Origin of the sequence: Cellulomonas carbonis (genome assembly GCF_014636275.1) — a bacterium.
GTDB classification, from domain to species: Bacteria; Actinomycetota; Actinomycetes; order Actinomycetales; family Cellulomonadaceae; genus Actinotalea; species Actinotalea carbonis.
Genome location: NZ_BMEB01000004.1, coordinates 1 through 57,671 on the forward strand (window position 1 = coordinate 1; position 57,671 = coordinate 57,671).

The window sequence follows — 57,671 nt, forward strand, 5'->3', positions numbered from 1 at the left end:
GCCGCCGTCGGGTACGCGCTGCGCAAGCTCGCCGTCGACGCCCCCGCCGCCGCGGTCCGCCAGCCCGTCACCGTCTGACCCCGGGCTCGCACGGACCCGGACGACCCGTCGCCGACCTGACCGGCGACGCGGACCTCGATCCGCCGGCCCGCAGCGCACACCCTGGGAGCGCAACGGCGACGATCCCCTCACAGCCCTTCCCAGGGCGTCCGGCCCCGTCCACCACAGGTGGGCGGGGCCTCGACGGTTCTCGGGGCTGGATGGGTCGCGACGGTGTCCCGACGGCTCGCACGACCCGGTCCGCCCGCCACCCGTGGCGAGGTGCGACCTTCCCTGGGCTGCGGGGCAGCGGCGACGACTCCTCAGGCCCTCCTGGGGTGGACCTCATCGCGACGAGGCCGAGTGGGGTCGTGACGGTACTCGTCGGTGCGGATCTGCCGACACACGGGAGCCCCGTAGGCCGCACGACCTCGGGTCATCAGGTCCTTCTCATGACGCCCGCCGGCTGTCCACAGCCGGGGCGGACGCCGGCTCGGATGTCGGTGGCTGTCGCTAGATTCGCACACGTGTTCGATCCCGGCTCTCCCGATGCGTCTGGCGGAGGTGTGCCCTCGCCCCCGGGGGCGAGCTCCCGCCGCGCCGACGGCGCGCCCGGCTCGGCCACGCCGACGGCGTCACCGAGGGCCGCGTCCGGGTCGACCACGCCGACGGCGTCACCGGTCGCCGCGGACGGCGCGGACCCGAGCGGTGGGGAGGCTGCTCGGACGCCCCTGCCCGCCGAGGCGGCTGCTCGGACGCCCCTGCCCGCCGAGGCGGCTGGTCGGACGCCCCGCCCCGTCAAGGCGGCTGCTCGGACGCCCCTGCCCGCCGAGGCGCTCGACGCGCTGCTCGCCGCCGAGCCGTCGGGCGCCCAGGCGGACGAGCTGGCGGCGGTCGACCTCGGGGTGGTGGACGACGCCCGCCTCGCCGCGCTCGTCGCGGCGTGGGACAAGGTCGCGTCATGGGTCGCGGTCCAGCAGGCGGCCACGATCCACGAGCTCGCTCGCCGCGAGCCACCCAGGCCCGCTCGGGAGTCGTTCGCCGCCGACGAGGTCGCGTGCGAGCTCGCGGTCACGCGCCGGGCCGCTCAGCGGCTCGTCGACCGAGCATGGGCGCTCGCCGACCACCCGGACGTCCGGGCCGAGGCGGAGAGCGGCCGCGTGAGCATCGCGAAGGTCGACGCGATGCTGGCGGCAACGGCCCACCTGCGAGCGGATCAGGCCGCCGTCGTCCACGCGCGTGTCCTGCCGCGCGCTGCGGGTCGCACGGTCCCGCAGGTCCGCTCGGATGCACGGGCGGCCGAGCAGGAGCTGGATCCTGCTGCTGCGACCGCGCGCCACGAGCTCGCCGCCGCGGACCGGGCCGTCTGGCTCCGTCCTGCCCCCGACTCGATGACGTGGGTGACCGCCTACCTGCCGGCTCCCGGGGCGGCGGCGCTGATGACCGCGCTCGACGCCCTCGCCGCAGCGGCCGCGCCGGAGGACGGCCGGGGTGTCGACGCCCGCCGCGCCGACGCCCTCACCGACCTCGCCCGCACCGTGCTCGACCGTGGGACCGACCTTGCCGGTGCAGCGCTCCCCACGCGCCACCGTCGGCGACCGCACCTGCAGGTCACCATGACGCTGCCCGCGCTGTGCGGTGCCTCGGAGGCGCCCGCCGAGCTCGCCGGCTACGGGCCCGTCCCGGCCGCCCTCGCCAGGCGGATCGCCGTGGAGGCCGCGTGGACGTTCCTCGCGGTGGACCCGGCGACGGGGCAGGTCGTCGACCGATCGGCCTCGGCCTACCGTCCGAGCGCCGCCGTCGCGGCAGCGGTCCTCGACCGGGACGTCACGTGCACCTTCCCCGGTTGCGCCGTGCCCGCCAGCCGCTGCGACCTCGACCACATCGTCCCGTTCGACCCGGACGCCGACCCCGCACGCCAGACCAGGACGGGCAACCTCGCGGCGCTGTGCCGCCACCACCACCGGCTCAAGACGCACGGCGCGTGGACGCCGAGCCGCGACCCGGCGACGGGTGTCACGACCTGGACCAGCCCGACCGGCTCGACCTACACCCGCGACCCGCATCCGGTCCCCTGGGAACCGGAACCCCTTCCCCGGCGCGACAAGCCGCGCCTGGTCGACGCCGACGACCGCGGCGACAGCCCGCGCCTCGTCAACACGGGCTTCGTCATGACCTCGGGTGTCCGCACGGACGCGACCGGAGGCGGCGACGGTTCCAGCGCGCATGTCACGGGTGGCCCTCCGACGCGAGCGGATCTGCCGCCGTTCTGACCCTGCGGCTGCTACCAGGTGGTCCGCGGGACGTTGGGTCGACCCCGCCGGGCGTCGGCCGCCGGGCGTCGGCCGCCAGGCGTCGGCCGCCAGGCCTCCCGCGATAGAGTTGCAGGCCGCCCACCCAGGAGAACGATGACCGCCGTCCCGACGACCGGCGCCTCGACGGCGGCGGTCACAGAGCCTCCCGCTGACCAGGCGCCCGCGGCGCCCGCCGATGCCGCGCCGGCCGCGCCCGCTGCCGCCGACACCACCCGCGCCGACGCGCCTCCCGCCGACACCACCCGCGCGGACGCGCCTCCCGCCGACACCACCCGCGCCGAAGCCGCCCCCGCCCGAGCAGGGGCCACGCCCGCGCCGACGGGCACCACGGCCGCCGTCGTCGGGCCGCGGCGGAGCATCGCCGTCATCTCGCACCCGGACGCGGGCAAGTCGACGCTGACCGAGGCGCTCGCCCTGCACGCGCGGGCCATCCAGGAGGCGGGTGCGGTCCACGGCAAGGGCAACCGCGCGGGCGTCGTCTCGGACTGGCTCGAGATGGAGCAGAAGCGCGGGATCTCGATCACGTCGGCGGCGCTGCAGTTCACGTTCGAGCACGTCGTCATCAACCTGCTCGACACCCCGGGGCACGCGGACTTCTCGGAGGACACGTACCGCGTCCTGACGGCGGTGGACGCCGCGGTGATGCTCCTCGACGCCGCGAAGGGTCTCGAGCCGCAGACGCTGAAGCTCTTCGAGGTCTGCCGTCGCCGTGGCATCCCGGTCATCACCTTCGTCAACAAGTGGGACCGTCCGGGTCGGTCGGCCCTCGAGCTCTGCGACGAGCTCGAGACGCGCATCCAGCTCCAGCCGACGCCGATCACCTGGCCCGTCGGCGAGGCCGGAGACTTCCAGGGCCTCCTCGACGTGCGGTCACCCGACACGGTCACCCTCTACCGCCGCGCACCCGGAGGCGCCCTCCTCGCGGAGGAGGAGCACCTGACCACCGAGCAGGCGCACGAGCGACTCCCGGACCGGATGCCCGACGCCGTGGACAGCATGGGTCTGCTGCCGGAGTTCGACGCCGAGTCGTTCCGCGCGGGCCGCACCTCGCCGCTGCTCTTCGGCGCCGCGTTGACCAACATCGGGGTCCGCCAGCTGCTCGAGGTCGTCGCCACGTTGGCGCCCGCACCCGGCCCCCGCGAGGACGTCGCCGGGCACGTCCGGCCCCTCGACGCGCCGTTCAGCGGGGTCGTGTTCAAGATGCAGGCCGGGATGGACCCCAACCACCGCGACCACGTCGCGTTCCTGCGGGTCAACTCGGGTGTGTTCCGCCGCGGGAGCGTCTACACGCACGCCCAGACCGGACGCGCGTTCGCGACCAAGTACGCGTCGTCGGTGTTCGGCCGGTCCCGCGAGGTCGTCGACGAGGCCTACCCGGGCGACATCGTCGGACTCGTCAACGCGACCGCGCTGAGCGTCGGCGACACGTTGTACGACCCCGAGGGCCCCGCGGTGCGGTTCCCGCCGATGCCGGTCTTCGCACCCGAGCACTTCCTCTCCGCGCGCGTCGCCGACCCGGGCCGCTCCAAGCAGTTCCGCAAGGGCATCGCGCAGCTCGAGCAGGAGGGCGTGGTGCAGGTCCTGGTCTCCGAGGCCCGCGGCGACGGCGAGCCGATCCTCGCGGCCGTCGGTCCGCTGCAGTTCGAGGTCGCCTCGTTCCGCATGGAGCACGAGTTCCGCGCGCCCATCCGGACCGTCCCGCTCGGCTACGGCGTCGCGCGGCTCGCCACGGACCGCGACGCCGAGCTGCTCGCCGGGACGTCGGGTGTCGAGCTCGCGCACCGGACCGACGGCGTCCGCCTCGCGCTCTTCCGCGACGTCTGGCGCATGCGCGGCCTCCAGCGCGAGCGCCCCGAGCTCGAGCTGCCCCCGCTCCTCGCCGACGCCGACTGACGGGCGAGTCGAGGACAGGTCCGGCGTGGCCCCGAGCGGCGACCCCGCATCACACGCGCGAGGGACACCGGACCGTCGTGGCGGCCGCTCCCCAGCGGGGACGGCGCGGCTGTGCCACGGTGGGGGGGTGGCCAGGTTCCCGCTCTCCCTCGTGGACGGGGTGCGCCTCACGGCGGGCGACGAGTTCGCCGTCCCGACCGCGACCCGCGAGGAGCGGGACCACGCGTGGTTCCTGAGCGCGTCGCAGCGCGGCAACCCGGCGACGTGGCTGCGCCCGTGGAGCCAGGGCAACGCGGTCCGCACGCTCGCGCACGGCAAGCCGTACTTCGCGGCGCTCGCCGACGCCGTGGACGACACGCGGGCGGGTGACCTCGTGCTCGTCGCCGCCTGGCGCGGCGACCCCGACGAGCTGGTCCGCGACGACGGCACGACGGTCCTCGACCTCTTCGCCGCCGCGGCGCGACGAGGCGTCGACGTCCGGGGGCTCATGTGGCGCTCGCAGCTCGACCGGATGCGGTTCTCGCGCAAGCAGAACCGTCGCCTCGCGCGGGGCCTCAACGCCGCGGGTGCCGAGGTGCTCCTCGACCAGCGCGTCCGTCCGTTCGGCAGCCACCACCAGAAGTTCGTCGTCGTCCGCCACCCCGACCGCCCCGAGGACGACGTCGCCTTCCTCGGCGGGATCGACCTCGCGCACAGCCGTCGCGACGACGTCGACCACGCGGGCGACCCGCAGAAGATGCCCTTCGCCAAGTGGTACGGGGGCAGCCCGGCGTGGCACGACGTCCAGATCGAGGTCCGTGGCCCCGCCGTGCGCGACGTCGAGGAGACGTTCCGCGAGCGCTGGCACGACCCGGCCGCGCTGTCCCGTCGCCCGTGGCAGCTCCTCCCGCACCACGTCGGCCCGCCCGAGCGACGCGCCGAGCCGCTCCCGCCCGCACTGCCCGACCCGCCCGAGGCCGGCACGTGCGCGATCCAGCTCCTGCGCACGTACCCCAACCGGCGGCCCGGCTACCCGTTCGCGCCGCACGGCGAGCGCTCGACCGCGCGCGGGTACGCCAAGGCGCTGCGCCGCGCGCGCAGGCTCGTGTACCTCGAGGACCAGTACCTGTGGTCGGACAACGTCGCGCAGGTCTTCGCCGACGCGCTCGAGCGCGAACCGGGCCTCCACCTCGTCGCCGTGGTGCCCCGCTTCCCGGACCAGGACGCCGAGTTCAGCATCCCGGTCGTCCGCCACGGGCACTCGCAGGCGCTCGACATCGTCCAGCGCGCGGGTGGCGACCGCGTCCTCGTGCTCGACGTCGAGAACGAGCACGGCGACCCCGTGTACGTGCACGCGAAGGTGTGCGTGGTCGACGACACCTGGGCGACCGTCGGCAGCGACAACTTCAACCGCCGGTCCTGGACGCACGACTCGGAGCTCACCGCGGCGATCGTCGACGAGGCGTTGGACCCGCGCGAACCCCGCGACCCCGGCGGCCTCGGCGACGGCGCGCGCGTCTACGCACGCGACCTGCGGCTCGAGCTCTGGCGCGAGCACCTGGGCCTCACCGACGACGACGGCCTCGTCGACCCGGACGAGGCGATCGCGACCCTGCGGCGCAGCGTCGCGGCGCTCGACGCGTGGTACGACGGCGGGCAGGTCGGCCCACGTCCGCCGGGTCGCCTCCGCCGCCACCTCCTCGAGACGCCGACGGCGTGGCAGCGCGTGCTCGCGTCACCGGCGTACCGCGCCGTCGTCGACCCCGACGGGCGCCCGCCCCGCATGAAGGTCCGCGGGCACCACTGAGGGCCCGGGGGGGCAGGTCGGACGTGCCCCCGGGGAGCAGCCCCCGCCTCGTCAACCGCTCGTCGCCACCACGCCGACCATGCGGAGCGCGTCCTCGACGCCGAGCCCCGCACCGTCCTCCACGCCGGCCGACCAGCGGTCCGGGTCCGACGCGTCGCGCGCGGGGCCGACGGCCTCGTCGAGCCACGCGGCGTCCGGGGCGGCCAGCGGGATGCCGGCCTGCTCGCGCAGGCGCCCCGCCGCGCCGAGCGCGCGTGCTGCCAGGTCGACCTCGCCGCGCAGCGCGTGGACGACGCCGAAGAGCCCGAGCACGTCGGCGGTGATCTCGACGTCCTCGACCTCGACGCACGCGGCGCCGTGCCGCGTCAGGTGCGCATGCGCCTCGTCGACCCGACCCGCGCGGAGCAGCGCGTTGGTGAGGTTCACGTGGTCGGCCGCGGTGCCCCATGCGTCACCCAGCGACTCGTCGAGCTCGAGGCACCTGCGCAGCAGGGGGATCGACTCCTCGTGCCGGCCCGCGTCGGTCGCGAGGATCGCGAGGTTGGACACCGCGTTGACCTCGCGCGACGCGTCACCCGCGGCGCGCGCCGCGTCGACGGCCTCGTGCAGGAGCTCGCGCGCGGTGTCCGGCTCGCCGAGGGCGCGGTGCGCGAGCGCGAGGCTGTTGAGCTCGGTCGACACGGCGGCCCGTGCGCCGTCCTGTGCGCCGTCCCGGGCGGAGCCGCGCCAGTGCTCGAGGCACATCCGCAGCAGGTCCCGGGCGCGCTCGGCCTCACCCTGCTGGAGCACGATCACGGCGAGGCCGTGCAGCGCCGTCATGGCCTCGTCCGTGCGGTGGTCGCCGACGGCGGCCACGGCCGCCTCGAGGTGGCGGCGCCCCTCGGCCTGGTAGCCGCTCGCGTACCAGAACCACGAGAGCGTCGCGCACAGCCGCAGACCGACCTCGAACCGCTCGTCCGGGCTCGCGGGCGCGGGGCTGGTGGGAGCGAGGCTCGTGGGAGCGGGGCTGACGGGAAGGGGCGTCGCTCCGGCCGACCTCTCCGCAGCGGCAGCGCCGCCCGGCACCCCCGTCCGCACGCCCCCGTGGGACCCGAGGCTCCGGTCGAGCACCGCGCGCAGGTCGTCGAGGTCGTGCTCGAGGCGGTCGCGCGCACGCAGGTGGTCGGGACCGCGCAGGCGCCCGGCGGCGTCCTCGGCCCGCGCGAGGAAGTGCGCGGCATGGCGGTCGCGCACGCCGTCGGCGTCGTCGTCGTCCTCGTCGAGCCGCTGGCGGGCGTACCGGGCGACGGTCCGCAGCATGCGTGCCCGCGGCTCGCCGTCGTCGCCGTCGGCGACCGTGAGCAGCGACGCGTCGACGAGCTCCGCGACGTCGTCGAGCGGGTCGTCCGTCCCCGTCACCGCGGCGACGGTCGGCAGGTCGACGTCCCCCTCGCACACGCCGAGGCGGCGGAACGTGCGGCGCAGGTGCTCCGGGAGCAGCTCGTGGCTCCAGTCGAGCGCGGCCCGCAGCGTCTGCTGCCGCGCGGGCACGTCGACGAGGGGTCGCGTGGGCTCGAGGACCTGGTCGAGCCGGTCGAGCGTGGCGCGCGGCGAGAGCAGCTTCGCGCGCGCGGCGACCACCTCGACGGCGAGCGGCAGGTGGTCCAGCCGGCGGCAGATCTCCAGGACGTCGCGGCGGTTCGCGGCCGTGACCGCGAAGCCCGGGCGGACGAGCCGCGCGCGGCTCGCGTACAGCTCGACCGCCGCGTCCTCGTCGAGGGGGCGGACGGGCACCTCGTGCTCGCCCGACAGGTGCAGGGGGCGCCGCGACGTCGCGACCACCTGCGTCCGCGGTGACGCCGCGAGCAGGGCCCGGACGACGGTCGCGGCGTCGGGCAGCTGCTCGAGGTTGTCGAGCACGAGCAGCACCTGCCGGGGGGCGAGGTGCTCGAGGAACGACGGTGGCGCCTTCGACTCCCCGGGAGTCCCCAGCGCGTCGGCGACCGCCGACCACATGACGTCGGCCGTGGTGACGGGCGCGAGCGAGACGAAGTAGACGCCGTCGACGAACCGGCCGTCGAGCGCCTCCGCGGCCGCCAGCGCGAGGCGTGTCTTGCCCGTGCCCGCGGGCCCGGTCAGCGTCGTCAGCCGCGCACCGGCGGTGACGATCTCCGTCAGCCCGGCGACGTCGCGGGCGCGCCCGACGAGGCTCGTGTCCGGCCGGGGGAGGACCGACGCCGAGCCGAGGCTGCGCAGCGGCGGGAACCGGTCCGGGAGCCCGGGGACGCACAGCTGGTGCACGCGCTCGGGCTCCGGGACGTCCTTGAACCGGTGCGTGCCGAGGTCGCGGAACGTCACGTCACGCAGGGCCGAGGTCGCGTCGTGCGCGCCGACGGCGATCCGGTAGGCGGGTTCCGTCAGGAGGACCTGCCCCCCGTGGGCGCTCGCGGCGACCCGGGCCGCGCGGTGCACGTCCATGCCGACGTACCCGTCCTCGTGGCGGACCGGCTCACCCGTGTGCAGGCCCATCCGCACCCGCACGACGGCGCCGTCGGGCCACGTGGCCGCGGCGACGGCCTCCTGCGCCTCGCGCGCCGCGGCCACCGCGTGGGTCGCGGACGTGAAGACGACGAAGAAGCTGTCACCCTCCGTCCCGAGCTCGCGCCCGCCCCAGCGCGCGAACGACTCCCGCAGCAGGCGCCGCTGCGTCGAGACGACGTCGCCGTAGCGCGAGCCCAGGCGCGCCAGGAGCGCGGTCGAGGACTCGACGTCGCTGAAGAGCATCGTGACCGTGCCCTCGGGCAGCGGTCCGGGTCGGTGCTGGTCGTGCTGGTCGGGCATGGGGGCCTCCGGTGGGTCGATTGAACACCGCACGGGGGCCCCGGGCACAGGGGTCGCGCCCGCTCGGACTCCGGGTCCGGCACCCCGGAAGGGCTGGTCAGCGGCACGGCCGGGCCCTAGCCTGGCCGCACCGCGTCGAGCGCGCGGCCCCCCAGGAAGAAGGTGCGCCATGCAGGTCACGTTCAGCTCGGACGAGCCCGTCGACCAGGTCCTGCGCGTCGTCGGTGCCGTGTACGGCGTCTCCGTGCGCACGGACGACGACCCGTCGGCCGCTCTCGACGACGTCGACTACGACACCGGTCTCAGCAAGCCGCGGCACTGAGCCGCCCGTCCCGCCCGACGCCGGGTGCTCCGGGCGTCGCGGAGGTCCGCGTCACAGCGGCCTGAGGTCCGGGGCGAGACGGCGCACGACGTCGGTGAACTCCCGCCAGCCGACCAGCTCGACGTACGTGCGCGCACGTCCCTCGTGGTCGGCCGCACGGATCTCCGCCGTCGCGAGGTCGCCCGCACCGATGCCGGCCAGGCCCGCGACGGCGCGGAACCCGTGCGCGTAGCCCGTGTGGAGCAGTGCGTCCCGCATCCAGATGTCGTGGCTCAGGCGGTCGGCGAGCTGGAGCCAGGGACGTGCGACCGCCCCGACGACGTCGTGCGGGAACGACGCGGTGGGGGACCGGTCGGGCTGCGTCTGCGGCGCTGCGGACGGGTTCATCGGGCTCCGATCTGCTCGGTCGTGCGTGTCGCGGCGCGGCGAGGGGCCGCTCACCGCGACGATTCGGACGAACGTGAACAAGGATGGGCAATCGTGGACGTCGTGCGCCGGGATTCCGTGACGGTTCCCCCGATCGGCCGCAGCCCTGCTGCCGCCGACCGGGCACCTCGTCGTGCGTGCGCGTGGGGGCGTGGCGCGCCCGGCGCTGCTGCTCCGTCGGCGCCTCGTCGTGCGTGGGCGCGGGGGCGTAGCGTGGCCGCCGTGTCGTCGGCCGTGATGCCGGCCCGTCGGAGACCGTGGTGACGTCCACGCCGCCGCCGGGCCGCCAGGAGCGGGCCCACGCAGCGCTCGAGAACCTGGTCGACCCGGTCGTCGTCGTGCGGGCCGTCCGGGACGACCGGGGCGCGGTGGGTGCGTTCGTCGTCGTCCACGCCAACGCGGTCGCCGCGGGGCGCGGGCTGACCGAGGGCACCCTCTGGGTCGCGCCGGACGGCGGGCCGGGCGTCGGTGCGCAGTTCGACAGGTACGTCGACGCCGTCGAGCACGGACGCGCGTTCGTCCTCGACGCCGTCCCCGTCGCCGGGACGCGTGCACGGCGGTACGCGGACCTGCGCGTCGTGCCGCTCGCCGACGACGAGCTGCTCGTCAGCGCGCGCGACGTCACCGCGCACCGCGCGGCCGACCGCGAGCGCGAGCACAGCGAGCTGCGGTTCCGCTCGGCGTTCGACGGGGCACCGGTGGGCATGGTCATCGTGAGCCTCGAGCCCGGGCAGGAGGGCACGGTCCTCGAGGTCAACCAGGCGCTCGCCGACATCGTCGACGCCGACCCCGCGGACCTCGTGGGCCGCTCGTGCTACGACTTCCTCCACCCCGACGAGGTCGCCCCGGTCCGGCTGGAGACGGCCGACATGGCGGCGGGGCGCCGCAAGGGCTACCAGCACGAGAAGCGCCTGCTCCGGGCCGACGGGAGCTGGGCCTGGGTGCGCGCCACGGCCTCGGCGGTCGCGCGCGACGGCGTCCCCGCGTACGTGATCGAGCACGTCGAGGACATCACGGCCCGCCGCCGGGCCGAGGCCGAGCTCGCGCGCCGCGCGCTGTACGACCCCCTGACCGGCCTGGCCAACCGGGTCCTGCTCATGGACCGCCTGGGCTCCGCGGTCGAGGCGGCCGAGCGGGACGGTGCGGTGCTGGCGGTCCTCTTCCTCGACCTGGACCGGTTCAAGGACGTCAACGACACCCTCGGCCACACCGCGGGCGACGACGTGATCCGCGAGCTCGCCGGTCGTCTCGCGCGGCTCGCGCCGCTGCCGTCGACGGTCGCGCGGCTCGCGGGCGACGAGTTCGTGCTCGCGCTGCGCGTGGCCGACGACGCGGAGGCGACGCGCGTCGCCGAGCGGGTCGTGCAGGACCTCGCGCGCCCGGTCATGGTGCGCGGCTTCCGGCTCGTCGTGCAGGGCTCGGTCGGCGTGACGACGACGCGCGGGGGCACGGAACCCGAGGACCTGCTGCGCGAGGCCGACCTCGCGATGCACCACGCCAAGGGCGGCGGCCCGCGCCGCTGGGCGCTGTACGACGAGCCGATGCACCGCCTCGCGCTCGAGCGGCTGGACGTCGAGGAGTCGCTGCGGCGGGCGCTCGCTCACGACGGGTTCCGGCTGCTCTTCCAGCCGATCGTGGACACGACCGACGGTCGCATCGTCTCGGCGGAGGCCCTGCTGCGCCTCGAGCACCCCACCCGCGGTCTGCTCGGCCCCGAGAGCTTCATCGGCGTCGCCGAGGGCAGCGACCTCATCGTGCCGATCGGCCGGTGGGTGCTCGAGGAGGCGTGCCGGTGGCTCGCGCGCTGGGTCGAGGTCGCCCCGGACATGCAGGTGACCGTCAACGTGTCCACCCGGCAGGTCAGCCACCTCGCGCTGGCCGACCAGGTCGCCGACGCGACGCGCGTCTCGGGCGCCGACCCGTCGCACCTGCTCCTCGAGATCACCGAGCACGTCCTCCTCGACGCCGGCGACGACGCCGCACGTGAGCTCGCGCGCGTGACCGACGCGGGTCCCCGCCTCGCGATCGACGACTTCGGCACGGGCTACGCGTCGCTGTCGTACCTCAAGCGGTTCCCGGTGAGCGTCGTCAAGATCGACCGGTCGTTCGTCAACGGGCTCGACCGGCCGGGTGAGGACACCGCGATCGTCGAGGCGGTCATCGGCCTCGCGCGCACGCTGGGCCTCGGCGTCGTCGGCGAGGGGGTCGAGACGGCGGGTCAGCTCGCGGCGCTCCAGCGCCTCGGCTGCGGCCGCGCGCAGGGCTTCCACATCGGCCGGCCCATGACCGGGGCCGAGCTCGGCACGCTGCTCATGCGCGTCCCGCGGACGGCGCCCCGCTCGGCCTGAGTGGCAGGGTCCCCACGTCGGTGCCGGCCGCGGGGGAGCGGGCGGCCGTCCGCCTCACGCGCCGCGTTCGCGCAGCTCGTCCCAGTCGTCGTCGGCGTCGCGAGGGGCAGGGGGCGCGGTCGCGCCGGCGACGCGGTCACGACCTGCGCGCTTGGCGGCGAGCAGCGCGATGTCCGCGGCGACGAGCGGGCTCTCGTCGCCGCCGTCCGGCTGGCCGACGCCCACGGACACGGTCACGGCGAGGCCCGGGGAGACGTCGCGCCACCCCGCGGACCGGATCGCCTCGTGGACGCGCTCAGCGACCGTCCGCGCTCGCTCGGTGTCGCTCGAGGTGAGGATGATGAACTCGTCGCCGCCGTACCGGACGATCACGTCCTCGGTGCGGCACTGCGCCCGCAGGATCTGGCCGATGCGGCGCAGGACCTCGTCCCCGACGGCGTGCGAGTGCAGGTCGTTGATCGACTTGAAGTCGTCGACGTCGATGAAGACGACGGACATGGGCCGGGTCGCCGACTCGAGGGTCGAGACGAGCAGGCGGCGGTTGCCGAGCCCCGTGAGCGGGTCCTGGAGGGCGACCCGGCCCATCCGGTCCGTCTCGGCGGTGAGGCGGCGGATGTGGTCGCGGTCCTGCAGGGCGGAGAACCGGCCCTCGCGCTCGGCCCACAGCCGCGCGAGCGCGCCCCGCGCGACGGCCTTCCAGATCCCCGCCGCTGGGGTGCGGCCGTGCTCGGCGACGTCGACGTCGGCGAGCGCCTCGAGCGCCGTCGCGAGCCAGGTGTCGCGCCCGTTCGACTGCGCGTCGCGGATCGACAGCTCGAGCAGGACGCGCGCACCCTCGTAGGCACCCGCCTCCGTCGCGGCGCGTGCGAGCACGAGCCGCGCGAGCTGCGTCTCGAGCAGCTCGGGCCGGTTGTCGAAGCGGTTGGTCGTCGCGCGCACGCGCGCCGTCGCGAGGTCGAGCTGCCCGAGGTGCATCAGGGCGAACGCCTCGAAGACCTCGCCGCGCGCCATCATCGCGGGGCTGTCCGCCGCGCGGGCGCAGCGCTGCATGTTGAGCGCACGGCCCGCGAGCCGCCGGTAGTGGCCCGCGGCCGCCGCGTCGTCGCCGACGAGCGTGAGGCTCACGGCCCACGCGGCGCTCAGCTCCGCGAGCTCGTGGACCACGAGGAGGCGCACGACCGGGTCCGCCGCGAACTGCAGCGCTCGCAGACGCTCGTCGGCGTTCTCGTAGAGGTTGACCGAGCGCAGGGCGAGCGCGACCGCCATGCTCGCCGAGAGGTGGCCGTACGTGCCCGGCGGGATGGTGTGCATCGCCCAGTCGGCCTCGGCGAGCGCGCCCATCGCGCGGGCGTGGTTGCCCTGCCGGGTGCTGGCCTCGGCGACCATCGCGAGCGCCTTCGCGCGCCACACCGCGTCCGCCTGGTCCGTGACCCCCAGCAGCCGTCGCGCGACGGCGACGGCCTCCTCGTGACGGCCGAGGTCCTGCAGGCAGATCGACTCGGTGTAGAGGAGGAACCGGTACGTGGTCATGTCACCGGCCGCGCGCGTGAGGCGCTGCCACCGGCGGCACATCGCGACACCGCGTGCCGCGTACCCGTCGACGTACTGCTGGTGCGCGATGTCGGACAGCTCGTCGTACGGTCCGAACTCCCCGACGAGGACGAGGTCGGTGCTGGGCACTGCGCACCCCTCCCGTCGGTCGTGTGTCGGCCGATCCTGCCGCCGTCGCCCGGCGTCCCCGCGAGGACCCCCAGGGTGAATCGTTGCGGAAGGATGAACGGCGCGCACGTGGTGCTCGGCGTGCGGGGGTCGCGGTGCGGTGGTCGTCACGGGTCGCCGGCGTCGTCTCGGGGCGCGTCGAGGTCGCGGGGGAGCGGGCGGTCAGACCTCTGTGCGGCCGTGCGTGCTGCGGAACTCCTCGCGGAACTGGTGCGCCTGCAGGCGCCACAGCTGCTCCATGTCACGGCGGAGCATGTCCACGGTCGCGGCGGGGGCGTCGCTCGCGCGGGCGGCTTCCCAGGCCTGCCGGGCGGCCTGGATGTCGGCGCTGGTCACGTACACCCGCAGCTCGTCCATGACGTGAGTCTTCGACCGCAAGGGACCTTCCGCACCCCGAGCGGCGGATTTCACCCGCACGGAGCAAGCGGCGCCGTCGTCCGTGTCAGTCGCGCGGGCCGTCCGGGTCCGGTTCGACGAACGCGTCGACGACGCCCATGACGGCGAGCGCGACGAGTCCCCACTCGCCCTCGCTCGGCCCCGGGAGCTGCTCCGCGAGCGTGACGGCCAGCGGGTGCGCGACCGCGGAGTCGGGCTGGCCGTCGCCCGTGGTGTCGGCCCCCTCGGGCGCGGTGAGGGACGCGAGCACACCCCGCAGCGCGAGGCCCTCGACGACGCCGGCTCCGGCGATCGCGAGGTGCCGGTAGGTGTACTCGGGTCGGCGCAGCCGCAGGCCCAGGCGTGGGAACACGGTCTCGTAGAACGTCGTCATCGCGTCGTGGTACTGCGCCTCGGCCTCCTCGAGCCGACCGACGAGGCGGGCACGGGCCTCGGTCGGCGTCACGGCGGGGGCCGTCGCGAGGAGCGCGCTGTAGGTGCGCCAGGCAGGTGAGGCGATCAGGCGCTCGACGTTGCGCTGCGTGAGGACGCGCGTGAGCTCGCACAGGGCGGTCCGGCGCTCCTCGGGCGTCCCGAGGCGCCCCTCGAAGGTGCCGAGCATCTCCATGGCCACGTCACGCGACGTCGGGTCGAAGCTCGTACGACGCAGGTCCGCCCCGTCCGGGTCGACCGCGGTGCTGATGAGCTCCGCGCTGTACTCGGCCTTCGACGTCCACAGGCGCCACACCGACGAGCGGGGGACCTGGGCGGCCGCGATGAGGTCCTCCATGCGGATGTCGTCCAGGCCGACCGTGAGCCCGCGCTCGCGGATGACGTGGTGACCCTGCTGGATCATCCGGCGACGCACCTCGGCGGCTGGGAGGCGGCCCCGCGAGGCGGGGAGGTCCTCGGGCGCCAGGGGTGTCCACTCGCTCATCGGCGCCTCATTCCCTCGACTGGGTGACGCGTTCGAGCCTACGCGCAGCGACGCGTCGAGGGGTGCCGGGAGGTCGGTGCGGGGTGCACTGCGGTGGGCGATCGGTGCGGTGGCGCGACGTCGCCGACGGGGCGCAGCCACCTCGGTGGTCCACCCGGGAGACACGGAGCCGGCCTGCGAGTCCGCCGACGTGTCCCTGGTGGCCCCTGCGCACCAGGGACGGACGTCGAGCGCTCGGCCGTCCGGCCTGGACCAGAGTAATGGACGTTGAGACTCGGTGTGCAGTCCGCTGGGACGGGCGAACGGGTGACATCCCTGGGTGGGCCTCGTGAAGGTCCCGGGGAGACGTCCCCGACCTCTGCCGAGGTGCCCCTGTGCGACGGCCCCCGGGTCTACCCTCGCGCCGTGAGCGACCTGCGCGACGACCTCGGCCTGGACCCGGTTCCCGGCGACGGCGAGCGGCCCCGCCGCCGCCTGCGCGAGCGGAAGGTCCTCCTCGCGGTGCTCGGCAGCCTCGTCGCGCTCGCGGTCCTCGTCGTCGGCGGGGCCGCGGTGCTCGCCGCCCGGCTCGATGCGAACGTCGAGCGCATCGAGGACCCCTTCGAGGCCCTCCCGACGCGGCCGGCCGTACCCACCCCGGACGAGGACGCCGCGGAGGGCACGCCCGGCACGCCGGTCAACATCCTCGTGCTGGGCTCGGACAGCCGGGTCTCCGCGGGCGACCCGTCGCAGTGGGAGGCGGGTGCGCAGCGCACCGACGTCATGATGCTGGTCCACCTGCCCGCCGACGGAGGCGCGGGTTACGTCATGTCCCTCCCGCGCGACTCGTGGGTCGACATCCCTGGCCACGGGCAGGCCAAGCTCAACGCGGCGTTCTCGCTCGGCGGGCCGACGCTGCTGCTCCAGACCGTCGAGGCGCTCACCGGTGTGCGTGTCGACCACTTCGCGATGGCCGACTTCGAGTCGTTCGTCGCGATCACCGACGCTCTGGGCGGCGTGCGGATCGACCTGCAGGACGACCTCGTGCAGCGCGGCGAGCTCATCGCGTCCGCCGGCGAGCAGCGCCTCACGGGCGAGCAGGCGCTCGTGTGGGTGCGCCAGCGCAAGAACCTCGCCCGTGGCGACTTCGACCGCGTCCAGCGGCACCAGGCGTGGATCCGGGCGATGGTCCAGCAGGCGCGGGACAGCGGGACGCTCGCCGACCCGACCCGGTGGTACCCGCTGCTCGACGCCGTGACCAACGCGGTCGCCGTCGACCCGGGCCTGGACCGCAACCGCATGATCGAGCTGCTCATGCGCGTGCGCGACGTCTCGGGTGCGGACCTGCACTTCTTCACGGTGCCGCTCGACGGGACGGGGACCAGCGCCGACGGGCAGAGCATCGTGGTCCTCGACCGTCCCCAGTTCGACGCCTTGATGACCGCCGTGCGCGAGGACCGCGTCGACGAGTACCTCGCGCGGAACCCCGACGAGGTGGACCGGCTCCCCGCCCAGGCGCCCTGAGTCGCTGACGGTGGAGGCCCGAGTCGGCGATGGCGTCCCGGCCCGAGTACGGGCTCAGCGGCCGAGGGCCGCGTCCGCGATGACGTCGACCGCGGGCGCGAGCTCGGCGAAGGCGCGCGCGTAGAGGCGCTCGTCGCCGCCCCAGGGGTCCACGACGTCGTCGTCGGCGGGTGCGGCCGGCGGGCGGCGGCGCGCCGCGGCGAGCGGGACGATCGCCGCGAGCCGCTCGGCCGGGGTGCCGTCGGGCAGCAGCGCGGGGTCCAGGTCCGCGACGATCCGCGCGAGCTCGCGCAGCGTGAACGTGCGCCGGACCGCGCCGGGGAGGAGCTCGACGACCCGCGTCCGGTGCGCGCGCGTCATCGTGAGGACCAGGTCCGCCGACCCGAGGTCGCGCTCGGCCACCTGACGCGCCGCGAAGCCGTCCGTCTGGACGCCCAGCCGCGTCAGGTGCGGTGTCATGCCGGGCGCGATCGCGGACCCGACGACGGCCCCGACCCCGGCGCTGGCGACCTGCACGCCCGAGGACCCGGCGCCGAGGCGGTGCGCGAGGAGGCGCTCGACCGCGGGGGAGCGGCAGATGTTCCCCGTGCACACCGCGAGGACGCGGAAGGTCCCGTCCGCCATGAGCGCCTGCCTCTCCCTCCGCCGGACGTCTAGCCTCGACCCGTGACACCGCGAACCGACGACGCAGCGACGACCCGCCCGGCACGCAGGCGGGCGGGGACGAGGCTATCCGCGGTCCGCTGGGGCGTCGCGCTGGTCGCGGCCGCGACCGCGCTCGCCGGGTGCACGTCGCCGCGGGCGCCCGAGCCGGCGCCGACGACGAGCCCGGCGCCGACGCGCACCGCGACCCCCACCCCGACGCCGACCCCCACCCCGACGCCGGAGGCGGTGGACCCGTTCGGCGAGGGCCCCGTCGACATCCTGCTCGTCGGGACGGACTCGCGGGACCCGGCCGACCTCACGGGCAACGCCGACACGATCATGCTCGTGCACCTGCCCGCCGACCGCGCCTCCGTGACGCTCGTGTCCTTGACGCGCGACATGTGGGTGCCCATCCCGGGCGTCGGGGAGGGGAAGATCAACTCGGCGTTCTCGCGCGGCGGGACCGAGACGCTCGCCGCGACGGTGTCGCAGCTGCTCGGTGGCGTCGAGATCGACGTGACGGTCCAGACCAACTTCGCGGGCTTCATCGCGCTCACGCGTGCGCTCGACGGGTTCGAGGTCGAGAACCGCCACGCGAGCACCGTCACGGTGAACAGCACCGGCCGGGTCGTCGAGTTCCCGCAGGGCCGCATCCGGCTCGAGAACACCGACGGCCTCATCTACGTGCGGCAGCGCAAGGGACTGCCCCTGGGGGACCTCGACCGCGCCGAGCGTCAGCGCGCCGCGCTCGTCGGGATCATGGAGCGCGTCAAGCAGCGCGCGCAGGAGCCGCAGGGCTTCGTCGAGCTCGTCACGATGCTGCACCGCAACGTGAAGATCACCGGCGACGTCTCGCTCGAGGACATGCTCGCGCTCGCGCCGATGGTGGGCGCGCTCGACGCGGCGGACGTCGTGAGCCTCCAGGTGCCCATCACGGGCTTCGGGAACATCGGCGGCGCGTCGGTCAACCTCGTCGACGGGCCGCGCACCGCCGAGCTGGGCGCGGCGCTGCGGGACGACGACGTGGCGCGCTACGTCGCGGCGTACGGGACCGACTACACGCCCTGACGGGCGGAGACCCGCCCCGGCCGACGGGACTCGGGGTCTCACCCGGGACCTCCCTCGCCGGGTCGACCCGGCGGCCTGGTTACCCTGGTCCGCGTGTCAGAGCACGGGCAGGGGCGAGCGGACGACCTCCTCGCAGGGGTCGGGACGGACGGCCGACGGGACGGGTCGGACATCTCGGGCACCCTGCGCCGCGTGCGTGGTCGGAGCAGCGGGCGCGGTCGACGCGTCCTCGTCGTGGTTGCGATCGTGGTGGCCCTGCTGGGGGTCGGCGGCGTCGCCGCGGTCCAGGTGCTCCAGTCCCGGCTCGACAGCAACGTCGAGCGCCTCGGCGACCCGTTCGCGGGGCTCGAGGGCAGGCCCACGCCCGAGGTGGCCGAGGCGGAGCCGAGCGAGGGGCCGATGAACATCCTCGTGCTCGGCTCGGACAGCCGGATCTCCGCCGGCGACCCGTCGCAGTGGGAGGCCGGGGCGCAGCGCACCGACGCGATCATGCTCGTGCACCTGCCTGCCGACCACGACGGCGCGTACGTCATGTCGATCCCGCGCGACTCGTGGGTCGACATCCCGGGGCACGGACAGGCGAAGATCAACGCTGCGTTCTCCTACGGCGGCCCCTCGCTGATGATCCAGACCGTCGAGCAGCTCACGGGCGTGCGGATCGACCACGTCGCCGTCACCGACTTCGAGTCGTTCGAGCGCATCACCGACGTGCTCGGCGGCGTGCGCATGACGCTCGCCGAGGACCTCGTGCACAACGGCGAGGTGCTCGTGCCCGCCGGCGAGCAGCGGCTCCTCACGGGCGAGCAGGCGCTCACCTACGTCCGCCAGCGCAAGAACCTGGCGCGCGGCGACTTCGACCGCGTCCAGCGGCAGCAGGCGTGGGTCCGCGCGATCTTCGCCCGCATGCGCAACGAGCAGACCCTCCAGAACCCCGCCGAGTCCTACCCGTTCCTCGACGCCGTCACGCAGTCGGTCGCGCTCGACGACGGCTTCACGACCGCCGTGCGCAACGACGTCCTCGCGCGCGTCCGCGACCTCGGCTCGACCGACATCGGGTTCTTCACCGTGCCGATCCAGGGCACCGGCACGAGCGACGACGGGCAGAGCATCGTCGTCCTCGCGCAGCCCGCCTTCGACGAGCTCATGGCGGCGGTCGCCGCCGACACGGTCGACGAGTACCTCGCGGCCAACCCCGACGTCGTCGACACGCTGCCCGCGGTCGCGCCGTGAGCCGACCCTCGCGTGCGGGCCGCCTCACGGTGGCCGACGTGCGTCGTGCCGCGTGGCACCTGCGCACGGGTGGTGTGAGCCAGCTGCGCACGTGGCGTCGTCGTCGGCGCGCGGTCCCGCACACGGGAGCGCTCCACGCCCGGACCGGCCGCGACGGGCGCCTCACGTTCGAGCCGACCGTCCCGCTCACGCGGGAGCCGGCTCGGCCCGGCCTGCGCGTCGCCGTCGTCCTCGACGACTTCTCGCGTCTCGCGCTGCGGTTCGAGTGGGACCAGCGCGAGGTGCTCCCGTCGTCGTGGCGTGCGTCGTTCGAGGAGCGCGCGCCCGACCTGCTGTTCGTCGAGTCGGCGTGGGCGGGCAACGGCGGCGCGTGGCGCTACCACCTCACGGGTCCGACGGCGCCGCGGCCCGCGCTCGTCGAGATGGTGCAGTGGTGCCGCGACCACGGCGTGCCGACGGTGTTCTGGAACAAGGAGGACCCCGCGCACTTCGCGGACTTCCTGCCGACGGCGCGCCTGTTCGACCACGTCCTGACGACCGACGTGACGCGCGTCCCCGCGTACGTCGAGGAGCTCGGCCACGACCGGGTCGGCGTCATGGCGTTCGCCGCGCAGCCGGCGCTGCACAACCCCGTGCGGCCCGGTGCGGGCCACGCCGAGCGCGACATCGCCTTCGCGGGCATGTGGTTCGCGCACCGCCACGAGGACCGCCGCCGCCAGCTCGTGACGCTCCTCGACGGCGCGATCCGGGCGGGCGCCCGCACCGAGCACGGGCTCGAGATCTTCTCGCGGCAGCTCGGCGGCGACGAGCGGTACCAGTTCCCTGCGCCGTACGACGCGCACGTCGTCGGCTCGCTCGACTACCCGCGCATGCTGACCGCCTACAAGGCGTACAAGGTCTTCCTCAACGTCAACACCGTCGTCGGCTCTCCGACGATGTGCGCGCGGCGGATCGTCGAGATCACCGCGTCCGGCACGCCCGTCGTGAGCACGCCGAGCCCCGCGATCGACGTCGTCTTCCCCGACGGCGAGGTGCCCCAGGTCGACAGCGCCGACGACGCCGAGCACACGCTGCGGGCCCTCGTTCGCAGCCCCGAGCTGCGCGACCGCCTCGTGCACCGCGCGCAGCGCCGCATCTGGGACGCGCACACGTACGGCCACCGCGTCGACGACGTGCTCGACCGGGTCGGGCTCGACGCGCCGCGCACGAGCCGTCGCCCGTCGGTCTCGGCGCTCGTCCCCACCAACCGGCCGCACCAGCTCGACCACGTCCTGGCGGCCGTCGGCGCGCAGGAGGGGCTCGACGTCGAGCTCGTGCTGCTCGCGCACGGCTTCGACGTCGACGAGGCGGACGTGCGGGCCCGGGCGCGGGACGCGGGCGTCGGGTCGCTCACGCTCCTGCGGGGTGACGCCACGCTGACCCTCGGGGAGTGCCTCAACCTGCTCGTCGGGGCGGCCGGGGGCGACGTCCTCGCGAAGATGGACGACGACGACGTCTACGGACCGCTCTACCTGTCCGACCAGGTGCACGCGCTCGCGTACAGCGGCGCCGACGTGGTCGGCAAGCAGGCGCACTACATGCACCTCGTCGAGCGTGACACCCTGCTCCTGCGCTTCGCGGAGAAGGAGCACCGGTTCACGGACCTCGTCATGGGGCCGACGATCGTGGCGCGCCGGGACGTCCTGCGGGACGTGCCGTTCGCCGCCGTCGGGCTGGGGGAGGACACGCAGCTCCTGCGGGACGTGGTCGACCGCGGCGGCCGGGTGTACTCGGCCGACCGCTTCAACTTCGTCCAGGTGCGGCGCTCCGGCACGGCGCACACGTGGACGCCGTCGGACGCGGAGCTGCTCGCGACGGGTCAGGTAACGATGTTCGGTGACGGCACAAGGCACGTCATCTTCTAGCTAGGGGAGAGCACCAGCATGGACGACACGACGACGATCGCCGTCATCGGTCTCGGGTACATCGGCCTGCCCACGGCCGCGGTCCTCGCGACCCACGGCGCGCAGGTCATCGGGGTCGACGTCAACACCGCGACGGTCGAGGCGGTCAACCGTGGAGAGGTCCCGTTCGTCGAGCCCGACCTCTCGGTGGCCGTTTCCGGCGCCGTGACGCAGGGCCGCCTCAAGGCGACCACGGAGACGCCGCCCGCCGACGTCTTCATCGTCGCCGTGCCGACGCCGTTCGCGGAGGACTACAGCGCGGACCTGTCTTACATCGACGCCGCCGCGGACGGCATCGCGCCGCAGCTCCAGGGCGGCGAGCTCATCATCCTCGAGTCGACGTCGCCCCCTGGAGCGACGCAGCACATGGCGGACCGGATCCTGGCCGCGCGCCCCGACCTGCGCGTCGGGGGTGAGGCCGGCCGCAACCAGATCCACGTCGCGCACTGCCCCGAGCGCGTCCTCCCGGGCCGCGTCATGATCGAGCTCGTCACCAACGACCGCATCGTCGGGGGCCTCACCAAGGAGGCGGCGCAGCGCGCCAAGGCGGTCTACGAGACGTTCTGCCAGGGGGACATCCTCGTCACGGACGCCGTCACGGCCGAGATGGCGAAGCTCGTCGAGAACTCGTTCCGCGACGTCAACATCGCGTTCGCGAACGAGCTGTCCGTCATCTGCGGCAAGCTCGGCGTCGACGTGTGGGAGCTGATCGAGCTGGCCAACCGCCACCCCCGCGTCAACATCCTGCAGCCCGGCCCCGGCGTCGGCGGCCACTGCATCGCCGTCGACCCGTGGTTCATCGTGTCCTCCGCACCCGAGGAGGCGCGCCTCATCCGCACCGCGCGCGAGGTCAACGACGCGAAGCCGGGGCTCGTCATCGAGCGCGTTCTCGAGAAGGCGGCTCGGTTCCGGTCGCCGCGCATCGCGACCCTCGGGCTCGCCTTCAAGCCCGACATCGACGACCTGCGCGAGTCGCCCGCGCTGCGCATCGTCGAGCGGCTCGCCAAGGAGCTCCCGGACGTGCGCATCGACGCGGTGGAACCGCACGTCGAGGAGCTGCCCCGGTCGCTCGCCGACGTCCCGAACGTCACGCTGCGTGACCTCGACAGCGCGGTGAAGGACGCGGACATCGTCGTGCTGCTCGTCGACCACACGGTGTTCAAGAACGCCGACCGCCGCAAGCTCCGGCTGCGCGAGAAGGTCGTCATCGACACGCGGGGCGTCTGGCGCGGGTGACGGCGGGCGCCGAGGCGCTGACGACAGACCGGACCCGGACACCGACGAGAGACGCGAGCGATGTTCCCCGACGAGAAGCGTGATCCCGACCTCCTGGAGCGGGCACGCGTGGCGCCCATCGTTGCCGACCCGGAGCGTCTGCGTGAGGAGTACCTCAGGCTGGCCGCACAGGAGCGCGATCTGCACGAGCGGGTCAGGCTCCTCGAGGCCGAGACCTCGGCGCTGCGGGGCGCGTCACACCGCGCGAAGGTCGAGCTCAAGGACGTGCGGCGCCGCCTGAGAGAAGCGCATGCGTCGTTGAACGCCTACCGGGCGGAGAACCGGCGTCTCAAGGCGGATCTCCAGCGGGTCCGGGCGTCGACGAGCATGCGGGTCGGTCGGGCCGTGGTGAAGCCCGGCGTGATCCTGAGGCGATCGGTCGGGCGGTTGAGCGCGTCGCTGCGACCCACGTCGCCGACACCGCCGGGGCCTTTCGACGTGCCGGCGTCGACGACCGGTGCGCCGACCTCCGGGACGGCCCGCACGGCAGCGACGCCGGCACCCCCAGCGGTGCGGCCGCGGAGCGAGCTCTCGGGCGAGGAGCTGGTGTCGCGGTTCGTCGAGGGTGGCGCGCCCGACGACCTGCACGCCGCGCTCTCCCGGCTCTGGTACCAGGAGGGTCACATCCGCAGGCCTGCCGGGCTCGTCGCGGAGCACGCCGACGTGATCGCGGCGCTCGACCCCGAGGCGGGCCTTCTCGCGCGACAGATCGCCGCAGCCGGGCGCGTCCTCGAGCGGGGCTGGGCCGTGCCGCCTCGGTCGACGGGACCGGTCTACCTGCCCGAGCGCGGGCGCGTCATGTACTGCGTGCACTCCACGCCCGTCTTCGACTCGAACGGGTACTCGATCCGGACCGGCGGCATAGCCGGCGGCTTGCGCCGGAACGGGGTGGACGTCGTCGCCGTGGCCCGGGCCGGCTACCCCTGGGACGGCCCGACCGGGTCCGGCGTGCCGCGCAAGCGCACGGTGCGCCGGCTCGACGGCGTGGACTACGTGCACAACCCGGCGCGCGGCCTCGGCGCGTCGAGCCTTGAGGAGTTCCTCGACGAGGCGGCCGACACGGTCGTCCGTGAGGCGCGCCTCCTGCGGCCGGCGACGATCCATGCCGCGTCCGACGCCCAGACGGCGCTTCCCGCCCTCGTCGCCGCGCGGCGGCTCGGCGTCCCGTTCGTCTACGAGGTCCGGGGGCTGTGGGAGGTCACGGCAGCCTCCACACGGCCGGGGTGGGAGACGAGCGAGCGGTACGCGCTGCAGGTGGCTCTCGAGACGTTGGTGGCCACGGAGGCGGACGCCGTGCTGGCAATCACGTCGCAGGTGGCGGACGTCCTCGTCGGGCGGGGGGTGGACCGCGAGCGCATCCGGGTCGTCCCGAACGCCGTGGACCCGGAGCTGGTCCTCCCGTTGCCACGGGACGCGAGTTTGCGGGCGGCCGCAGCCGTGCGTCCCGACGTCCCGTGCATCGGCTTCGCGGGCAGCATCGTGGCCTACGAAGGGCTCGACGTCCTCGTCGACGCGATGAGGATCCTGCTGGACCGCGGGCACGACGCCCAGGTCGTGATCGCGGGCTCGGGAGCGGCTGAGGCGGACCTGCGGGCCCGTGTCGCCGAGCTCGACCTCGGTGAGTCGGTGCACCTGCTCGGTCGCATCCCGCACGACGACGTGGCGCGCCTCGTGAGCATGTTCGACGTGATGGTCTGCCCGCGGCCGTCATTGCCGATCACCGAGCTCGTCTCGCCGCTCAAGCCGCTCGAGTCCTTCGCCGCCCAGAAGGCGGTCGTCCTCTCGGATGTGGCTCCGCACATCGATCTCGCTGGGCCGGCGCAGGAGCGTGCACTGCTCGCACGAGCCGGAGACCCGGTCTCTCTCGCGGACCGGCTCGAGGAGCTCATCCTCGACGAGGACCGGCGGCGCGAGCTGGGCCGCCGCGCCAGGCTGTGGGTCGGCGACGAGCGGACATGGCGGATCGTCTGCCGAGGGGTTGTCGAGGCGTACGCGGAGGCGCAGACGCGTTCACGGGCGCTCGGCCGAGGACGCCCGCTCGCCGGGCTTCGTATCGGGGTCATCGCCGACGAGTTCACCACCCGCACGCTCGAGGGATCGGTCGACGTCGTGCCGATCGACCGCGAACGGTGGCCCGGTCAGGTCGACGGGCTCGATCTGCTCCTCGTCGAGTCGGCGTGGAAGGGCAACTGCGGTCAGTGGCACCGCGGCGTCGGCTACTACTCGGACGAGGACCACGCCGATCTCGCGGCTCTCATCGCCGCCTGCCGCGAGGCAGCGGTGCCCGTGGTCTTCTGGAACAAGGAGGATCCCGTCCACACGCAGCGGTTCCGGAAGACCGCTGCGATGTGTGACGCGGTCTTCACGGTGGATGCGTCCCTGGTGCCGCAGTACCGGGAGTGGGCAGCCGAGGGACCAAACCGTGCGGTGGCCGCACTGCCGTTCTTCGCGCAGCCGCTGATCCACAACCCCCTGCCGTCCGACCGGCCCTACGAGCCGACGGCGGCGTACGCCGGCACGTACTACGGGGAGCGCTACCCCGACCGGACGCAGGCGCTGTCGGAGCTCCTCGAGGGTGCCCGCTCCGTCGGGCTCGCGATCTATGACCGCCAGCTCAACGAACCGGACTCCCCGTACTCGTTCCCGGCCACGCTGCAGCCGTTCGTCCGCGGTGGGCTGCCGTACGCCGAGGTTCTCGAGACGTACCGGTCCCATCTGGCGCACCTCAACGTCAACAGTGTGACGGAGTCACCGACGATGTTCTCCCGCCGTGTCGTGGAGATCGCCGCGAGCGGGGGCGTCGTCCTGTCCGGGCCGGCGCGTGGGATCGAGGAGTGCCTCGGTGATGCGATCCCTCTCGCAGCCGACAGGGACGACGCAGCGGCGTGGCTGCGCTGGTGGGCCGAGGACGGTCGAGCCCGGCTCGAGGAGGCGTGGCGGCAGATGCGGGCGGTGCACCGCGCCCACACGGCGTCCGCGGCCATGGTGCTCCTTGCACGGACCGCGGGTATCGCGACTGCCGCGGAACCGTTCCCGTCCTACGGGCTCGTGACGGAGGCGCTGACCCAGACGGGCGTTGACGCCGCACTCCGCCAGTCGTGCCTGCCGGCCCTGATCCAGGTGACGGGAGCGCCGCCTCCGAGGGCGTTGGCGACCGCCCTCCGGGACGCCGGCATCGAGGTCCTGGAAGCGGGTGAGAGCCCGACCGGGCGGGTGCCGTGGTTGGGTCTGCTCGACGACCGTGCGGGCCGCACGTACTACGAGGACCTGCTGCTGTGCACGCGGTTCGGAGCGTGGAACCGGCTCGAACCGACCGAGCCGACACCCGATGGCAGCCCCGGTGCGCTGGTCAGCCTCGTCGTGGGCGCTCCACGGTCGTCCGCCGGGCTGGTGCGCGCCGATCTCCTCCCGGCGCACGGGGGTCTCCAGGCCGCGCTCCTCGCGGAGCAGCACGGCGCTCTCTCGGTGGTCTTCCCGACGGCGCGACCGCCTGCCACCGGTCCGGCTGGATCATCGCTCGCGGTCCGCGAACGTCCCGGGGTGCTGCTGGTCGCAGGGCACGACCTGAAGTTCCTGGAACCCGCCTTCCCCACCATCGAGGCGGCCGGGACGAAGATCCTCGTCGACGCGTGGAGCTCGCACACCGACCATGAGGAGGAGGTGTCGACCGAGCTCCTCAGCACCGCTGACGCGGTGCTGTGCGAGTGGGGTCTGGGCAACGCCGTCTGGTACTCGAACCACGTCCGGCCGGACCAGAGACTCGTCGTCCGGGTCCACTCGCAAGAGCTGAGGACGCCCCACCTGCGGCGCATGAGCCACGCGAACGTCGACGCGTACGTCTTCGTCTCGGAGCTGGTGCGCCGTGCGGCAATCGTCAGCCACGGCATCCCGCAGGACAAGACAGTCGTCGTCCCGAACATGGTCGACGTGGACGGCCTCGCGCTGCCGAAACTCGCGGAGGCTGCGAAGACGATCGGGTTCGTCGGGATGGTGCCGCAGACGAAGAGGCTGGACCTGGCGCTGGACGTCCTGGAGGCGGTCCTGCGTGAGGACCCAGGGTACCGGCTGAACGTCCGTGGCCGCAGGCCGGAGGAGTATCCCTGGATGCTCGCCCGACCGACGGAGATGGCGTTCTACGACGAGCAGTTCCGGCGCATCGACGCCCTGCAGGAGGTTCATCCCGGCTCGGTGGTCCTCACACCGCAGGGCGACGACATGGCCGAGTGGTACCGCGGGGTCGGGTCGGTCATCTCGGTCAGCGACTTCGAGTCCTTCCACCTCACCATCGCGGAGGGGGTGGCGTCGGGCGCCCGGCCCGCAGTGCTCGTGTGGCCCGGGGCGGATCTCGTCTACCCGCGTCGATGGCTTGCTTCGTCGGTGGGGGAGATGGCCCAGCTGATCCTGCGTGGAGACGGCGGGGCGCAGCCGAGCGACGTCAGCCGGATGGCTCGGGACCTGGTCGCCACGCACCTGCTCGACCTCGTCTCACGGCCTCGGGGCTGACCAGGGCCCGCACGGCGGGCCCGGTCCGAGGTCGCTTCCCTCAAGACGGGGCGCGACCGGCCGATCCTTCCTCGGTCCGGCCCGTGCGGTGGACGGGGCGTGCCCTGGCGCGGTCCGTTACACCGGCCATCGAACGTCGTAAGGGTTCTCACATGCTCCGACCCCGGTTCCGTGTCGTGGCTGCTGCCGTCGCGCTCTCGGTCGTCGTCACAGCCGCTCCCGAGGTCGTGGGTTCCCGACCCGCACCCGCGCAGGCGCTCCAGACGATCTCCGCGTGGGACGCGATAGGGGACTTCGAGGCCCCAGGGCTCGTCCCGCCGGGGTGGAAGGCATCTGCACCCAGCCCTAACGTGGTCGGGGCGACGTCAGCGCGGGCCATCTCGGGGGTGCGCTCCATGCTGATCCGCGACTCGAGCCCCACGGCACCGGCGTCGGTGACCCGGAAGAAGATCATCGTCGTACCGGGGCGCGAGTACGTCGCACAGGCCTACGTCTTCACCACCTCCGGCACACAGACGCTGACGCTCGACTTCTACGACGCCTACGGGACCCGGATCCAGCGCCACCACGAGCGCACCCCCGGCGCACACCGGACGTGGTCACGGATGACCACCCGCGGGACCGCACCGGCCAACGCCGCGTCCGCCACCATCGTGATGTCGTCCGCGTCGACCTCCCGGAGCGAGGCGTGGTGGGACGGGGTCCAGGCCATCGGGCCGATGGTCACGAACTCCGGGTTCGAGACGCAGCCCACGTCGACCAGCCCCGTTCCCGGGTGGTCGTTCTACACGGGGCCCGGGACGTCCATCGAGACGACCACCGCCTACGCGAGGCTCGGCCGGCGCTCCGTCTCCATCGACGACCGGTCGACGACGGGTGGGGCGTGGCTCCGCTCGCGGGCGGTTCCCGCCTTCCCAGGGGTCGGGCACGACGTACGCTTCTGGGTCCGCCCGGGTAGGGGGACCTTCAAGCTCGCAGTCAAGTGGTACACGGCTTCCGGGGTTCTCATCTCGGCGACGACGGAGCCCGTCTCCTACCCCTCAGGTGGATGGAGGCTGGTGAACCGCACCATGATCTCGCCGCCCACGGCAGCGAAGGCCGTGATGGAGCTCAGCAGCAGCAACGCCGCCGTCGCCAGCGCGGCCTTCGACGTCGTCTCGATCCGCCCCTCCGTCGGCGCGCCCGCGCGGACCTCGACGACTGTGTCGATGGGTGAGCCGCTCGAGTTCAGCAACACGGCCGCCGTCGAGGCCACGGTGATCGGTGGACGACCCAAGCTCTACACGGTCGTCTCCGGCTATCCCGCTGCGTTCGAGGTGCTGGACGTCCAGACGAACACGGTCGAGACCACGATCCCCTTCTCCGATCCGAACATCTCCCAGACCGGGACGATGGTGACGGGTGCCGATGGCCGCGTCTACGTCGGCACCCAGGGTGGGCGTCTGTGGCGCTGGACCCCGGGCAGCACGTCGCTCGAGGACCTCGGCCGGGTGACGCCGAGCGCCACCATGGTGTGGGACCTGGAGGTCGCCCCCGACGGGCGCATCTGGGGGGGCACGTATCCCGACGGCGTCCTGTTCGCGTTCGACCCGACGACGGACGCAGTCGTCGCTCGTACGGTGGTCAGCGCCAACCACTCGTCGGTGCGGTCGGTCGCGGTGGATGCCGAGAACGTGTACGTGGGGGTGTCCCCGACCAGCCCGACGTTCTTCCGGGTTCCTCTCTCCGATCTCTCGAAGCGGCACGAGATCCCCCCGCCGGTGCAGCTCACGAGCGGGAACCTGTCCGAGCTCGAGGTGAGCGGGTCGTTCCTCGCTCTGCTCGTACCGGGAGGCACCACCGTCACGGGGCAGACCGTGTCCAGCAGCCGATACCTGTACGACCTTCGCACTGGCTCGTTCGACGTGGCCGCGAACGTCCCGGGTCAGCTGCCCTCGCAGCCTGACGCTGCCGGGAACTTCTACTACATCCTGTCCAGCTTGCTGTACCGGGTGGACTCGACGACGGGTGAGCGCACGCAGGCCGCGTACACGAAGATGCCGGCCGGCCGTGACCGCCGGGTCGTCCAGGGCTCGCTCGACGGGGAGGACGGCGAGTGGCTGCTGGCGTACGACCCGAACGCAGGCCTGACTGCCATCAACCTTGCGAGCTACCGGGAGATCGCGTACCCGGTCGACTTCGCGCCGACCGCGAGCCGCATGAAGTCAATGGCGCCCGGCCCGGACGGGAAGCTGTATGTGGGCGGGTACGGCGGTGCGAGCCTGTCCGTCGTGGACCCGTCGACGGGAGAGGCGACCCAGTACCCCGAGGACCCGACGGCGAAGGGAGCGATCGGCGAGGTCGAGGGCATGATCGCGAACGGGCAGTACATGTTCCTCGGGACGTACACGGGCGGGAAGATCTTCCGCTACGACACCACGCAGCCGTGGGTGGACGGCAGCAACCCCGCGCCGATCGCCGAGCTCGCGGGTATCGGTCAGGACCGCCCGCAGGCCTGGGCGGTCTTGGGCGCGCGCACGTTCTTCGGCACGGTCCCGCGGTACGGTGAGCTCGGCGGCGACCTCGGGATCATCGACTCCCTGACCGCCACGCCCCGGATCGTCAACGAGCCGGTCGCTGACCAGAGCGTCGTCTCCCTTGCCGCGTACCGCGGGATCGTGTTCGGCGGGACGTCGCGCTGGGGCGGGCTCGGGATCGACCCGACGACCCCCACGGCCAGGGTGTTCGCGTACGACCTCGCCAGCGGGCGCAAGCTGTGGGAGGTCGCTCCCGCCGCGGACGTCCAGAGCTACGGCGCCGTCCTCGTCACGCCGCGCGGCGAGTTGTGGGCCGCTGCCGGTCCCGTGCTCTACCAGCTGAACCGGGGGACCGGGGCCGTCATCCGGAGGATCGAGCTGAGCTCACTGGCCCAACCCTCCGAGGTCACGTGGCGCAACGTGGACATGGAGTACGTCGACGGCTTGATCCACCTGTCGGCCGGACCGGAGATCTATGCGTTCGACCCCGCGACACTTCGTGTGACCAAGCCAGCCGGGACTACCACCACGCACCGCCTGCTTGGGGAGATCGGCTCTGCCACGTTCTACCCGGACGGGACCCGGTTGATGCGGATCACCCGTCAGTGACGTGGAACCAGGTCTGGTCGGCTGCGTTCGTGAGCTCCGACGGCCCCCGGTGTATCTGACCTGTCCGGTTCGCGTCGCCGGCGTGTGCTCGGCCTGGTGACGCGGATCGGCGTACCGGCCGCTGCAGCCTGCTCGGTTAAGGTTGGAGGTCCGGCTCGCGAGTGAAGTGGCCGGGAACGTCGAACGCGGGGTAACCGCGGGGGGCCGCCACGCGCGTGCGGGCCCGGAGGGGATGAGCGTGACGCGAGGCGACCGGGGACGACGGACGTCAGCGGAGCAGGGACGCGACAGGGGCAGCGCGCCGGACCCGACGTCCGCCGCTCGCGTCGACGAGCGGGTCCTGCCGGACGACGCCGTGACGATCTCAGTCGACGGCGCTCGGTACGTGATGGTCCTTCCTGCGAAGGAGACCGACCACATCCAGCGCACGATCGCGACGACAGGCAGCCCGTACGAGCACACGATGCTCGCGGACATGGCCACGCGCCTGACGGCTGGTGATGTCGTCGTGGACGTCGGCGCGAACATCGGCAACCACTCGATGTATCTGGCGGCCGTGGTCGGTTGCGTGGTGGAGGCGTTCGAGCCCGACGCTGCCCTCACGTCCGCGCTCAAGAAGTCCGTGCAGCTCAGCGACCTCGCCGGGAGCGTTCGGGTGCACACGGTCGCACTCGGGTCCGCCGCCGGCCGCGGGACGATCGTGACGCCCGACCCCGCGAACATCGGCGGCCAGCACGTCGATGTCGGTTCCGGAGACGTCGAGGTCGTCAGGCTGGATGACGCGGATGTCGCGCGTCCAGTCCGTGCGGTGAAGATCGACGTCGAGGGCATGGAGCTCGAGGTCCTGCGTGGTGCTGCTGCGACGATCGAGGCGGACCGCCCGCTCGTCTACGTCGAGTGTGCCGGAGAGGCGGGTTTCGGCGAGCTCGCTGAGTGGCTAGACGCGCGGGGCTACGTCTACTGGGACACGTTCAACGCGACGCCCACGCACGTGTTCCTGCCCAGCGAGCGGACGACGCCGGAGCACGTGTCGCGTCGTCTGCTCCTGAAGTCGGCACGCGACGCGTTCCGCGCGACCGAGGCGATCAACGCGCTACGGGCGCGGCTCGGTGACGCGAACCTCAAGTACAGGGCGGCGACGCAGGCTCACGAGCGCCTGCGTGAGGACAGGGACGCCCTGCGGCTCCGCGAGGCGGAGCTCCGCGCCGTCGTCGAGTCACTTGAGGAGAGGATCGACGCGCTCGGCGAGGAGCTGCGCAAGGCGCAGGACGACGCAGGCGCGCTCGAGCGGCGCAGGATCGCTGCGGAGGAGCGTCTCGACGCTGCACTCGCCGCAGGTTCGGCGACCCAGGCCGATCTCACGGCCGCGCGAGAGCAGATCGTCGCGCTCGCGTCGCGCGCGGAAGTGGCAGAGGTTACGAGCGCCGCGCGCGAGGCCGAGATCCATGATGCGAAGAGGGAGGTCGAGCGTCAGCGCCGCCGACACACGTCGCTGCAGTCGAAGGTCTCCGAGGCTCGCCTGCAGCTTCGAGCGGAGACGGCACGCGTCATGGAGCTGCGCGAGGCAGTTGCCGCTGCCGAGCGTGAGCTCGACGCGGAGCGGCGGGTTGCCAGCGAAGCGGCTGGTGAGGCCCGCGCGCTCCGACACGCCGTCGAGAGCGCGCACGCGCAGGTGGCCGGCGCGGCCGAGCGATTGGCAGTGGAGGAGCTCGAGGCCAGGACGCACGCAAGCAGTGCACGGTCGGCCTGGGCCGAGGCGGGCGAGCTCGCCTCGGCCCTGACGACGCACCGCGCCGCTGCGGACGCTCGCGAGGCCGAGCTCGTAGCGCGCCTCCAGGAACTGGAGCGTGACGTCGCCGACGCAGGCTCCCGTGAACGTCGGCTCGAGGCGGAGGTGCTCGAGGCGCGTATTGCTGTGGAGACGGCCAAGCGCCACGAGGATGCGGCGCGCGCAGAGGTCAGGAGGATCCGTCAGAGCGTCACGTTCCGGGCGGGACGAGAACTTCGTCGGGCCCGCACCTCGCCCGCGGCGGCGCTTGCGCTGCCCACGACGCTCCGACGCCTGGCGCGCGAGGCCGAGGTGTCCGAGGTCACCTCCGCGGGGACACCCGCCGAGCTCCAAGCCGGCGCCGCGCTGGCCGATCCCTCCGCGCACGACGCGCGCGGCGTGCTAGCCACTGACGCCCATGCGTCCGATGGCCGCGGCGGGGCGGACGTCACTTCAAGCACGTTGACGGCCGACGGCCGTCATAGCGCAGAACTGGCCGCCTCAGCCACCGGACCGGCGGCTGAGGACCCGCCAACGGTGCGTCGTGGCCTCCGCGTCGCCGCGATCGTCGACGAGTTCACGGGCCTCTCGCTCGAGCCGGAGTGCGACCTCGTGCACCTCACGCCGGACGACTGGAGGACGCGGCTCGAGGAGCAGCGGCCGGATCTGCTCTTCGTCGAGTCCGCGTGGCGGGGGAAGGATGGGTCGTGGCACAACACTGTCGGCCAGTTCCCGTCAGCGCTGCGGGACATCGTGGAGTGGTGTTCCGCACGCGGCGTGCCGACCGCGTTCTGGAACAAGGAGGACCCGGTCCACTTCTCGACGTTTCTCACGACGGCGCGTGCTTTCGACCACGTCTTCACCACAGACCTCGACTGCATCGGGCGGTACAAGGCGGCCCTGGGTCACGACAGGGTGCATCTGCTGCCGTTCGCGGCCCAGCCTCGGACCCACAACCCGCTCGAGGAGATGCCGCGCCAGGATGCGATCTCCTTCGCGGGGTCGTACTACCGGCGGTACCCGGAGCGGACGCGGGATCTGGACAGCTTCCTCGAGCACCTCCCGGGCTTCCGTCCAGTCGAGATCTTCGACCGGAACTTCGGCAGCGACGATCCGAACTACTCCTTCCCCGAGGCCTACCAGCGGTACGTCGTCGGCACGCTGCCGCCTGAGGAGATCGCTCGGGCGTACAAGGGCTACCGCTATGCGATCAACCTCAACTCGGTGAAGCAGTCGCAGACGATGTTCGCGCGGCGGGTGTTCGAGCTGCTGGCGAGCAACACCGTCACCGTGAGCAACTTCTCCCGCGGGCTGCGGCTGCTCTTCGGCGACCTGGTCGTGACGACGGACAGCGGCCGGGAGGCGGTGCGGCGCCTCTCGGAGATCGCGGAGAGCCCTGAGCGGCTGGACCGGCTACGGCTCCTCGCGCTGCGGTCGGTCATGTCCCAGCACACGTACGCCGACCGGCTGGCGTATGTCGCCGCCAAGCTCAAGGCGACACCCGTGCCTGGCGCACTGCCCGTCGTCACGTTCGTCGGGCACGCTCGGACCCAGGACGAGGTCGACGCACTGGTCACGGCTGCCCAGAGGCAGGAGGGCCTACGGCACCGCATCGTGCTCGTAGTGGACGCAGGGCTCGAGCGCCCTGTTATCCCGGGCGCGACGGTCGTCCGGGCGGATGCGGCGCACGACGTCGTCGTCGGGGACATCGCAGACGATGGCCTGGTGGGAGTTCTACACCCTGACGACTACTACGGCCCGCACTACGCGTTCGACCTCGTGCTCGCGACGCGATACTGCGACGCTGATGTGCTCGGCAAGCGCACCCGGTACGCCGCGTGCGACGCGGAAGGCGATGCCGCCGCGGATCAAGTGATGTTGCTCGATGTCGGTGCGGAGTACCGACGCGTGGGTCGGTTGCCTCTGCGCGCGTCTCTCGTCCGCGTGACGGCACTGAGCTCCATGACGCTCGGCGCGCTCTGCGAGGCCGCGGACCGCGACGACGTCCACGCCGCAGGACTGGACCAGGTCTCCCTCGACCGTTTCTCCTACTGCCGTGGTGGCGCGTCGTCGGGAACGGTGCGGGAGGCTGAAGCCGACGACGGCACCTGCTGGACGGGCCTGCCGCTCGGCGAACTCAATACCTACGCAGAAGCGGCTCCCCCGGTGCCTATGCCGGGGGAGGGGCTGCCATCGCTCGACGCTGACCGGCTCGCTGAGCTCTTTCACGCGTCGCAGCGCCCCGCGCTTCGGCCGGAACGCACCACCGAGGGCTGGGCGTTGCGTTCCGAGCTGGAGGACGGTCAGCACGACTACATCTATAGCCAAGACCTGGTGCCGGTCGGGGACCTGTGGCCGGGGCCGGACGCCGAGGCGTACCTCGACACCACACCAGGGCTGCGGGTCCAGGTGGTGTTCCTCTTCTTCGACGCGGACAGCCAGCGGCTGGGGACCTTCTTCGCGGTGTCGCAGCAGAACGCGTCGGCTGCAGTGCCCGAGGGTACCGTGGCCGTGAAGATCGGCTTCCGCGCACTCGGACCGGGCACGACGACTGTGCGCCAGCTCGTGCTCGGGCGTGTGAGCACTGAGGCAAACCAGATCGCTGCGACGAGCCGCGACCTCGTCCTGACCAACCACTACCCCTCTTACGACAACCTGTACCGGAACGGTTTCGTGCACTCGCGGGTGCGCGCGTACAGGGAGCGGGGGGTGAAAACCTCGGTCTTCCGCTTGCGTCCAGGGGCTGTGCTGACCTACAGCGAGTTCGAGGGGGTCGACGTCGCTTCTGGAAGCCAGGACGCACTGCGCAAGGTGCTGAGCGGCGCGGCACACCGGTCAGTGATGGTGCACTTCCTCGAACCAGCGATGTGGGAGGTTCTCGCGGAGGTGGACCCGGCAGTGCGGGTGGTCGTGTGGATCCACGGCGCCGAGGTGCAACCTTGGTGGCGACGTTCGTACAACTACACGGACGATGCAGAGCTCGAGGTGGCCAAGGTCGCATCGGATGCGCGGCTGCGGTTCTGGCGTGAGGTCTTCATGACCGCCCCGCCGAACGTGCATTTCGTCTTCGTCTCCCGGTACTTCGCGGACGAGGTCATGGACGACGTAGGCATCCAACTCGACCGCGACCGGTACAGCATCATTCACAACCCGATCGACATCGACATCTTCACCTACGTCCCGAAGCCGCGGGAGCAGCGTATGCGAATCTTGTCGATCCGGCCGTTCGCATCGGCGAAGTACGCCAACGACCTCACCGTGAAGGCTGTCCAGGAGCTGCGGGGCGAAGACTGGTTCCAGGAGCTCGAGTTCCGGATAATCGGAGACGGGGCACTGTTTGACGAAACGCTGGCTCCGGTGGCGGACCTTCCGAACGTCTGCATCGAACGCCGTTTCTTGACCCAGTCCGAGATCGCCGACCTGCACAAGGAATACGGTGTCTTCATCGTGCCGACGCGCATGGACGCTCAGGGCGTCTCGCGCGACGAGGCGATGGCCTCGGGACTCGTCCCGATCACGAACGCGGTGGCGGCGATCCCAGAGTTTGTCGACGAGCAGTGCGGTTTCTTGGCCGAGGCCGACGACCATCGTGGCCTCGCATCAGCGATACGGACCCTGCGCTCGGATCCGGCCGCGTTCGACCGGCTGTCGCGTAACGCGGCCGACAGGGTCCGGAGGCAGTCATCGACCGGTCTGGTGATTGAGCGGGAGCTTTCGCTCATCTTGGAGGAAGGCTCGGTTTCGGACGGATGAGAGTTGGCATCATCGGCAGCTGCGTCACGCGCGACGCGTTCGAGCTCCCGCGTCGCGAGGGGATCGTTCTCGACGCATATTTTGCGCGCAGCTCACTCGCCAGCGCCTGCACGGACCGGCGTTTTGGCGGGGTGGACACGAGCGTCATAGAATCGGCGTTCCAGCGACGAATCGTCGGCTTCGACCTCGACAAGGCGTTCCTGGACTATCTCGAGGCCGATGGTTTCGATGTCCTCGTCTACGATCCCATTGACGAGAGATTCGACCTCATGCTCCAGAACGGCGCCGTCGCCACGCGGTCGAACGAATTCATGCGTGCGAGTTTCGACGACGACGCCATCGCACGCGTGCCGTCGTCGACCGCTGAGTTCGTGGCGCTCTGGGAGCGCGGATGGTCCCGACTCCTCAAGGTTCTGGATGCGCACGGCAAGCGCGGCGCCCTTCGTGTCAACGAGGTCTACTGGGCCACCACCGCGCGCGGCGACGTGGACCTCGCCAAGACGGCGCCCCGAGAGCGTACGCGTGCCGCAAACGAGTTCCTGGCTCGGCTCTACCAGCGGATGCGGGCGGACCTTGACCCGCACCAGTTCTATACGTACGCCGAAGACGTGCTGGTTGCCGCGGACGAGCACAGGTGGGGAATCAGCCCGTTCCACTACGTGCCTGAGTTCTACCAGGCATTCGTCCGGCGGCTCGAAGGTGAGGGGCCGTTCCGGCACGGAGCGCGACGTAACTCGCCATGGGTCGGTGTGTCGGACGAACCGCACGATCGCGAGGTCGATCTGCTACGGGGCGCTGACGATGTGCAGTGCGACGATCGGGTGTACAACTACAAGGGGCGACACATCGTGCACTCCGTGCACCCCCGCCCCAGTTCCCGTCGGCTCATCATCGTGTTCTCCGGGGTGGACGCGACACCCGGGACGACTCGGATGTCGTATTTCGGGATGGGCAGGTCGCTCGATGCGACCGTGGTGCACATCAAGGACGGGTTCGGGAGCCACGGCAGCTACCTCCTCGCCGTGGCCAACGACCGGCAGGTGCGCAACGCCGTGCTCTCGTTGATCCGCGAGCTGCAGGGTGAATTCGATGTGCCTACCGAGAGGACCTTCATGATAGGCACATCGAAGGGAGGAGCGACAGCCATCGCATACGCGTTGATGCTGGGTGGTGGTCATGTCTTGGCGGGCGAGCCGCAGGTCATGATCGGCGACTTCGTCTTCGGTGACGCGGTTGGCACGGAGGGCCTGACCGAGTGGCAGCGATCGCTGGCGTACGCGATGCTCGGACGTGTCGATGCAGACGACCGCGACGTCCTCAACAGCATGATCCCGGAGGTCGTCGAGCGATACGGCCCCCGTTTCCGAGGCAGCATCGAGGTGCTCGTCGGCAACACGGGGTACCTCGAGCGGCACATCGGGCCCCTCGTCGACGGGCTGGGGTCTTGTGGGCGAGCCGACCAGATCAGCCTGACGCGCTTCGGCTTCACTGAGCACAACGACGTCGTCCCAGTGTTTGTGGCGCGAGCTCAGGCGTTCTTTGGGAGCCCGCCGGGGCCGAAGTCCTAGTGCAGTTGCTCTGAAGCCGAACGCAGAGACCAGTCAGCAGTCGCTGGCGTCCACGAAAATGACACGGTCGTCGTGTCGACAAATTCGCGGAAGCTTGTGCCGGTGACGCTGCTCGTGATCGGGTCACCGCTCCATCCGTGTGCGAGAACCGGTTCTGTCGGAAGGTGCAGTTCCAGTCGGGCAGGCGTCGCGCCGTGCGACAGGAACACGGATCGGCCCTCCACGCGGGCGATGACTCCGTCACCGAGGTGGAACCTGACTGTAGCGGTGTGAGCGCTCGGGCCGATGATCTCGTCCCTCACGGTCATCGAAAGTCGGTGTGTGGTGCCGCGCACTGTCCGACGTATGAGATGGCCCTCGAACGCCTTGTGCTCGCCTGTGATCTCGTACCCGTCGTCGGACGGCCCTCCAGCGAGTTGGGCGAGCCCGGGCTCGATCGAGTATTCGCATCCCTCAAGGAATGGCGCACTGTGGGCGGCGGGACCTCGGAGGTAGGCCGGGATCGCATCGTCGTAGTCGTGCGAGAAGAACGACGGGTCGATAAGCCATTCGACACCTGCGTAGAACAAGGTCAACGATAGGTTGTCGGCGTGCTTGTGCGTCCGTGAGAGCGACGTGGCGAAGAAGCAGATCGTGAAGGGGTGCCCCGCGTCACGGCCGTCGATCACCCCGTACCCCGCGGTGGGGAGCACGGTTACGCCGGTGTTTGCCTGAGGGTAGCTCTTGACGGGCCGCGCGCTGGGGTTGGGGCGTCGGAATGTGTCTCCTGTCGACGGCGCTCGGGTGTCGGCGTACACCAGCCGTCGCGACCAAGCCCTAAGTCCGGTCGCTGTCGCGCGCAGCGACGGGTCGTCGGTGATGACTGCGAGGAGCTCGGCCGCGAGCTCCACGAGGATCTGGATGCCATGGTGGTAGCCGACCGAGTTCTCGACGAAGACGGCGAACTCGCCCTCAGCGCAGACGAGACGCGAGATCTGGTCGGTGAGGCGGACGTGGGCGGTGGTCAGCCAACGGGGTGCGGCGGCCGAGTCGACCAAGGCGCCGGCGGCGAGCAGCGCCAAGTCCTGGAACCATGCATGGTTGTGGAACCTCTCGCGCTGGTTAGCGGCATAGAACGCCTCGCTCTCCAAGAGGAAAGCGTGCGCGACGATCGCCTCGTCGAGTTGGTCCCTGGTCCGTCGATCGGAGTTGGTCGGGTCCAGCCCGCTCCGAGTCAGGAGCAGTGTGATGAGACGCTCGGCCGTGCCATGGTCGTACCAGGCGTAGCGGGTATCCGGATCCACGCCGTAGTAGCTACGCGTCAACCATTCCATCACGATCCGGTTGGCTGCTGACCGGGCGCTGGCGTCGGAGTGCTTGTCCGCGAAGAGCAGCATGTAAGCGGCGGGGTACAGCGAGTGCCATATGTACCGGTACGTCGACACGGACATGAGGCCGTCCGGCAGCGACGCGGAGGTCGACCACGGTAGGTGGACCCCGGAGAGGACCGGATAGTCACCGTGGGTGAGGAACCGACGGATGTCCGCCTCAAGGGTAGGGTTCTTCTGCCAGAGGTAGGTCGAGAGTGCGTCGAGGACCTCACGGCGGCGAGGGTGGCCAGTCGTCGTCGGTGTAGCTGGCAGGTAGCCGTCACCGGTCCATGCCCCGGCCCACGCCACTTCAGCGACCGCGCCGCCTTCTCCTGGCGTACCGTTGACGTAGATCCGCACGTCATCGGCGGGTCCACTCTCCCAATCTGGCCAGGCGTTCTGAAGCCTTGTGACTAGGTCGTGGTCCGCAGCAGCGATCTCGAACCAGGACGTCTGCAGGATGTGTCGAGCCTTGACATGTCGGAACGTCCCGTCCACCGTCCGTCCCACGGCGACGTAGCGAAGCGAGCTCCATCCCGACAGCCTGAAGCGCGCGCAGACGCCGGCCCCCGTAGCGAGCGGTTCCTTGAGCCGAACCCGTACCTCGTGCACTGTGCCGGACCCATGGAATTCCGCTCGCATCGATTCTGAGCCGCGGACCAGCGTCGCGGACGGCCCCGCTGACCAGTGCCCCCCATCGGTGTCGGACGGATGCGCACAGACTGCGTCGGTGACCCGGCGGCCAGCGATGGCGCGATCGAAGGCTCGCCTCGCTTCCTCTTGAGCGCTCACGAGATGAACTCGTCGCGACGACGCCCTATCCCCAGCAGGTGGGCGATCGCTGCGACCGTTCGCGCGGCCGCCCGCCCGTCCCCGTAGGGGTTCACCGCGTTCGCCATGGCGCTGTAGGCGGCCGCATCCCGCATCAGCCGCGTCACCTCCTCGACGATCCGCTCCTCGTCCGTACCGATGAGCTTGACGGTCCCGGCGTCCACCGCTTCGGGGCGCTCGGTGTTCTCCCTCATCACGAGTACGGGTTTTCCGAGGCTGGGAGCCTCCTCCTGAACACCGCCAGAGTCCGTGAGAACGACGGTCGAAACTGACAGCATCCTCGTGAATTGCCCGTACGCGAGCGGCTCGGTGACGAGCACATTGTCGAGCCCTTCAATCTGCGGGAGCACGGCCTCGCGCACGATCGGGTTCCGGTGGATCGGGAGGACCACCGTCAGCTCCGGCTCGTCCTTGGCGATGCGCGCTACCGCACGACCGACGCCGGCCATCGCCTCGCCCCAGTTCTCGCGGCGGTGCGTCGTGACGAGCAGCACGCGGCGCCCCGACGACGCGAGGTCCTCGAGGGCCGGGTCGTCGAACGGGATCTGCTTGTCGACCGTCGAGAGCAGCGAGTCGATCACGGTGTTGCCGGTGACGACGATGTCCTTCTCGGCCGCCCCCTCGCGGAGGAGGTTCGCCTTTGACGTGCTCGTCGGCGCCAGGTGCAGCGCGGCGATCTGCGAGGTGAGCTTGCGGTTCGCCTCCTCGGGGAACGGCGACAGGATGTCGTGCGACCGCAGACCCGCCTCGACGTGGACCACGGGGATCTGGCGGTAGAACGCGGCGAGTGCGGCTGCGGTCGAGGTGGTCGTGTCGCCCTGCACGATCACCGCGTCGGGGCGGACCTGCTCGAGCAGCGGGTCCAGCCCCTCGAGGACCCGTGCCGCGATCTGGGACAGCGTCTGGCCGTGGCGCATGATGTCGAGGTCGTGCTCCGGCTCGATGCCGAAGATCGCGTTGACCTCGTCGAGCATCTCGCGGTGCTGGCCCGTCACGACGGCCATGCTCCGGAGGCGCTCGTCGGCCTCGATCGCCTTGATGACAGGTGCGACCTTGATGGCCTCCGGCCGGGTCCCGTACACGGTCATGATCAGGGGGTTCATCACAGTCCTTTGAAGATGTCGTCGAACGACTCGATGGGAGCGCGGTCGTCCGACCGCAAACCTAGAGGGACGCCACCGCCACGCGGACGTGGGCCGGCGGCGTGGCGAGCGGGGGCGGCGTCTCCGAGCGCGGGGATGAACGCGACCTCGGTCTCGACCCCGGTCACGAACGCGTCCTCGAGGAGGCCCGCGGCCTTCTCCTTCTCGCCCTTGGCGAGATTCCATGCGTACCAGCGGTAGGCCCGGGCGACCTCGTCCGCGGGGCCGTCGGTGACGAGCCGGCCGCGGTGCAGCCAGATGGCCCGCGTGCACTCCTCCTCGACGGTCTGCGCCGCGTGGCTGACGAGGAACACCGTGCCGGCGCCCTGGCGCATCTCCTTCATGCGCTCCATGCTGCGCTCCTTGAACGAGGCGTCACCCGTCGCGAGGGCCTCGTCGATGAGCAGGATGTCCGGACGCACGGCGAGTGCGATCGCGAACCGGAGGCGCGCCGCCATGCCGGAGGAGTACGTCTTCATCGGCAGGTGGATGGACGGGCCGATGTCGGCGAGCTCGACGATCCCGTCGAACTGCTCCTGCGCCTCCTCAGGTGTGAGGCCCATCGCGAGGCAGCCGAGGTGGACGTTCTGCGCGCCGGAGAGCTCGGGCAGCAGGGCGGCGTTGACGCCGAGCAAGACGGGAGTGCTCCGGGCGTGGACCTCGCCGCGCATGGGCTTCTCGAGGCCGGCGATGATGCGCAGCAGCGTGCTCTTGCCCGAGCCGTTGAGGCCGACGATGCCGATGGACTCGCCCGCGTACGCCACGAGCGAGACCCCCGCGACGGCCCGGACCGTCACCGACGGCGGCCTTCCCGTCGCACGTCGGATCAGCCGCTCCCCACGGGGCAGCCGCGCCGCTGCCTCGCCGGACGGCACGTTGTACCGGACGTGGATGTCGGAGACCGCGACGGTCACGTCGTCGATCGTCGGCTCAGAGAGCGCCATAGCGCTCCTCACCGCGCCAGAAGTAGACGAGCCCGCCCACTGCGGCGACCACCGTCCACACCGTGAGGACGGCCCATGAGCCCGCGTCAGGGGTTTCGGCGTACAGCAGGACGTCCCGGCTCATGTCCAGCACCACGTACATCGGGTTCAGCTTGAGGAGCGACGCCCAACCCTCGTGGCTCACGAACTGGTCGATCGAGAAGAAGACTCCTGAGCCGTACAGCCAGAACCGCGTGCCGATCGACAGCACCTGGTTGAGGTCCGGGACACGCGCGACGATGCGCGCCGCCCACAGCGCGATCCCGAAGTTGAATGCCGTCTGCATGAGCAGGATCACCGGGAACAGGGCCCACCGCCAGGTGATCCCTTCCTGGGGCGGCAGCAGGAGGATCAGTGCGACCAGCACGCCGATGACTGGCACCGTCGTCAACGTCTCGCGCACGACGACGGCGATCGGGAGGGACGCCCTGGGAAAGGTGAACGCCTTGACGAGGTTCTTGCCGGCGACCAGTGCGCTGGCGCCCTGGTTCAGGCTCCGGCTCGTGAACGCGAACAGGAACACACCGATGAGCAGGTAGCCGACGAAGTTCTCGATGCCACGGTCGGTCCCGAGGATCATCCCGAAGATCACGTAGTACGCCGCGCCGTCGAGCAGCGGTCGCAGCACCAGCCACGCCATCCCGAGCACCATGCCGCGGGACCCGCTGACCACCCGGCCACGCGCGTCGGCGCGGATGAAGTGGCGCCGGTCCCACAGCTGCGCGAGGTACTCGTCCAGCGCGGGACGCCGGTACACCGGCTGGAGGAGGTCGAGCTTGACCACCTCGCGGACCGTCTCCCGGGCACGCGTCGGCGCCTCGCTCATGCCACGTACCGCAACTCGTCGTCCCCCAGGGCGTCATCCGGAAGGGACCACAGTACCCAGCGGACGCCGGGACCCCCGCACCGGGCCACCCCTCGCGCCGCCCCGCTCCGGGCCACCCCTCGCGCCCCACGCGCGGCCTCCCTCCGAGCCCCGCGCTGGGTCACCCCTCGCGCCCCGCCGGGCTTCACGCCACGCCCTCCGCGACGGAGCGCAGCATGTCCTCCACGGTGAGCTCGGCGCGCCACCCGGCCCGCTCGGCGATGCGGTCGACGGACGCGACGACGGACGCGGGGTCCCCGGGGCGCGGCGGCGCGACCTCGTAGGGCAGTTCGCGGCCGAGCACCGCGCCGAGCGCCCGGACCATCTCCAGGACGGACGTGCCCGTCCCCGTGCCCACGTTGAGCGCCTCGAAGCCCTCGTCCGGCCCACCGGGCTCCCCGAGCAGCGCGAGCGCGCGCACGTGGGCCCGCGCGAGGTCCGCGACGTGGACGTAGTCGCGCACGCACGTCCCGTCGGGCGTCGGGTGCTCGTCGCCCAGCACGACGGGCCGCAGCCCGCGGCCCACGCGGTCGACGAGGATCGACACGAGGTTGACCGTCTCGACGTCCGCGAGCTCGGGGGCAGCCGTCCCGGCGACGTTGAAGTACCGCAGCGCGACCGCGCGGACCTGTCCCGCGCGCGCGGCCCAGCGCACGAGGTCCTCGCCCGCGAGCTTCGTCGCGCCGTAGGGGTTGATCGGCTCGGTGGGGTGCGTCTCGGGGACGGGCTCGGCACCGGTCTGCCCGTAGACCGCCGCGGACGAGGAGAAGACGAGCTCGTGGACGCCGGCCTGCTCCATGGCGAGCAGGACGGTCGCGAGCTGACCGACGTTCTGCTGGTAGTAGCGCGCGGGCTGCACGGTCGACTCGTCGGCCCGCTTGAGCGCGGACATGTGCACGACCGCCGTGACCCCGCGCTCGGCCATGAACCGCGCGAGCGCGTCGACGCCCGCGCCGTCGGCGAGGTCGAGCCGCAGCAGCGGCGTGCCCTCGACCCGCGCGGCGCGCCCGTGGGACAGGTCGTCGACGACGGCGGCGTCCGCGCCCGCGCGCGTCAGCTCGCGGACGATGTGGCCGCCGATGTAGCCGGCCCCGCCCGTCACCAGGATGCTCACGGTCTCTCCGGGGGTGTCGCGTCGGGGGGTGTCGGGCCGGGCGATGTCGGTGTCACGCCGTCGTCGGCGAGCAGCCGGTGGCACCGCCGACGCTCGGGCCCGACCCGGCCCAGTATCCCCGCGCCGTGCGTGACGTCGTGCCGGACGCCGTGCCCACGCTCGTGCGTCGAGCAGTGCGGGGGCCGGCGGGCGGGCCGCGGCCGTCGGCCGCAGTCGCGGCGGGAGGGCGTCACCGAGCGAGCCCCTCGTAGAGCTCCCGGTACACCCGGCCCGCGCGCGACCAGGTCCGCCCGGCCGCGAACGACCGCCCGGCGTCCCCGAGCCGCGCGCGCAGCGCGGCGTCGTCGGCGAGCTCCTCGAGCCGCGCGGCCCACGCGACGGCGTCCCCTGCGGGCGCGAGCAGCCCCGTGCCCGGCTCGCCCACGATCTCGGCGAGGGCGGGCAGGTCGCTCGCGACGACGGGGCGGCCGCACGCCATCGCCTCGACGGGCTTGAGGGGCGTCACGACGCGGCACACGCGCACGTCGCGCCGCGGCACCGCGAACACGTCGAGCGCGCGGTGGTGCAGCACGGCCTGGTCGCGGCCGACCCGCCCGGGGAAGACGGCCGCGTCCGCGAGCCCCAGCTCCTCGGCGCGGCGCACGAGGCCGGGCCGGGAGACGCCGTCGCCGACGACGCAGGCCCGGACGTCGCGGCCCCTCGCGCGCAGCAGCGCGACGGCCTCGAGCAGCGTCCCGAGCCCCTCGTAGTCGACCAGGCTGCTCACGGTGCCGACCCAGAACCCCTCGGCCGGCAGCCCCAGGCGCAGGCGCGCGTCGGCGGCCGCGACGTCGTCGTCGAGCAGACGCTCGTCCACGGCGTTGGGGACGACCGTGATCCGCGTACGGTCGAGACCGCGCGCGACGAGCTCGTCCGCGAGGGTCCCGCTGAGCGTCACGACGTGGTCGGCGGCGAGGAAGCTCTCGGTCTCGCGCGCCCGCAGGAGGCCGTAGCGCTCCGAGGTGTCCGAAGCGGTGTCGCCGGCGGCGGTGCGGCGCGCGACCCACGAGTCCTCGAGCAGGCCCCGGACCTCGTAGACCCACGGCGTGCCGGACGACTCCGCGACGGCGCGCGTCACGAGCGCGTTCGTGAAGTCGGTCGTCGTGTGCAGGACCGTCGGGCCGAACGTCCGGGCGACGGGGGCCAGCAGCGCCGCGTGCCGCTCGAGCCGCTGCTCGGCCCCGCGCGGCAGCGTCCACGGCAGGAGCCGCTCGTACCGCACGCCGTCGACGACGTCGGCCCGCCCGGACGTCAGGCGACCGATCGACACGGGGTACGCGATGCGCGTCGCGGCCGCGACGCGGATGCCGGCGTCGGCCTGCGCGCGGAGCACCGCGTGGCTGCGCGCCGAGTACCCGCTGCGCGTGTGCGGGACGGAGTTCGTGAGGACGTGCAGGGCGCCGGGAGCGTCACCGTGGCGCGGCTGACCCGCGGCGACCGCGCGGGGCAGCCGGGGCCGGACCTCGCCGCGCAGCACGGCGGCCTCGGAGCGGTAGCGCTCGGCGAGGCCCGACGACGGCGGCGCCACGGCGAGCGCACCGCTCACGTCACCCGCGAGCCACAGCGCACGGGCGACGACGGGGTCGTGCGCGGCGTGCGGCGCGGGCGGTTCCCCGGACGTCGCCCCGAGCGGGCCCGCCCCGCGCCCGACCTGCGTCGCGAGCTCGGCGTGGAGGCGCCGTCCGAGCGCACCGCGGGGCCGCGCACCGCGCAGCGCGACGGCCGCCCTGTCGGGGTGGTCGGTGAGCCACGCCGCGAGCGCCGCACGCAGCGGGCCGTCCGGACCGACCGTGAGCGCACGGGCGAGCGCCGCCGTGACGCGCGACGGCAGGCGGCGCCCCGCGAGGAGGAGGAAGTGCAGCGGGTCCTCGCCGAGGTGGCGGACCGAGACGGAGCCCGCGAGGACGACGTCGCGCACGAGGCCGAGGGCCCGGCCCGCGAGCGGGTGGGTCACCGCACCACGCCCTCGAGGACCGCGAGGTAGTCGGCCGCGAGGCGCGTGTAGTCGCTGTGCTGGCGTGCCCAGGCGCGTGCGCGCCCGTCGACGTCCAGGAGCTCGCGGTCCTCGTCGAGGCGCCGCCACAGCGCCGCGAGCGCCTCGGGGTCCTCGGGGTGCACGACGTGCCCGGCGCCGGTCGCCTCGACGATGTCGGCGGCCTCGCCGGCCATGACCGCCGTCACGTGGCGTCCGGTCGCCATCATCTCGTAGAGCTTCGACGGCACGGTCCAGCGCAGCGGGAGCCACGAGCGCAGCGACACCAGGAGCGAGTCGGCCCACGCGTAGTGGTCGAACACCTCCGACCGCGCGACGGGTCCGCGCAGGTCGACCGGGACGCCGCGGTCCGCCGACACCTCGGCGAGGTGCGCGTACTCGAACCCGGGCCCGACGATCCGCAGCTCGACCGGCCGGCCGCGCTCACGCAGGAGGCCCGCCGCCGCGACCGCGGTGCCCAGGCCCTGCGCGCGTCCCACGGTGCCGAGGTACAGGACCCGCAGCGGGTCGGTCGTGGGGGAGGGCCGCGCCCCGAGGAGCGGGATCTCGTCGAGGTAGGCGCCGTTGCGGATGACCTCGACGCGCTTCATGCCGCGCTCGCGGAGCACCTCGCCGAACGCGTCGGTGGTCGTGACGACCGCGGCGGCGTCCTTCTGCAGCAACGTCATGACGCGGTGGATCTCGGCGGTCACGGCACCCTTCCAGCCGCGCCGCCGTCGCGTCTCGCCCATCATCCCGCTGGGCTCGATGAGGTCCGGCCACGCGTCCCTCATCTCGACGACGAGCGGGACGCGCAGCGCGTGCCGCAGCGCGACGCCCGCCGCGATCGACGGGATCCCGGGGACCGTCGCGACGACGACGTCGGGGCGGCGACCGCGCCGGCCGAGCTCGCGCACGCCCCGCACCACCGAGTCGGTGGCCGCGATCGTCTGGTCCAGCGTGCGGGACCGGATGCCGTGGCCGTGCTCCCGGAAGCGCACGCGGTGGACCGTCTCGCCGTGCTCGCCGAGTGCGGTGTCGCCGGTGCGCAGACCGGGCACGAGCTTGTGGACCGCACCCGCGGGGTAGTGCGGGGGCGGGGTCAGCACCGTGACCTCGTGGCCCGCCGCGAGGAACCGCGGGACGAGGGCCCCCCAGCGACGCTGCGGTGCGCCGACCTCGGGCGCGTAGTGGTGGGTGACGAGGAGGATGTGCATGACGGGTGCAGCCGATGGTGCGCTCGCGCGCTCGCTCGGCAGTCACCCCCTCCCGGTCCCGGTCACGTCCGTGGTCAGGGTAGCGCCAGCGGGCGTCCGACCCCCGGGGCCGTCGGCCCCTCCACAGGTGAGGCACGGGTGAAGACGCGTGAACCGGAGCGGGCGCCCGCCGTGTCCCCGCCGCCGCGGCACCGAGGGCGGGGGTGTGACCGCGCCGACCCCGGCGCACCCGCGCTGCCCCGGCGGCTCAGGTCGCGCCCGGACGTGCCGATGATCCGGACGTGGTGACGCGCGGACCGCTCCTGTTCGCCCTCGCCGGGACAGCCCTCGTGATCGTCGAGGGCCTCACGCCGGTGGGGCTCGTCCGCGACCTCCTCTTCCTGACGATCGGCGCGTACGCCGTTGCGGGCACCGTCGTCGGGATCCGGCGCAACCGGCCCCGTCGGCCGCGGCCGTGGTACCTCCTCGCGGCGGGCCTCGCGTCGTGGGTGCTCGGTGACGCGCTGTGGGTCTTCTCCGACCACGTGCTCGGGATCGACCCGTTCCCGTCGGTCGCCGACGTCGCGTACCTCTCCGCGTACCCGCTGCTGGCCGCGGGGCTGCACATGCTCCTGCCCGTCCGGGACCGCCGCACGACCGTCCGCGCGCTGCTGGACACCGCGATCGTCGGCGTGTGCGTCGCGCTGGTCCTGTGGGTCGCGTTCATCGAGCCCACGTGGACCGAGCCCGTCGGCACGTTCGCGCAGCAGGCGACGGCGGTCGCCTACCCGATCGGCGACGCGGTGCTCCTCGGGTACCTGGTGCACCTCGGGGTCTCGTCCGTCGTGCGGGACCGGTCGCTGCGGCTGATCGCCGCGTCGCTCGTCCTCGTGCTCGTCGCCGACGTCGCGTTCCAGTCGCTGGCCTACGTCGACCAGTACGAGGGCTCGGTCTTCGTCCTCGACCCGCTCTTCGCGCTCAGCTACCTCGCGCTCGCGGCGGCGGCGCTCGACCCGTCGATGCGCGCGGTCGGCGACGTGCGGCCGGCGCGGATCGAGGCCGGTGGTCGCATCGCGTTCCTCACGTGCGCCGCGCTGTTCCTCCCCGTGACGCTGCTCGTGGAGGACCTGCTCGCCCAGACCCCGCACGTCACCGAGGCCGCGGCGGCGGCCGCCGTGGTCATCGGGCTGATCGCGGCGCGGATGGTGCTCATGCTCCGCCACATCCAGCGGCAGGCCGCGCACCTGTCGGCCCTGGCCGACACCGACTTCCTCACGGGCCTGCTCAACCGACGCCGCCTCGTGCACGTGCTCTCGCGCCGCACCGCCGACGCGCGCCGCGGTGCCCAGGGTCGGTCTGCGGTGCTCCTGCTCGGCCTCGACCGGTTCACCGAGGTGAACGACACGCTCGGGCACCGCATCGGGGACGAGCTGCTGCGGGCCGTCGCCGCCCGGCTGCGCTCGGCCGCGCCCGAGGGTGCCGTCCTCGCGCGGCTCGGCGGCGACGTGTTCGGGGTCCTCGTCCCGGGCGTCGCGGACGACGACGACGCCGCGCGCCACGCCCGGCTCCTGGCCGGCCTGCTCGGCGACCCGGTCGTCGTGAGCGACCTGGGCGTCGACGTCGAGGGCGGCGTCGGCTTCGTCGTGCTGCCCGACGACGGCGCCGACCCCGCCGAGCTCCTGCACCGGGCCGACGTCGCGCTCTCGGCGGCGCGCGGCGTGGCCGACCGCGTCGCGCGCTACGACCCCCGCATGGAGCTCGGCGGCGCGCTCGCGCCCGAGCTCATGGCCGAGCTGGGTGCCGCGATGGCGGCGGGCCAGGTCGTCGTGCACTACCAGCCGCAGGTCGACGTGTGCTCGGGACGCGTCGTCGGCGCCGAGGCGCTCGTCCGCTGGCAGCACCCCGTGCACGGCCTGCTCGGGCCCAACGCGTTCATCCCCGCGGCCGAGCGGACGGGCCAGATCCGGCCGCTCACGCGCCTCGTCCTGGACCACGCGCTCGCCGAGTGCGCGCGCTGGCAGGCCGACCGGCCGCTGTCCGTCTCGGTCAACCTCTCGGTGCGCAACCTCCTGGACCCCGCGATCGTCGACGATGTGCGCGACGCGCTCGAGCGGCACCGGCTCGACCCGTCCCTCGTCGAGCTCGAGATCACCGAGACGTCGGCGATGGTCGACCAAGCGCGGTCGGCGACGGCCCTGCGCGCGCTCGCCGCGCTCGGCGTGACCCTCTCGATCGACGACTACGGGACGGGGTACGGCTCGCTCGCGTACCTCCAGGAGCTCCCCGTGCAGCGGCTCAAGATCGACCGGTCGTTCGTGAGCGACCTGCGTCGGTCGCACGCGAGCGCCGCGATCGTGCGGTCCGTCGTCGACCTGAGCCAGCGCCTCGGCCTGAGCGTCGTCGCGGAGGGCGTCGAGGACGACGAGACGCTCGTGCTGCTGCGTGACATGCGGTGCGACCTCGCCCAGGGCTTCGGGCTGGGCCGTCCCGTCCCCGCCGACCGCCTGTGCGACGTGGTCCGGCGGATCGACGCGCACGTCCCCGCGGTGCTCGGGCTCGGCGTGCCGGCCCAGCGCGCGCACTGACCACGCGAGGACCCACCCGACGACGGAGCGGGATCCCGCGTCGGGTTGCGCTCGCCGGATCCGCCGTCACGATGGAGCAGTCACACGCGCCGACGACCGGGAAGGGGGGCGATGTCCGACCCCCGCACCGCGACGCTGCGCGTCGACCTGGACCCGAGCCACGGTGCCGTCCGCACCGCGCGCCACGCCGTCGTGCGGTGGGCGCGCAGCCTCGGCGCGACCCCGGTCGACCAGGAGGTGCTCGCTCTCCTGACGACCGAGGTCGTCTCCAACGCCGTGCGCCACGGCAGCAGCGGCGAGGACGTCCTGCTCGAGGGTCGGCCGCAGCCGGCGGCCGTCACCGTGCGCGTCACGGACCGCGGCCACGGGCGCCCCGTCCTGCGGCGCTCGCAGCCCTCGGAGCTCGGTGGACGCGGGATCGACATCGTCGACCGGCTGTCCGTCGAGTGGGGCGTGGACACGGCGGTCCGCGGCAAGACCGTGTGGTTCACCGTCCGCCTCGGCGCGACGCGGTTCCAGGCGGGTGACGGGCGGGGAGCGTGAACGCCGCCACGGGTGCACCCGCCGCCCCGCTTCCGACCGGCCCGGGACGACCCTCGGCCGCGCGCACGCCACGCGGTAGGCTCGCCGCGAAGCCTTCCTCGGCAGGACACCGCAGTGGTGAGGCAGCCCGTCGCGGGACCGGCGCCCCCGGCGCCCTCCCCGTGGCCGTCCTGAGGAGATCCGCGTGACCGACGACCCGTACACCGCCCTGGGGGGCGGCGAACCCGGTGCCGTGCAGGTGCTCGAGGTCGACGGCGCGACGCACGTCGTGCTGTCCGGTGAGGTGGACTCCGACCTCGCGCGGGACCTCGCGCACGCGACCAAGCACGCCGTGGCGGCCGGCCTGCCCGTCGTCGTCGACACGCGGCGCGTGACGTTCATGGACTCCGCTGGCCTCGCGTTCCTCGCGCGCCTGTCGGCCCAGGGGACCAGGCGCGTCCGGGTCGTCGTCGGCCACCCGACCGTCGCGTTCCTCCTCGAGGTGACGGGCATGGGCGACGCGGTCGACGTCGTCGACGTCACGGGCGCGACGGCCTGACCAGGGCGTCGCTCCCGCCCGCCGCCGCGGCTCGCCCGGCGGCGGACCGCGGTCGACGTCCGTCGCCCCGGTGGCGCGGGCCGCGGGTGACAGGGACCCTTCTGGCGTGAGCCTGCGCCGGAGGTCCCTCCTCGGCCGGGACGTCGCGTCCTTCGAGCTGTGGACCCGCGGGACCGATCCCGCGGTCGTCCTCGTCCACGGCATCGGCGTCTCGTCGCGGTACTTCGGGCCCCTCGAGCGCGAGCTCAGCCGCGACACGACGGTCCTCGCCCCCGATCTGCCGGGCTTCGGGCGCAGCCCGCTGCACGGCGACCCGCCCACCATCGCCGAGCACGCCGCCGTCGTCGCCGCGCTCGTGGAGCAGACGGGCCTCGAGCGGCCGGTCGTCGTCGGGCACTCGATGGGTGCCCAGGTCGCGACCGAGCTCGCGGCCGACCGTCCGGAGCTCGTCGGCGGCCTCGTCCTGCTCGGTCCCGTGACCGACCCACGGGCGCCGTCCGCCGTCCGCCAGGCGGCACGGCTCGCCGCCGACGTGCTCCGCGAGCCGCCCGCCTGCGCCGCGCTCCAGGTGCGCGAGTACGCCCGCACGGGCCTCGCGTGGTACCTCCGGACCGTCCCGCACATGGTCGACCACCCGCTGCCCGAGCGGCTCGCGCAGGTGCGGGTCCCCGCCGCGGTGGTGCGCGGCGCCCGGGACCCGATCGCGCCCAGCCGGTTCGTGCGTGAGCTCGCCGCGGTCGCCGCGGACGCGCGCGTCGTCGAGGTCCCGCGGGCGGCGCACGTCGTCATGTGGTCCCGCCCGGACGTCGTGGGCGCCGTCGTGCGCGAGGTGGGGCGCAGGCGGGTCCCGTGCTGACCGCCGCGCGCGCGGCCCTCGCGCTGCGGCGCACGTGGTGGCGCGTGCGGGACTACGCCTACGTCCTGCACCGGCAGGCCGTCGGCGTCCTGGCGCGCGGCGGGCCCGAGGGCTACCTCGACCCCGACCCGCGGGAGCACCCCGACGTCGTCCTCGTGCCCGGCGTGTACGAGAGCTGGCAGTTCCTGCGCCCGCTCGCCGACGAGCTCCACGCACGCGGCCACGCCGTCCACGTGCTGCCGGCGCTCGGCTACAACCGCGGACCGGTCGAGTCCGCCGCCGCGGTCCTCGGCGCCCACCTGCGCTCGGCCGACCTGCGGGACGTCGTCGTGGTCGCGCACAGCAAGGGCGGCCTCATCGGCAAGCTCGCGATGATCCGCCACGACCCGGACCGGCGGATCGCGCGCATGCTGGCGGTCGCGACGCCGTTCGGGGGGTCGTCGCTCGCGCGCCTCGTGCCGCTGCGGGCCGTGCGGGCGTTCCTGCCGACCGACCCGACGATCGCCGCGCTCGCGGTCGAGCGGTCCGTGAACGCGCGCATCACGTCGGCCTACAGCCACTGGGACCCGCACATCCCGGCGGGCTCGGTCCTGCCCGGCGCGCGGGACAACGTCGAGCTCGCGACCCCCGGCCACTTCCGCGTGCTCACGGACCCGCGGCTCGTGGACGTCGTGCTCGCCGCCGTGCGGGCCGAGGCCGCGCAGGCCGATCCGCCGGCGCAGGCCGGGGCGGACGACCGTGACGACGACCGTGCCGACGACCGTGCTGACGACCGTGCTGCCGACCCGGCGGCCGGGGCCGGCGGCCGGCCGTGAGTTGCGAGTTCGCGGCGATGGGGGACCCTGGGTGACGAAGGGGGCCGACATCCCCGTCCCCAGGAGGACACATGACCCCCGTCGAGGCGTCCGACACCATCGACCGGCTCGTGGCCGACCTGGCCCGCGCGACCGGCCGACCGGAGACGCTCGTCCGGCTCTCGTACGGCATCGAGCGCCCCCTCGCCAGGTCGGCCCACGAGGAGGACGCGGCCTGAGGCACGCACGCGGTTCGACGCGCGTCACCGGACCCCGTGCCGTCCACCCGCAGCCAGTCGTCCGCACCCGTCCATGAGGAGGACCTCGCCCGATGCGCTTCGCCGCCCTGCTCCGCCTGCCCGCCGCGATCGACACCGCCGTCGCCGGGCCGTTCGTCCAGCAGCTCCTCGAGCACCCGAGCGACGGCGAGGTCGTCGCGCAGGACGGCGACGCCGAGACCGGTGCCGCGCGGATCGTGTTCGAGGCGGACGACCAGGCCGACGCCGAGCTGCACGCGCGTCTCCTCGCCGAGCGCGCGCCCGGGGTCGAGGTCCAGGAGGTCGTCCCCGCCTGACGGCGGGACGCGCGGGCCGTGGCCCCGACACGTCCGCGTGACGCGTCAGGCGGGACGCACCACCGCCAACAGGCACACGTCGTCCTCGCGCTCGCGTCCCCCGAGGCAGTCCGCGACGGCCGCGGCCACGAGCGCCTCGGCCGATCCCCGTGACCTCGCGACGGTCGCCGCGAGCCGGTCGATCCCCGCCGTGAGCGACTCGTCGCGACGCTCGACGAGCCCGTCGGTGTAGAGCAGCAGCGCCCCGCCCGGCTCGAGGAGCGCGGTCGCGCACGGGTACGACGACGGCGACCGCGCGCCCAGCAGCGGCCCCTGTGCGGCGCCGAGCCGCCGCACGCGCCCGTCCGCCGAGCGCAGGAGCGCGTAGGGGTGGCCCGCCGCGGCGTACGTGACCGTGCCCGTGACGGTGTCGACCTCGGCGACGAGCGCACTCGCGACCGTCCCGCCGTCGTCCGGGCGCGACGCGTCGCCGCGCTGCAGGAGCCCGTCCAGGCGGTGGAGCACGACGTCCGGCCGGTGCCCCTCGGCGAGGTAGGCGGTGAGCGCGACCGACGTCCGCGCCATGAGGCCGACCGCGTGGACGCCGTGCCCGACGGCGTCGCCGATCGCGACGAGGAGGGCGTCGGCACGGACGACCGCGTCGTACCAGTCGCCGCCGAGCCGGAGCTCCTCGGACGCCGGCATGTAGCGTGCTGCGAGGTCGAGGCCCGGGACCACGGGGAGCTCGGTCGGCAGCAGCGTCCGCTGGACCTCCTCGAGCGCGACGCGCCGCTGGTCGGAGACGCGCTCGAGCTCGGCCCGCAGGCGGTGCAGCTCGGTCTCGTCGCGCGCGACCGCCGCGACGCCGACGGCGGGCCGGCCGGGAGCCCGCACGGGGAAGAACGACTCGCGCCACACGTGCTCGGTGCCCGGGTCCGCCGGCGTCGTGCCGACGATCTCGACGTCGCGGATCGCCTCGCCCGTCTCGAGCACGTGCCGCAGGAGCGGCTCGGCGTCCTCGCGCAGCTCGGGCAGGAGCTCGAAGACCGGCCGGCCCTCGTGCTCCGCGACCGTGAAGCCGTTCATCGCGGCCAGCTCGGCGTTGACCCGCAGGAACCGCAGGTCCGGGCTGACGAGGGCGAACCCGAACGGGGCGTCCGCGAGCAGGGTCGCGACGATCGCCGCCTCGGTCTCGGCCATCCGGCGCAGCTGCGACTCGCGGCTCAGGTCGACGACCGCGGCGACCCACCGACGCGAGTCGGGGTCGAGGACCCGGACCGACGCGAGGACCGGGACGCGCGTGTCGTCGGGTCCCACGAGCTCGGTCGCGAAGGTCGCGCCGTCGGCCGCGGTGAGCTGCTTGAAGGCCACCTCGTCGTGGTGGACGCGGTCCTCGGGCAGCAGCGCGCGCCAGCCGCGCGCGACGACCTCGTCCGCCGTGAGCCCGACGAGGCCCAGGAAGGCGGCGTTCGCGTCGAGCAGGCGGTCCGCCTCGCCCACCAGCACGCCGAGCCCGGGTGCGCACCACAGCGCCGTCACGTGCTCCGCGAGGTCCGCCCGCACCTGCCCCCCCACGGTCGACGTCATGCCCGAGCGTGCCACAGCCGCGCACGCGGTGTCAGGGCCGGTGGGGCGACACGTCGGGCACGTACGGCGAGCCTCACCTTGCTGGCGCGTGTCGGTCGGTGTGCCTAGCGTCGGGGGCATGGACCCCTCGCCCGCGTCCGCACCCGTGCCCGCCCCGTCGCCCGCCCCGTCGCCCGCACCGCTGCCCGTGCCCGGGCCCACCGCGCCGCGCGCGGCCACCGACGGCACCGGTGACGTCAACGGCGGCCTGAAGTCACGGCTGAACTGGCTCCGGGCGGGTGTCCTCGGGGCGAACGACGGCATCATCTCGACCGCGGGCCTGGTCGTCGGTGTGGCCGCCGCGACGACCGACCGGACCGCCATCCTCGTCGCGGGCGTCGCCTCGCTCGCGGCCGGTGCGGTGTCGATGGCCCTGGGGGAGTACGTCTCGGTCTCGAGCGCGCGCGACACCGAGCGGGCGATCGTCGAGGAGGAGACCCGCGAGCTCGCTGAGGACCCCGACGGCGAGCTCGCCCAGCTCGCCCGCATCTACGAGCAGAAGGGGCTCCAGCCCGCGACGGCGTGGCGCGTCGCCGAGGAGCTCACCGCGCACGACCCCGTGCGCGCCCACCTCGACGTCGAGCACAACCTCGACCCCGACGACCTCACGAACCCCTGGCACGCCGGGCTCGCGTCGGCCGTCTCGTTCGTGCTCGGCGCGCTCCTGCCGCTGGTCGCGATGATCCTCGCGACGCCCGCCACGCGGATCCCGGTGACCTTCGTCGCGGTGCTCGTGGCACTCGTCGTGACCGGGTCGCTGAGCGCGTGGTTCGGCGGGGCCGACCGCGTGCGCGCGGTGCTCCGGCTCCTGCTCGGTGGCGCGCTCGCGATGGGCGTCACCTTCGGGATCGGTGCGCTCCTGGGCGCGACCGTCGTCGGCTGACGCGCGGGTCGCGGGCGGCCCAGGACCGGGCGTCAGGCTCCGCAGGCCGGCGGGAGGGGCGTACGGACGGGACCGCTCAGGCGGACTCGCGCAGGACGAGCTCGGCCTCGAGCACGACCGGCTCGTCGGGCGGCTCGGCCCCGCCGAGGATCTCGACGAGCATCCGGCCCGCGCGCTCGGCCATCGCCTCGACGGGGTTGATGACGGTGCTCAGCGCGGGCGTCGTGGCCGCCGCGAGGCCCAGGTCGTCGAAGCCGAAGACGGCGACGTCGTGCGGGACCCGCCGGCCCGCGGCCGCGAGCTCGGTGAGGGCGCCCGACGCCATGAGGTCCGACGCGACGAAGAGCGCGTCCAGGTCCGGGTGCCGACGGATGAGCCGCCGCGCCGCCTCCGCCCCGCCCATGAGCGTGAAGTCCCCGTGCTCGACGGCGTCGGTGGGCAGGCCCGCGGCGTCGAGCGCCTGACGCCAGCCCAGAAGCCGGTCGATGCCCGCACTCATGTCCGCGGGTCCCGCGACGGTCCCGATGCGCCGGCGGCCTGCCGCGACGAGGTGCTCGGTGGCCAGGCGGCCACCCGCGACGTTGTCGGTGTCGACGTAGTGGGCGTGCGGGACGCCGAGCGGACGACCCTGGAAGACGCACGGGAGGCCCGACTCGAAGAGGCGTCGGTTGAGCGCGTCCTCGCGGTGGTGCGACGTGACGACCGCACCGTCGACCTGCCCCGTCGTCAGGTAGCGGACGGCCCGGTCGTGCCCCGCGCCGCCGGGCCGGACGACGACGAGCACCATCTGCAGGTCGGCGGCCTCGAGCGAGAGCGAGAGCCCGTTGATGACGTGCCCGAAGAACGGGTCGTTGAGCAGGCGCTGGTTGGGCTCGGGCACGACGAGCGCGACCGATCCGGTGCGTCGGTTCGCGAGGTTCCGCGCCACCGGGTTGGGCGTGAAGCCGAGCTCGGCGATCGCGGCCTCGACGACGGCGCGCGTCTGCTCGCTCACGAGGTGCCCGCCGTTGATCACGCGCGACGCGGTGGCCCGGGAGACGCCCGCCGCCGCCGCGACCTGGCGCAGCGTCGGCGCGTTGCGCCGCGTGCGGGCGGGCACCGCCGTGTCGCCGGCCGCGCCCGCACGCACGCCGTCGCCCGTCGCGCGCGCGGTGTCCGCGGCGCTCCCGGCCTCGATCGTCGTGCCCTCGGTCGTCACGGCACGACCGTACCGCCGCGCGGTTCCTCGCCCAGGCGCCCCGTGCGTGCGACGCGGGCGAAGGCGTGCGCGCTGTCCTTGGGCGTCCGCTCGAGCGTGTCGAAGTCGACGCGCACGATGCCGAAGCGCTTCTCGTAGCCGTAGGCCCACTCGAAGTTGTCCAGGAGCGACCACGCGAAGTAGCCGCGGACGTCGGCACCCGACCCCATCGCGGCGTGCACCGCGCGCAGGTGCTCGAGGATGTACGCGGTGCGGTCGGCGTCGGGCACCGAGCCGTCCGGGGCGACGTCGTCGTCGTACGCCGCGCCGTTCTCGGTCACGTGGATCGGGATGCCGGCCGGGCCGGTCCAGTCCGTGTGCGCACGCTCCAGGACGCGGCGCAGGCCGTCGGGCTGCACCTCCCAGTCCATCGCGGTGCGGGGCAGCCCGCGCGAGACCGACCACACGGGGTCGGCGGCGACGCTCGGCGACGACGTGGTCCGCTCGACGGGCGCCCCGGTGGGCATCGCGCTGTCCGTCGTCGGGCGCTGCGCCGTCACGGCGGCACCGTTGTAGTAGTTGATGCCGAGGAAGTCGATCGGCGCGGCGATCTCGGCGAGGTCGCCGTCGTGCACGGGGGGCGCGACGCCGACGCTCGCGTACGCGTCGAGCGCGACCTGCGGGTAGCGCCCGAGCAGGACGGGCTCCGCGAACACGCGGTTGAGCAGCGCGTCCTCGCGGTCGGCCGCGGCGACGTCGGCGGGCGAACCAGGGTCCGCCGGGTCGAAGACCGACATGTTGAGCGTGATGCCGTAGTCGGCGGTCGGGTCGACCGCGCGCATCGCGGTCACCGCGCGCCCGTGCGCCAGCAGGAGGTGGTGCAGCGCGCCGACGGCGGCCGCGGGCTCCTGACGGCCCGGCGCGTGCTGACCGCCGGCGTACCCGAGGAACGCCGAGCACCACGGCTCGTTGAGCGTCGTCCAGCGCCGCACGCGGTCGCCGAGCGCACCCTGGACGACGAGCGCGTACTCGACGAAGTGGTCGACCGTCTCCCGTGAGGCCCACCCGCCGCGGTCCTCGAGCGACTGGGGGAGGTCCCAGTGGTAGAGCGTGAGCCACGGCTCGATGCCGCGCTCGAGCAGGCCGTCGACGAGCCGGGAGTAGAAGTCGAGGCCCGCCCGGTTGACCGTGCCGGGCTCGGGGCAGATGCGCGGCCACGCGGTCGAGAACCGGTACGCCCCGAGGCCGAGGTCGGCCATGAGCG

At 73.3% G+C, this 57,671-nt stretch carries 38 protein-coding genes (1 of these 38 running past the window's edge); 22 read left to right on the top strand and 16 right to left on the bottom strand.

Annotated features, from left to right (window positions below):
* The first annotated feature begins 605 nt into the window (after positions 1–605).
* The 3 genes from IEV86_RS12480 to IEV86_RS12490 all read left to right on the top strand — a co-directional run bounded on the left by IEV86_RS12480 (position 606) and on the right by IEV86_RS12490 (position 6,033).
* Positions 606–2,312, top strand: a complete 1,707-nt coding sequence (locus IEV86_RS12480; protein ID WP_043610454.1) for a DUF222 domain-containing protein — start codon at positions 606–608, stop codon at positions 2,310–2,312.
* Positions 2,313–2,447: 135 nt separating this feature from the next.
* Complete coding sequence (locus IEV86_RS12485; protein ID WP_188484691.1) at positions 2,448–4,247, top strand: peptide chain release factor 3; 1,800 nt, start codon at positions 2,448–2,450, stop codon at positions 4,245–4,247.
* A 127-nt stretch (positions 4,248–4,374) separates the two neighbouring features.
* Entirely contained in the window at positions 4,375–6,033 is a 1,659-nt protein-coding gene (locus tag IEV86_RS12490) for a phospholipase D-like domain-containing protein (protein ID WP_229734634.1), read from the top strand.
* 51 nt (positions 6,034–6,084) lie between these two features.
* Here IEV86_RS12490 and IEV86_RS12495 read toward each other — a convergent pair whose 3' ends face one another.
* On the bottom strand, positions 6,085–8,853 hold the full coding sequence (locus tag IEV86_RS12495; protein WP_043604716.1) for an ATP-binding protein: 2,769 nt from the start codon (positions 8,851–8,853) through the stop codon (positions 6,085–6,087).
* Between the two features lie 169 nt (positions 8,854–9,022).
* Between IEV86_RS12495 and IEV86_RS12500 the strand changes: the two genes are divergently transcribed.
* Positions 9,023–9,175: a hypothetical protein gene (locus tag IEV86_RS12500; RefSeq protein WP_161784027.1), complete on the top strand. Its 153-nt coding sequence runs from the start codon at positions 9,023–9,025 to the stop codon at positions 9,173–9,175.
* A gap of 51 nt (positions 9,176–9,226) precedes the next feature.
* Here IEV86_RS12500 and IEV86_RS12505 read toward each other — a convergent pair whose 3' ends face one another.
* Positions 9,227–9,562 (bottom strand): hypothetical protein, encoded by a 336-nt coding sequence (locus IEV86_RS12505; protein ID WP_043604720.1) that lies wholly within the window; start codon positions 9,560–9,562, stop codon positions 9,227–9,229.
* 299 nt (positions 9,563–9,861) lie between these two features.
* Here IEV86_RS12505 and IEV86_RS12510 point away from each other — a divergent pair, with 299 nt between their 5' ends.
* Complete coding sequence (locus IEV86_RS12510) at positions 9,862–11,949, top strand: putative bifunctional diguanylate cyclase/phosphodiesterase (protein WP_052426057.1); 2,088 nt, start codon at positions 9,862–9,864, stop codon at positions 11,947–11,949.
* 54 nt (positions 11,950–12,003) lie between these two features.
* On the opposite strand, the gene IEV86_RS18130 is transcribed toward IEV86_RS12510, so the two are convergent.
* The 3 genes from IEV86_RS18130 to IEV86_RS12525 form a co-directional block, all read right to left on the bottom strand.
* A complete protein-coding gene (locus IEV86_RS18130; RefSeq protein WP_043604723.1) occupies positions 12,004–13,629 on the bottom strand; it encodes a diguanylate cyclase in 1,626 nt (541 codons plus the stop codon).
* A gap of 201 nt (positions 13,630–13,830) precedes the next feature.
* On the bottom strand, positions 13,831–14,025 hold the full coding sequence (locus IEV86_RS12520; protein ID WP_043604726.1) for a hypothetical protein: 195 nt from the start codon (positions 14,023–14,025) through the stop codon (positions 13,831–13,833).
* A gap of 85 nt (positions 14,026–14,110) precedes the next feature.
* Positions 14,111–14,980: a hypothetical protein gene (locus IEV86_RS12525; RefSeq protein ID WP_043604729.1), complete on the bottom strand. Its 870-nt coding sequence runs from the start codon at positions 14,978–14,980 to the stop codon at positions 14,111–14,113.
* Positions 14,981–15,385: 405 nt separating this feature from the next.
* Between IEV86_RS12525 and IEV86_RS12530 the strand changes: the two genes are divergently transcribed.
* The gene (locus IEV86_RS12530; RefSeq protein WP_229734635.1) at positions 15,386–16,483 is read left to right on the top strand and encodes an LCP family protein; all 1,098 of its coding nucleotides are present in this window, start codon (positions 15,386–15,388) and stop codon (positions 16,481–16,483) included.
* A 54-nt stretch (positions 16,484–16,537) separates the two neighbouring features.
* On the opposite strand, the gene IEV86_RS12535 is transcribed toward IEV86_RS12530, so the two are convergent.
* The gene (locus IEV86_RS12535) at positions 16,538–17,107 is read right to left on the bottom strand and encodes an arsenate reductase/protein-tyrosine-phosphatase family protein (RefSeq protein ID WP_043604735.1); all 570 of its coding nucleotides are present in this window, start codon (positions 17,105–17,107) and stop codon (positions 16,538–16,540) included.
* A 42-nt stretch (positions 17,108–17,149) separates the two neighbouring features.
* On the opposite strand from IEV86_RS12535, the gene IEV86_RS12540 reads away from it, so the two are divergent.
* The 8 genes from IEV86_RS12540 (at position 17,150) to IEV86_RS12575 (ending at position 37,361) form a co-directional block, all read left to right on the top strand.
* Positions 17,150–18,196: an LCP family protein gene (locus IEV86_RS12540; protein WP_161784028.1), complete on the top strand. Its 1,047-nt coding sequence runs from the start codon at positions 17,150–17,152 to the stop codon at positions 18,194–18,196.
* Between the two features lie 93 nt (positions 18,197–18,289).
* Entirely contained in the window at positions 18,290–19,426 is a 1,137-nt protein-coding gene (locus IEV86_RS12545; RefSeq protein WP_229734636.1) for an LCP family protein, read from the top strand.
* Positions 19,423–21,330: a glycosyltransferase family protein gene (locus IEV86_RS12550; RefSeq protein WP_229734637.1), complete on the top strand. Its 1,908-nt coding sequence runs from the start codon at positions 19,423–19,425 to the stop codon at positions 21,328–21,330. The genes IEV86_RS12545 and IEV86_RS12550 overlap by 4 nt, the downstream gene beginning before the upstream one ends.
* A gap of 18 nt (positions 21,331–21,348) precedes the next feature.
* The gene (gene wecC, locus IEV86_RS12555) at positions 21,349–22,605 is read left to right on the top strand and encodes a UDP-N-acetyl-D-mannosamine dehydrogenase (protein WP_043604743.1); all 1,257 of its coding nucleotides are present in this window, start codon (positions 21,349–21,351) and stop codon (positions 22,603–22,605) included.
* A gap of 108 nt (positions 22,606–22,713) precedes the next feature.
* Complete coding sequence (locus IEV86_RS12560; RefSeq protein WP_161784029.1) at positions 22,714–27,147, top strand: glycosyltransferase; 4,434 nt, start codon at positions 22,714–22,716, stop codon at positions 27,145–27,147.
* 395 nt (positions 27,148–27,542) lie between these two features.
* A complete protein-coding gene (locus tag IEV86_RS12565) occupies positions 27,543–30,272 on the top strand; it encodes a PQQ-binding-like beta-propeller repeat protein (protein WP_161784030.1) in 2,730 nt (909 codons plus the stop codon).
* A gap of 355 nt (positions 30,273–30,627) precedes the next feature.
* Complete coding sequence (locus IEV86_RS12570; protein WP_161784031.1) at positions 30,628–35,793, top strand: FkbM family methyltransferase; 5,166 nt, start codon at positions 30,628–30,630, stop codon at positions 35,791–35,793.
* On the top strand, positions 35,790–37,361 hold the full coding sequence (locus IEV86_RS12575; protein ID WP_043604749.1) for a DUF6270 domain-containing protein: 1,572 nt from the start codon (positions 35,790–35,792) through the stop codon (positions 37,359–37,361). Before IEV86_RS12570 ends, IEV86_RS12575 begins: the two co-directional genes overlap by 4 nt.
* Here IEV86_RS12575 and IEV86_RS12580 read toward each other — a convergent pair.
* The 7 genes from IEV86_RS12580 to IEV86_RS12610 form a co-directional block, all read right to left on the bottom strand.
* Positions 37,358–39,208, bottom strand: a complete 1,851-nt coding sequence (locus IEV86_RS12580) for a heparinase II/III domain-containing protein (RefSeq protein WP_052426060.1) — start codon at positions 39,206–39,208, stop codon at positions 37,358–37,360. The two genes, IEV86_RS12575 and IEV86_RS12580, sit on opposite strands and share 4 nt — an antisense overlap.
* 290 nt (positions 39,209–39,498) lie before the next feature.
* A complete protein-coding gene (gene wecB, locus IEV86_RS12585; protein ID WP_043604752.1) occupies positions 39,499–40,644 on the bottom strand; it encodes a non-hydrolyzing UDP-N-acetylglucosamine 2-epimerase in 1,146 nt (381 codons plus the stop codon).
* Entirely contained in the window at positions 40,644–41,627 is a 984-nt protein-coding gene (locus IEV86_RS12590) for an ABC transporter ATP-binding protein (RefSeq protein ID WP_052426061.1), read from the bottom strand. Before IEV86_RS12590 ends, wecB begins: the two co-directional genes overlap by 1 nt.
* Positions 41,614–42,492: an ABC transporter permease gene (locus IEV86_RS12595; protein ID WP_043604754.1), complete on the bottom strand. Its 879-nt coding sequence runs from the start codon at positions 42,490–42,492 to the stop codon at positions 41,614–41,616. The genes IEV86_RS12590 and IEV86_RS12595 overlap by 14 nt, the downstream gene beginning before the upstream one ends.
* 184 nt (positions 42,493–42,676) lie before the next feature.
* Positions 42,677–43,645: a UDP-glucose 4-epimerase GalE gene (gene galE, locus IEV86_RS12600; protein ID WP_043604755.1), complete on the bottom strand. Its 969-nt coding sequence runs from the start codon at positions 43,643–43,645 to the stop codon at positions 42,677–42,679.
* Between the two features lie 229 nt (positions 43,646–43,874).
* Entirely contained in the window at positions 43,875–45,638 is a 1,764-nt protein-coding gene (locus tag IEV86_RS12605; protein ID WP_188484692.1) for a glycosyltransferase, read from the bottom strand.
* Positions 45,635–46,873, bottom strand: coding sequence for a glycosyltransferase family 4 protein (locus IEV86_RS12610; protein ID WP_043605237.1), 1,239 nt, complete (start codon positions 46,871–46,873; stop codon positions 45,635–45,637). The genes IEV86_RS12605 and IEV86_RS12610 overlap by 4 nt, the downstream gene beginning before the upstream one ends.
* Before the next feature lie 281 nt (positions 46,874–47,154).
* Between IEV86_RS12610 and IEV86_RS12615 the strand changes: the two genes are divergently transcribed.
* The 7 genes from IEV86_RS12615 (at position 47,155) to IEV86_RS12645 (ending at position 52,742) form a co-directional block, all read left to right on the top strand.
* The gene (locus IEV86_RS12615) at positions 47,155–49,437 is read left to right on the top strand and encodes a putative bifunctional diguanylate cyclase/phosphodiesterase (RefSeq protein WP_052426106.1); all 2,283 of its coding nucleotides are present in this window, start codon (positions 47,155–47,157) and stop codon (positions 49,435–49,437) included.
* A gap of 111 nt (positions 49,438–49,548) precedes the next feature.
* Positions 49,549–49,980, top strand: a complete 432-nt coding sequence (locus tag IEV86_RS12620; RefSeq protein WP_052426107.1) for an ATP-binding protein — start codon at positions 49,549–49,551, stop codon at positions 49,978–49,980.
* Between the two features lie 184 nt (positions 49,981–50,164).
* Complete coding sequence (locus tag IEV86_RS12625; RefSeq protein ID WP_081978650.1) at positions 50,165–50,518, top strand: STAS domain-containing protein; 354 nt, start codon at positions 50,165–50,167, stop codon at positions 50,516–50,518.
* Positions 50,519–50,624: 106 nt separating this feature from the next.
* Positions 50,625–51,374: an alpha/beta fold hydrolase gene (locus IEV86_RS12630; RefSeq protein ID WP_052426108.1), complete on the top strand. Its 750-nt coding sequence runs from the start codon at positions 50,625–50,627 to the stop codon at positions 51,372–51,374.
* Complete coding sequence (locus IEV86_RS12635; RefSeq protein ID WP_188484693.1) at positions 51,368–52,189, top strand: esterase/lipase family protein; 822 nt, start codon at positions 51,368–51,370, stop codon at positions 52,187–52,189. The genes IEV86_RS12630 and IEV86_RS12635 overlap by 7 nt, the downstream gene beginning before the upstream one ends.
* A 71-nt stretch (positions 52,190–52,260) precedes the next feature.
* On the top strand, positions 52,261–52,407 hold the full coding sequence (locus tag IEV86_RS12640; protein ID WP_161784034.1) for a hypothetical protein: 147 nt from the start codon (positions 52,261–52,263) through the stop codon (positions 52,405–52,407).
* Between the two features lie 92 nt (positions 52,408–52,499).
* The gene (locus IEV86_RS12645) at positions 52,500–52,742 is read left to right on the top strand and encodes a hypothetical protein (protein WP_043605243.1); all 243 of its coding nucleotides are present in this window, start codon (positions 52,500–52,502) and stop codon (positions 52,740–52,742) included.
* 45 nt (positions 52,743–52,787) lie between these two features.
* Here the strand turns inward: IEV86_RS12645 and IEV86_RS12650 are convergent, their stop codons facing one another.
* Positions 52,788–54,308, bottom strand: coding sequence for a PP2C family protein-serine/threonine phosphatase (locus IEV86_RS12650; RefSeq protein ID WP_161784035.1), 1,521 nt, complete (start codon positions 54,306–54,308; stop codon positions 52,788–52,790).
* A 118-nt stretch (positions 54,309–54,426) separates the two neighbouring features.
* Between IEV86_RS12650 and IEV86_RS12655 the strand changes: the two genes are divergently transcribed.
* Positions 54,427–55,230 carry a VIT1/CCC1 transporter family protein gene (locus IEV86_RS12655; RefSeq protein ID WP_081978653.1) on the top strand — a complete coding sequence of 268 codons (804 nt, stop codon included), beginning with the start codon at positions 54,427–54,429 and terminating at the stop codon, positions 55,228–55,230.
* Positions 55,231–55,306: 76 nt separating this feature from the next.
* Here the strand turns inward: IEV86_RS12655 and IEV86_RS12660 are convergent, their stop codons facing one another.
* Both IEV86_RS12660 and IEV86_RS12665 read right to left on the bottom strand, forming a co-directional pair.
* The gene (locus IEV86_RS12660; protein ID WP_306460063.1) at positions 55,307–56,428 is read right to left on the bottom strand and encodes a LacI family DNA-binding transcriptional regulator; all 1,122 of its coding nucleotides are present in this window, start codon (positions 56,426–56,428) and stop codon (positions 55,307–55,309) included.
* Positions 56,425–57,671: the 3' portion of a GH1 family beta-glucosidase gene (locus IEV86_RS12665; protein ID WP_043605245.1), read on the bottom strand. 235 nt of this gene lie beyond the right edge of the window; 1,247 of the gene's 1,482 nt are visible here — the last part of the coding sequence; its start codon lies off the right edge, out of view; it ends in the stop codon at positions 56,425–56,427. The genes IEV86_RS12660 and IEV86_RS12665 overlap by 4 nt, the downstream gene beginning before the upstream one ends.

Excerpts from the sequence above, each read along its gene's own strand:
- IEV86_RS12485 (WP_188484691.1), top strand. The coding sequence starts at position 2,448 with ATGACCGCCGTCCCGACGACCGGCGCCTCGACGGCGGCGGTCACAGAG.
- IEV86_RS12495 (WP_043604716.1), bottom strand. The coding sequence starts at position 8,853 with ATGCCCGACCAGCACGACCAGCACCGACCCGGACCGCTGCCCGAGGGC.
- IEV86_RS12500 (WP_161784027.1), top strand. The coding sequence starts at position 9,023 with ATGCAGGTCACGTTCAGCTCGGACGAGCCCGTCGACCAGGTCCTGCGC.
- IEV86_RS12505 (WP_043604720.1), bottom strand. The coding sequence starts at position 9,562 with ATGAACCCGTCCGCAGCGCCGCAGACGCAGCCCGACCGGTCCCCCACC.
- IEV86_RS12520 (WP_043604726.1), bottom strand. The coding sequence starts at position 14,025 with ATGGACGAGCTGCGGGTGTACGTGACCAGCGCCGACATCCAGGCCGCC.
- IEV86_RS12525 (WP_043604729.1), bottom strand. The coding sequence starts at position 14,980 with ATGAGCGAGTGGACACCCCTGGCGCCCGAGGACCTCCCCGCCTCGCGG.
- IEV86_RS12535 (WP_043604735.1), bottom strand. The coding sequence starts at position 17,107 with ATGGCGGACGGGACCTTCCGCGTCCTCGCGGTGTGCACGGGGAACATC.
- wecC (WP_043604743.1), top strand. The coding sequence starts at position 21,349 with ATGGACGACACGACGACGATCGCCGTCATCGGTCTCGGGTACATCGGC.
- IEV86_RS12565 (WP_161784030.1), top strand. The coding sequence starts at position 27,543 with ATGCTGATCCGCGACTCGAGCCCCACGGCACCGGCGTCGGTGACCCGG.
- IEV86_RS12575 (WP_043604749.1), top strand. The coding sequence starts at position 35,790 with ATGAGAGTTGGCATCATCGGCAGCTGCGTCACGCGCGACGCGTTCGAG.
- wecB (WP_043604752.1), bottom strand. The coding sequence starts at position 40,644 with ATGAACCCCCTGATCATGACCGTGTACGGGACCCGGCCGGAGGCCATC.
- IEV86_RS12590 (WP_052426061.1), bottom strand. The coding sequence starts at position 41,627 with ATGGCGCTCTCTGAGCCGACGATCGACGACGTGACCGTCGCGGTCTCC.
- IEV86_RS12595 (WP_043604754.1), bottom strand. The coding sequence starts at position 42,492 with ATGAGCGAGGCGCCGACGCGTGCCCGGGAGACGGTCCGCGAGGTGGTC.
- IEV86_RS12610 (WP_043605237.1), bottom strand. The coding sequence starts at position 46,873 with ATGCACATCCTCCTCGTCACCCACCACTACGCGCCCGAGGTCGGCGCA.
- IEV86_RS12620 (WP_052426107.1), top strand. The coding sequence starts at position 49,549 with ATGTCCGACCCCCGCACCGCGACGCTGCGCGTCGACCTGGACCCGAGC.
- IEV86_RS12640 (WP_161784034.1), top strand. The coding sequence starts at position 52,261 with ATGACCCCCGTCGAGGCGTCCGACACCATCGACCGGCTCGTGGCCGAC.
- IEV86_RS12645 (WP_043605243.1), top strand. The coding sequence starts at position 52,500 with ATGCGCTTCGCCGCCCTGCTCCGCCTGCCCGCCGCGATCGACACCGCC.
- IEV86_RS12650 (WP_161784035.1), bottom strand. The coding sequence starts at position 54,308 with ATGACGTCGACCGTGGGGGGGCAGGTGCGGGCGGACCTCGCGGAGCAC.
- IEV86_RS12655 (WP_081978653.1), top strand. The coding sequence starts at position 54,427 with ATGGACCCCTCGCCCGCGTCCGCACCCGTGCCCGCCCCGTCGCCCGCC.